This is a genomic window from Amycolatopsis sp. VS8301801F10, from assembly GCF_046195355.1.
Taxonomy (GTDB): Bacteria; Actinomycetota; Actinomycetes; order Mycobacteriales; family Pseudonocardiaceae; genus Amycolatopsis.
The window spans coordinates 3,911,771-3,968,756 of the sequence record NZ_CP176065.1 but is presented as its reverse complement, the minus strand read 5'-3'; the positions used below and the strand labels follow the sequence as shown (position 1 = coordinate 3,968,756).

The window sequence follows — 56,986 nt, the reverse complement described above, 5'->3', positions numbered from 1 at the left end:
TCCGCGCAGACCCGGCGGACCGCGGCCGCGATCGCCTTTTCGTCCTCGGTGAACAGGTCGCCGAGCCCGGCGGGGTCGCGCGGATCCAGCGGCGGCAGGGACTTCGTGGCGCTCATTTCTTCTCCTCTGCGAGCCAGCGGCGAATCTCGTCGCTGTGCTGCCCCAGCCGGGGCGGGGCGGTGTAGCGGGCGACCGGCGTCTCCGAATAGCCGATCGGATGGCGGACCTGGGGCGGCGCGTCGTCGCCGACCGGCACCGTGGGGTCGAGACCGAGCGATTCCGCGAGCTTGAACCCGTCCGCGAGATCGCCGACCGGACCGGCCGGCACGCCGACCTCGGTCAGCCGGGCGGCCCATGCCTCGACGGTGTCGGTGCCGAGCTGCTGTTCAAGAGCGGCGCGCAGTTCCGGACGGTTGCGCACGCGTTCGGCATTCGTGGCGAACCGCTCGTCGCCGGCCAGCTCCGGAACGCCCAGCACCTCGGCGAGCCGGCGGAACTGCCCGTCGTTGCCGCAGGCCAACGCGAGCACGTCGTCCTTGCAGCGCAACGTTTCGTACGGCGCGATCGACGGATGCGAGTTGCCCATCCGGCGCGGCGCGCGTCCGGTGGTGAGATACGAAGACGCCTGGTTGGCCATCGAACCGAGCAAACTGGACAGCAGATTCACCTCGACCCGCTGCCCCCGCCCGGTTTTCTCGCGGGCCCGCAACGCGGCGAGAATGCCGATGGCGGCGTCCTTCGCGGCGAGCACGTCGACGAGCGCGACGCCGGCTTTCGTCGGTTCGTCGGTGCCGGTGACGCTCATCAGGCCGCCCATCGCCTGCACGAGGAAGTCGTAGCCGGGCAGGTCCGCGTCGCCGCCGAAGCCGGAAACCGAGCAGTACACGATCCCGGGATTACCCACGCGGACCGATTCGTAGTCGAGCCCGCGCCGCCGCAGCGCGCCGGACCGGAAGTTCTCCACGAGCACGTCGGCGCGCTGAGCGAGTTCGCGCGCCAGCACCAGGTCGTCCGGATCGCCGAGGTCGAGCACCACGGACTTCTTGGACCGGTTGGCGCATTCGAAGTACGAGCTGGAGTGCGCGGTCCACGGCGGGCCCCAGCCGCGGGTGTCGTCCCCGGAGCCGGGCCGCTCCACCTTGATCACCGTCGCCCCGAGGTCGGCCAGGTTCACGCACGCCAGCGGACCGGCCAGCACCCGGCTGAAATCCGCGACGACGACACCGTCCAGTGGCATGCTCACGAGCGCACCTCCTCGCTACGCATACTGGCATCAAACTACGTATTTACGCAACCTGCAGGTCCGGGTAGAGTTCGCGACCACCCGAGGAGAGAAAGCACCGATGCCGACGCACCCCACGCCGGACGGCCGCCCGAGGCCGCACCACCGGATGATCGACCGGGTGTCGACCATCCTGGAGCGGGCCGCGCGCTCCCGCGGCGGGGTCACGCTCACCGAATTCGCCCGCGAACTCGACGCGCCGATGAGCTCGATCCAGGGCCTGGTCAACGGCCTGGTCGCCACCGGATACCTCGACGAGCACGACCGCCGCTACTCCCTCGGCCCGGCCCCGTTCCTGCTCGCCCGGCTGGCCGGCCGCCCCACCGTCACCACGGTGTCGCACGAGGATCTCGAAGCGCTGCACGAGGAAACCGGGATGACCGCGGTGCTGGCGATCATGGTCGGCAGCGACCTCTATTACGTCGACTACGCCTCGCACGACCCGCGTTACGCCTACCTCGCCGAAGGTTTCGTGCGCCGCTCGCCGATCCGCACGTCGACCGGCTGGATCCTGCTGGCCGCCCGGGAAAACCGCGACCTGTGGCCGCAGATCGGCGCGCTGCCGCCGGCGGACGCGGAACTGGTCGAGCGGTTCGTGCAGGACCTGACCCGGATCCGCGCCGAAGGCCTGGTAGCCGCGCCGAGCGCCTCGACCGAGGCGGACGGCGTGTCGGTCGCCGTCGTGGAAGACGGCCGGACCGTCGCCGCGGTCGGGATCATGGGCAGCCACACCGAAGTGGCCGAACGCAAGGACGAGCTGATCGAGGTGCTGACCCGGCACCGGCGCGAATGGGAGAAGCGGCCCTAGCCGCAGGGAATTCCGGGGGCGCCGTTCGGGGTTCGCACCGGATGTCTTCAGGCCCGAACCAGGCAAGGCTGGAGGCATGGCGCACCCGCTTGCCCGGCGGCTGCCTCTACGTCGTCGGCAACGCAGCCGGACTGCTCGCGCTGCGAGGCCGGACGTGGACGTTCTGGGTCGTCGTGGCGGTCAACGGCAGGCAAGCCGCCGGGGTCTTCGTCATCCCGCCCGCGGTCTTCGACGCGTCCGTCACCCTCCACGGACCGGCGGGAATCCCCCGGTCCCTGCTCATCGACGGCGGAGCGGTCCTGCTCGCCGCGGTCTTGCTCGGCAGCCTCGCCGTCTTCCGCACGCCCTGGGCGCAACGCCGGGGCTGACCCGCCTTACTCGACCTCGACGTCCGAAAGCTTCGCCAGCACCCCGCCGTCCGGGTCCAGCTCGCGTTCCACCTCGGCCAGCCGCACGGTCGCCCGCTGATGCGCGCTGCGTCCGCGCGGCGCGAGATACACCCGGACGCGGCGCCGGTCCTCCACGTCCACCTCGCGATACGCCGCCGCGGTGGTGACCAGCCGGTCGACCACCCGGGTCAGCGTCGGCCCGGTGACCAGCGTGCGGCCGGCCAGTTCGGTCATCGTGAGGCCGTCGCCCGCGGCGAGCGCGTCCAGGACCAGCCAGCCGTCGAGGCTCAGCCCCTCTTCCTTGAGCAGCGGCTCGATCCGCAGGGTGACCGCGCGTGCGGTGCGGGTGAGCGCGCGGATGAACGACGCCTCGGCCGCCTGTGCCTGCCTCATCCGACTGCCCTCGTTCCCGCCCTTGCGCAAATGCCTTCGCATTGTAAGACTTTCAAATGGAAGCAAGTCAACCGGCAAAGAAGCCCGGAGCCGGCATGGGACTCGGAGTCGCCAGCCGCGCGAGCGCGTTGCGCGTCGCGCTGGTCGTCCCGCTGCAGGGACCGGCGGGCCTTTTCGGGCCCTCGTGCGAGGCGATCAGCGAACTCGCGGTCCGGGAACTCAACGACGCGGGCGGAATCCTCGGCCGCGAAGTGACGCTGGAAGTCGTCGACGGCGGCGCTCCCCCGGCCCAGGTCGCCGCCGCCGTGCGCCGCTTGGTCGACGCGGGCGAGATCGACGCGGTCACCGGCTGGCACATCTCCTCGGTCCGCAACGCACTCGCGCCGGTCCTCGCCGACCGCGTGCCCTATGTGTACACGTCGCTCTACGAAGGCGGCGAAAGTCGTTCCGGCATCTACTGTTCCGGGGAAATCCCGCGCGTGCAGATCCAGCCCGCGCTGCGGTGGCTGCGCGACAACTGCGGCGCGCGCACCTGGTTCGTGGCAGGCGACGATTACGTGTGGCCGCGCGGTTCCGCGGACGCGATCCGGCGCTACGCAAGGGAACTCGACCTCCAGATCGCCGGCGAAGCCTTCGTCGGGCTGGGCTCGGGCGACATGGCGCGGCTCGTCCGGCGCGTCGAAACCTCGGCGTGCGACGGCGTTCTGATGCTGTTCGTCGGACAGGACGCGGTCCGGTTCAACCGCCAGTTCGCCGCGCGCGGCCTCCACGAGCAGATGCTGCGCTTCAGCCCGCTGATGGAAGAAAACATGCTCCTGGCCAGCGGAGCCGAGGCGACCCGAAACCTGTTCGCGTCCGCCGCGTACTTCCGTTCGCTGGTCACCGCGGACGCGATGGACCTGCTCGGCCGCTACGTCCGCCTGCACGGCCCGGCCGCGCCGCCGCTCAACAACGCGGCCGAATCCTGTTACGAGGGCTTGCATACGCTCGCCGAACTCGCCCGCCGCGCCGGCGCCCCGGACCTGCGCGCGTTCAACGCGGCCATCGACGGCGTCGCCTACGACGGACCGCGCGGCACCGTCGAATTCCACGGCCAGCAAGCCGCCCAGCACGTGCACCTCGCCGCCGCGCGCGGCTGCGACTTCGACCCGATCACCCGGCTCTGACCCGTCCCGTTCCGGTCTTGACGGCATCGCCGCGCCCATTTATTTTCACTTGACAGTATTTCATCTGGTACCAACTGGGGAGCGTGCGATGAACAACGTCGGCCTGCTCTACGTCGGGGCGGTACTGCTGGTCAACGGGCTGATGCTGCTCGGGCGCGTGCCCGCGCGGTCGGCCGCCGCGCTGAACCTGTTCGTGGGCGGGCTGCAGTGCGTGACGCCGACGGTGCTGATCGTCCAGGCGCACGGGGATTCCGAAGCGATCCTCGGCGCGTCCGGGCTGTTCCTGTTCGGCTTCACCTACCTGTACGTCGGGATCGCGAACCTCGCCGGGCTCGAGCCCGAGGGCATCGGCTGGTTTTCGCTGTTCGTCGCGGGCGCCGCGCTCGTGTACGCCGGTTTGGCGTTCTGGCGGCAGGACGATCCGGTGTTCGGCGTCATCTGGCTTTCCTGGGCTCTGCTGTGGGGCCTGTTCTTCCTCGTGCTCGGGCTCGGCCGCGAGGGGCTGACCCGGTTCACCGGCTGGACGACCGTCCTGCTGAGCCAGCCGACCTGCACGCTGCCCGCGTTCCTCGCGCTCACCGGCGGCTACCGCTCCACCGCGACCACCGCGCTCATCGCCGCCGCGGCCGCGGTCCTGCTCGTCGCTCTCGCCGCGGTGCTCGGTTTCCGCGGCCAGCCCCGCTCCGTCCCCGACCGCGCCGCGGCCGCGGCCTGACCCTCCCACCAGAAGGAGAAATCCCATGCGACACGGTGACATTTCCTCGAGCCCGGACACGGTCGGCGTCGCGGTCGTGAACTACAAGATGCCGCGGCTGCATTCGAAGGCCGAGGTGCTGGAGAACGCGCGCAAGATCGCCGACATGGTGGTCGGCATGAAGGGCGGCCTGCCCGGAATGGACCTCGTCGTGTTCCCCGAATACTCGACGCAGGGAATCATGTACGACGAGCAGGAAATGTACGAAACCGCGGCGACCGTCCCCGGCGAGGAAACCGCGATCTTCTCCGCCGCCTGCCGCGAAGCCGACACCTGGGGCGTTTTCTCGATCACCGGCGAACAGCACGAGGACCACCCGGACAAACCGCCGTACAACACCCTGGTGCTCATCGACAACCACGGCGAGATCGTGCAGAAGTACCGGAAAATCCTGCCGTGGTGCCCGATCGAGGGCTGGTACCCGGGCGACCAGACGTACGTCACGGACGGCCCGAAGGGGCTCAAGATCTCGCTGATCATCTGCGACGACGGCAATTACCCGGAAATCTGGCGGGATTGCGCGATGAAGGGCGCCGAGCTGATCGTCCGCTGCCAGGGCTACATGTACCCGGCGAAGGACCAGCAGGTATTGATGGCGAAAGCCATGGCGTGGGCCAACAACTGTTACGTGGCGGTCGCCAACGCGGCCGGATTCGACGGCGTGTACTCGTATTTCGGCCACTCGGCGATCATCGGTTTCGACGGCCGGACGCTCGGCGAAACCGGCGAGGAAGAGTACGGAATCCAGTTCGCCCAGCTGTCGCTTTCGGCGATCCGGGACGCCCGCGAGTACGACCAGTCGCAGAACCACCTGTTCAAACTGCTGCACCGGGGCTACTCGGGCGTGCACGCGGCCGGCGACGGCGACAAGGGCGTGGCGGACTGCCCGTTCGAGTTCTATCGCACGTGGGTCACCGACGCGCAGAAGGCCCAGGAAAACGTCGAGGCCATCACGCGCGGCACGATCGGCGTCGCCGAATGCCCGGTCGGCCAGCTGCCCGCGGAAAAGACCAAACAGGCCTGATTCCGCGCTGGCTGCCGGTTTTTCGGTTCAGGGAAAGGACACCATGCCGTTCATCACCGACAGGTACCACGACCAGAACCGGAACCGGCAGCCGGCCGCTCCGGCCGCCGCCCCGGCGTCGTCCGCTCCGGACACTCCGGACACTCCCGCCGCGCTCGCCGAACGCCTGCGCAGCCGGGTCCTCGGCCAGGACCCGGCCGTCGACGCCGTCGTCCGCGCCATCACCCTGGCCCGTGCTGGCGCGACGGAACCCGACCGTCCACCCGCGACAGTCCTGCTCCTCGGCCCCACCGGCGTAGGCAAAACCGAACTAGTGCGCCAAGTAGCCGCCGCGCTGCGCTCCGGCCCGGACGATCTGTGCCGGGTGGACATGAACTCCCTCGCCCAAGAACATTACGCGGCCTCGTTCAACGGCGCCCCGCCCGGATACGCGGGAAGCAAAGAAGCCTTCACCGTCTTCGACCGGTCCACTGTGGAGGGTGACCCGTACACTCCGGGAATCGTCCTCTTCGACGAGGTGGAAAAGGCGCACCCCACCGTTCTCCGCGCTCTCCTGGGCGTACTGGACAACGGAATGCTGCGCCTCGCGAACGGACAGGAGAAAATCTCCTTCCGCAACAGCTTCGTCTTCCTCACCTCGAACCTGGGCTCGAAGGAATTGGCCCGCCGCCGCGGTTCCCGCTGGCGCGCACTGCTGGACCGCAGCCGCACCCGTCGAGCAGTCGTCGACAAAGCCCTGCAGTCGTTCTTCGACCCGGAATTCCTGAACCGCATCGACGAAACCGTGATCTTCGACGAACTGGACCGCACCACCATCGAACAAGTCGCCCGCCTCGAAACCGACCTGCTGCGTGCGAGGCTCCGCCGCCGGGGCGTCGACCTCCAGGTAGAGGAATCCGCCGTCCGCCGGTTAGCCGAGCAGGGGTTCGACCCGGTCTACGGCGCCCGCGGCCTGCGCCGAACGCTGCGCACCCACCTGGCCGCCCCGGTAGCCGCCGAAATCATGCGAGTACGCCCGACCGGAACCGCCCCGCTGCGGATCACCGCGACCGCCACGTCCGGCGCCATCCGCGCGACCGCCACCGATCCGGAGTCTTGACGCCGCGCGACCGCCTCTCTAAGTTCTCCGGACATAGGACGTCGGACATCCCATGTCCGGAGCGAGAGGCGGTCCCCAGGTGCTCCCGAGAACAGTCACGCTCGCGCTCGCCGCAGCACTCTTGACTTTGGCCCCCGCCCCGGCCAGCGCCACCCCGAGCTGCACTTCTTCGACCCCGTTCGTCTCGGGCACCGAGGGCTACCACACCTTCCGCATCCCCGCGGTGGTCCGCGCGGCGAACGGCGCGCTGCTCGCCTTCGCCGAAGGCCGCCGAGATTCCCCAGGCGACTCCGGCGCGATCCAAACCGTCGCCAAAACCTCCCGCGACGGCGGCTGCACCTGGGGCGACCTGCGCGTCGTGGACAGCAACGGCGAAGCCACCGCCGGAAACCCGACCCCGGTAGTCGCGCGCAACGGCGACCTGGTGCTGCTGACTGTCCACAACGGACCCGTCAGCGAGAAAGCCATCATGTCCGGCACCGTGTCCCCGCAAGACACCCGGCGGGTTTTCGTCCAGCGCAGCACCGACAACGGCCGCACCTGGACCCCGTCGAGAGACATCACCGCCGCGACGAAACTCCCGTCCTGGCGCTGGTACGCCACCGCCCCCGGCCACGCGACCCTCCTCAAACACGGCCGCTACGCCGGGCGAATCGTCGTGCCCGCCAACCATTCCAGCGCCCCTCCCGCGGGTTCGCCGGACGTCGGAACCGAAGCCAAGTACTACGGCGGCCACGCTCTCTACAGCGACGACAACGGCCGCACCTGGCACCTCGGCTTCACCGACGACCCCACCGACGGCGTCCTCGCCCCGAACGAAACCACCGCCACCGAACTGCCGGACGGCACCGTCTATTTCTCCAGCCGCAACCAGGGCTCCGCCCCGGAACACAGGCTGGACGCGTACAGCACCGACGGCGGCCGCACCCTGACCCGCCCGTATCAAGTGCAGCCAACCCTGTCCGGCCCGAAAGTAGAAGGCAGCGTCCTGCAAACAACCGACCGTCGCGTACTCCTCTATTCCGGCCCGTCCGACCCAGCCGTGCGCCGCACAATGCAATTGAGGACGAGCGCGGACCGTGGCAAAACCTGGCAACCGTCCACCGTCGTCGCCGATGCCCCCGCTGGCTACTCCGATCTGGTACAACCGGACCGCTTCACCGTCGGCGTCCTCTACGAAACCGGCGTCACCAGCGCGTACGAGAAGATCGAATTCCGCCGCTTGCCCCTTTGATGTCGGTCGTGCCCGGTAAAATCGCCCGCATGACGGACCTGTGGCTTCGCCGCTTCCATCCCGCCGACGACGCCCCCGCCCGTTTGGTGTGCCTGCCGCACGCAGGCGGCGCAGCCCCGTTCTTCCACCCGCTGTCGAAGTCGCTGTCCCCCGCGGTCGACGTCCTGGCGGTCCAGTACCCCGGGCGGCAGGACCGCATGGCCGAACCCGCCCTGCGAACCATCGAAGAACTGGCGGACGGTGTCACGCAGGCCCTTCTGCCGTGGCTGGACCTGCCGATGGTGCTGTTCGGCCACAGCATGGGCGCGACGCTGGCGTACGAGGTAGGCCTGCGCCTGGAATCGAGAGGCACCCCCGCGGAAGCAGTGGTCGTCTCCGGCCGCCGAGCCCCGTCCCGCCTGGTCAACGAACAAGTCCACCTCCAAGACGACGACGGTTTGCTGGCCGAAATCGAAGGCCTGGCCGGCACCGACCCGAAGGTGCTGCGAGACCCGGAACTGCGAGAACTGTTCTTGCCGGCCCTGCGCGCGGACTACACGGCCATCGAGACGTACCACCCGAGCGCGGGCCCGATCGCCGCGCCCATCCACGCGCACACCGGAGACGCCGACCCGCACGCCCCCGTGGCCGACGTACAAGCCTGGTCGAGGCACACCACCGGCGACTTCACCCTGACCACCTACCCAGGAGGCCACTTCTACCTGGTAGACCACGCAGCGGCCCTCACGGACGCACTCCTGAAACTGACGACGAGCGGGTTCTAGCTTCTCTCCCCGGCTGGGCCATCCCGCTCCGCTTGCCCACCCGCGGCTTGCTTCCGCCCGGCTGACCGTCGGGCCCTGCCTGCGCCCCGGAGGTGTCGGCCGGACTGCGGACATTCCGCCCCCTGGCCTGACATGCCATCGGTCGCTCGATCCTTGGCCGCCGGACCGCTGCCTCCAGCGCCCGATCAGCACCTTCAGAATCTGCGCGGCGAAGGACGCCCGCCCCGATCCGCCCCGCGGACAACAGCCGATACCCCGCCGCCACCTGCTCCTGGCACTCCCCCTTCAAGCCCGCCCGATTGCCGCCCCGCCTCGCCGTCCTCCCAAGCCGCCACTCCGCCGACCCGCCCTTCGTCCCGCCGATTCCCCCTTGCTTCCCCGACTTCTCTTCGCCTCCCCGCCGGACTCCCCCTCACTCCCCGAACCCCCTTCGCCCCCGACTCCCTTTGCCTCCCGACTCCCGTCCGCCTCCCCACCGACTCCCTTTCGCCCCCCCGACTCCCCTGCGCCTCCCCGCCGGGCTCCCAATCGCCTCCCGACTCCTCTTCACCCCCCGACTCCCCTTCACCCCCCGACTCCCCTTCGCCCCCGACTCCCCTTTGCTTCCCCGGCTCCTCGTCGCCTCCTCACCGACTCCCCTTCGCTTCCCCGTAGGCTGCCGCCCATGGAACTGCGCAGGATGTTCGCCGGTCTGGGCCGCAGCAAGGCATTCGCCGCGTTCGGCCAAGCGATGATGCCCGCCGACCGCCTGCTCCTCCGCATCACCGGCGGCCGCCTGGGGGTAGGCGCGGCAGTCGGCCTGCGCACCCTCCTGCTCACCACGATCGGCCGCACCACCGGCGAACCCCGCCAGGTCCCACTGCTGTACGTCGAACGCTCCGGCGGTTATGTAGTGATCGGCTCCAACTGGGGCGGCGAAAACCACCCCGCCTGGACCGCGAACCTCCTGTCCCACCCCGACGCCACAGTCTCCGTCCACGGCCGCACCGTGCCAGTCCGAGGCCGCCTCCTGAAAGACGCCGAACGACAGGAAATGTGGGACGCCGTCGCCTCCTACTGGCCCGCCTACGACCGCTACGCCGAACGAGCCGCCCACCGCGAAATCCGGGTATTCCTCCTGGAACGCGCAACCCCCACCCCCTGATCGGACCTGTCTTCCCTGCCTAGGTCTCCCCAGATCGGCCCGGGCTCCCCTGCTAAGCCGCATTCCTGCCCTACGCGCCAACTGCCGACCAGCCCCCTCGCGACCCGCCCAGGCCAGCGCTCTTTGTCCGCAAGATTCGCCCGATCCAGCGCACCTTCCCGGCAAGATCCGCCCGGGCCAACTCCCGTCCCCGACAACCTTCGCGCAGCCAGATCCCCTACTCAGCCACTCGCGCCCGACCAACTCCTCTTCTCGGCAAGGTCCCGTCCAGTTCTCCGCCGGGTCCCGTCCAACCGATGGGTCCACGTCGGGACGGTCCGCCGAGCAGCCCAGTGACTCCGGCCCCGCCGCCCCGCCGTTCCCGCTGAGCTGGCCACCTCAGCCACCGCTCGTCCGACGCTCCTCCCGTCCACTGACCAGACACCTCACCCGCTCGCTCACCCACAATCCGCCCGCCCGCCAAACTGACCGCCGCGACCGCCCGCTCATCTGACAGTCCACCCACTGACCGACCAGACACCCCAGCCACTCACCCCACGATCCACCCGCCCGCCGAACCGACCACCTCGGCCACCCGCTCATCTGACAGTCCACCCACTGACCGACCAGACACCTCGGCCACTCACCTCACGATCCACCCGCCCGCCGAACCGACCACCTCGGCCACCCGCTCATCTGGCGGTCCACCCACGCATCGACCAGGCACCTCGCCTGCTCGCTCGCCCCACGATCCAGCCGCTCGCCGAGCTGATCGCGTCAGGCCCGTCCGCATGAGGGTCCACCCGCCTCACCGGCCAGGCACTGCACCCGCCCGCTCGCCTCACGATCGACCGGCTCACCCAGCTGACCGCGTCAGCCGCCCGCTCACCCGACCGACCACCGGCCCACCGGCAAGCACCCTCACCCGCGCCCGCTCACCTCATGAGCCACCCGCCCGCCAGCGAGGCACCCGCACCCGCGCTTACCCTCCGCGCGAAAGGAACTTCGCCGCCTTCGCCTGGAGATACCGCCGTTCCGGCATGCTGTTCGTCCGTTTCGCCGCGCGCAGGTAGTGCTCGTGCGCGCCCGCGGTGTCGCCGGCGAGTTCGAGCAGATGCGCGCGGACCGCGTCGAGGCGGTGGCCCTGTTTCAGGCGCGCGTCGTCTTCGAGGGTGGCCAGCAGCGCCAGCGCTTTCTCCGGACCGTGCACCATCGCGACCGCGATCGCCCGGTTGAGCGTCGTCACCGGACCGGGCGCGAGTCGTTCGAGCAGGCCGTACAACTCCAGGATCTGCGCCCAGTCCGTGGAATCGGTTCCCGCCGCCTGGTCGTGCAGTGCCGCGATGGCAGCTTGCACCTGGTACGGCCCCACCGGGCCCTGGCCCAGTACCCGGTTCACCAGCTCCAAGCCCTCGACGATCAAGGGCACTGTCCACTGTCGACGGTCCTGTTCGGCGAGCGGCGTCAACGCTCCGTCAGGCCCGGTGCGCGCCGGCCGTCGCGCGTCGGTGAGCAGCATGAGCGCGAGCAGTCCCGCGACTTCGCCGTCGTCCGGAAGCAACGCATGAACGGCGCGGGTCAGCCGGATCGCTTCCTCGGACAGTTCGACCCGATGCAGATCCTCGCCCGAAGTCGCCGTGTATCCCTCGTTGAAAATCAAGTACAGGACATGCAAGACGACCTGCAGCCGAGCCGGCCAATCCTCGGCGGATGGCGGAGTAAAGGTGGAACCAGCCGCCGCGACGCTTTCCTTCGCCCGCGTGATCCGCCGCGCCATGGTGCCTTCCGGCACGAGGAACGCCCGCGCGATCTCGGCCGTCGTCAACCCGCCGACCGCACGGAGCGTCAGCGCGACCTGCGAACTGGGCGTCACTGCCGGATGGCAGCACAGGAACAGCAACGTCAGCGTGTCGTCCTGTTCCGGCGGCTGTTCGTCCTCCGGCCCGGGCACGACCGCCGTCAGCGCGACGTCTTGCACCGCAACGGTTTCCTCACGCCGCCGCCGAGCGCTCTCGCTGCGCCAAAGGTCGGTCAGCCGCCGCGTGGCGACCGTGAGCAACCACGCGCGCGGGTTGTCCGGCACCTCGCCCGCCGACCACTGCTCGACCGCCGCGACCAGCGCCTCCTGCACCGCGTCCTCGCACGCCTCGAACTGCCCGTACCGCCGCACGAGCGTCCCGAGCACCTGCGGCACGAGCGGCCGGAGCAGCTCGCCGACGTCCGCCATCAGCCGAAGTCGGACTGTGTTTCCGCGTCAGCGAAGAACACGACCGGCCGCACCTCGATGCCGAGCCCGTCGATCCCCGCGTCGGGAATCATCGCGGCGACCTCCAGCGCCCGCTCCCGGCTCTCGCACTCGACCAGGTAAAACCCGGCGAGGAACTCCTTCGACTCCGCGAACGGGCCGTCGGTGACCGCAGGCACCCCGCCGCGCACCCGCACGACAGCGCTGTCCTCCGGTCCGCCGAGCGCCTGCGTGTTGACCAACTCGCCGGACGCGCGGATCTTGGCGATGAAGTCCGCGTGCCCGTCCATCACCTCCTGGCGGGTCTCCTCGCTCAGCCCCTCCCATATCTCGGGGTTCATGTGCATCGTCAGCAGGAACTTCACGTCGTCCTCCGCGCAGCCGGTCCAGGCGACCAACCTAGCGGAGCCGCGCGGCGATGCCGTCCAGCAGACATTCGAAGCCGAGCCGGAACTGCGCGTCCTCGGCCGCCGCTTCGCCCACCTTCCGCGCATCCGCGGCAGCGTCCGACTCCTGGTCCAAGACCGCCTGGCCCGTCCCCGCCGTCTGGCCTGCCCCAGGCACCCGACCTGCCCCGGCCGTCCGACCCGAGCCAACCGCCCGCCCAGAACCGGCCGTCCGACCAGAGCCCGCACCCTCGCGATCCGCCTCAGCCACCCGCCCAGTCCCGGCCGCGTCCGCACCCGGCCGAGCGCCCGGCTCACCGGCATCAGCCACCCGCTCGGAGCCCTCCGCCTCGGCGCCCGATCCGGCACCGTCCGCACTGGCCTCGCCGCTCTCGCCGTCCGCGTCGTGCCGCTCGGCCAGGAAGCTCTCCAGCACCCGCACGAGCAGCGGATACGGCCCGTCCTCCGCCGCGGCTCCGCCGAACCAGGCGCGCGCCTGCCGCTGCACGTCCACCACGTCGACGAACGCGTTGCGCTGCCACATCGCCCGCTCTTCCGCCCACTGCAGCGCCTGACCGATGACGTAGCCGTCGAGCAACCGGGCGTACCCAAGCGCCGACGCGAGGTCCTGCCCCAGCCGGTCGAACGTCGCCAGCACGAACTCGGTCCGCCTGCTCGCGTTCGGCCCCGCCGGAGGCCGCTGGTGCACGAGCCGCGCATACCACGGATGCCGCTTCGTCATCGCCCACGTGTCCAGCGCGACGGCCGTCAGCTCGCCCCGCCAGTCCTCGCCCGGGACTTCCGGAGTGCGCACCTCGCTGTTCGCCAGGTCGAGCATCAGGTCCACCAGACCGTCTTTGCTGTGCACGTAGCGGTACAGCGACATCGGAGTGGACGCGCCCAGCTCCTTCGCCACTGCCCGCATCGTAAGCGCCTCCGCGCCGCCGTGGTCGGCCAGGCGCACGGCCGCGTTGACGATGTCGACTCGTCCGAGGCCCCATCCGCGCTCCGGCGGCTCAGGCAACAGCCAAATCGGCGGTGTCGGCCCTTGATCTCCCATTCATCTCCCTGTCTCCAGCCCGCTTGCGTACATAGTACATCCTCATGTACAACGTACACAAGATGTACAACGTACACGACCCTGGGGGTTACGAGATGACTGCACGAATTCCTGTTCTGATCTGCGGCGGAGGGCTCGCCGGACTCACCGCGGCACTGCTGCTGCACCGCGAGGGAGTAGCGCCGGTGCTGGTGGAGAAGCACGCCGGCACGTCCCCGCAGCCGAAAGCGCGCCGGTTCAATCCGCGCAGCACCGAGGTGTTCCGCCTGCTCGGCCTCATGGACGAGGTCGAACGAGCCAGCGCACCGCTCGCGTCGTTCACCGGAATGCTCACCGGCACGACGCTGGCCGACGCGACCTGGCCGGAGGTCACCGGCGCCTTGCGCGAACGACTCGTCCAGCACGCGAAAATGCCGGACCTCAGCCCGGCGCCCAGCGTGCTGTGCCCGCAAGACGTGCTGGAACCGGTACTGCGGCAGGCCGCTGTCGAACGCGGAGTGTCCGTCCGATTCGGCACCGAGCTGGTGTCGTTCGAGCAGGACGACGCCGGAATCACGGCCGAGTTGCGCCCGGCCGACGGCGAGCCATACCAGGTCAGCGCCGAATATCTGATCGCGGCGGACGGCGCGCGCAGTCCGATCCGCACCGCGCTCGGCATTTCGCGCAGCGGACGCGGACACCTGGCGGACAACCTCGACGTGTGCTTCCGCGCCGACCTCGCCGAACTCGTCCGCGACAAGCCGTTCAACCTGTGCCGCGTCGAAAACCCGGCCGCTTCCGGCGCGTTCGTGTCGGTCAACGGCACCGACCGGTGGCTCTTCTCCACGTCCGACTTCCCTGGTTCGGATTCTCTGGACGAGGACGGCTGGCGCGAACTGCTGCGCACCGTCGTCGGCGTGCCGGACCTCGAGGTCGAGGTGCTCAGCAGGATGCACTGGGAGTCGGGGATGTACGTGGCCGACCGGTTCTCCTCCGGCCGGGTCTTCCTGGCCGGCGACGCCGCGCACGCGATGCCGCCGATGGCTGCCGCGGGCGCGAATACCGCGATCGCGGACGTAGCCAACCTCGCCTGGAAACTCGCCGCGGTGCTGGCCGGCACGGCGGCGCCCGCCCTCCTCGACACCTACCACGCCGAGCGGTACCCGATCGGGTACGCGACAGCGGAGTTCTCCAGCATGGCCAGCGGCCATCTCGGCACCATGATCGCCACGATCACCAGCGACGACGCACCGCGCGTCGACCCGCTCGCCGCGTTGTTCGGGGTGCAATACGAACAGGGGGCGTTCGTCCCGGACGGACGCGGTCCCGCACCCGAGGGCCAGTACGCCCCGGCCGGTCGTCCAGGCACCCGAGTGCCGCATGCCTGGCTCGACGCCACGACGTCCACAGTGGACTTGGCAGGACCTGGCCTCGCCTTGCTCTGCGGACCGGACCACGCCCGCTGGACCGCCGAAGCCGACCGGCTGGGCCTCCGCCTCGTGGCCGTCGAGGACGAAGCGTGGCTGGCCGAGACAGAACTGCCTGCCGACGGCGCGCTGCTGCTCCGGCCGGACGCCATCGTCGGCTGGCATTCGACGTCGGACGTGCCGCTTGCCGACGCCCTGTCCCGCCTGCTCAGCACCCCCGTGGAGGCAACCGTGTGATCTCTTCGACAGTGCTCGGGTTCGCCCGCCCCGCGCGCTGAATTACCCCACAGTCAGCGACAAGAGAGGAGCTTCGATCGAACACACCTGACAAGCGCGGACCCGCGGTGCCAGTACTTGCCAGCCCGCTTCGGCACCGACTGGTTGAGATCCGCAGCTGTCCGTTCTGTTCAGGCCTAGCCGCACTACCGTGCCAGCCCGCACCTGCCGCGGCTCGTGCCTGAAGAAGACTGCAGCTGCCGACGCCAGGGACAGTGAGGACCGCTGTGGCCCGCGCCGACAGGAATGTGGAGAGCCCGGCCGGTTATCGCCGGATGCGCTGGAGGGCGACCAGCTGTGCTTCGAACGGCGGACGCGCCGCCGGATCGCGTCAGTCGCAGCTGACGGTGCTCGGCGTCAAGACCTCGAGAAGCATGCGCGGCCTGGCACCGGGACGAGGAGACCCGCCAGCGGCCCGCACGGCCGCATGCAGGCGAGATGTCGGCCGACCAGCCGCTGCCATCACGTCGCGGGACCCGCGTAACCGTGCGCTCGTATCCGCAGCAGGTCGGGGCTGGGATCGTCCGCCACGCGACGTGCACTGGCAGCCTCGCCCGAGCAGCCGAGCCGGGAAGTGGCCGGTTCAAGCCGCTGGCGTCAGCCCAGATCGGCAGCTGCCGTGGTAGAGAACCGCCGTGTCAAGAAGCCGTCATGAGGAGCCGTCGAGACAAGCAAACCGCGTCAACAGCCGTCGCGCCCAGCGACCCGAAGCCACTGCCCGCATCAGGATCGGATCACCAGCCCCTCAGGAGGAGACAACACCGATGACGACCCCGCTCACTCGAACCGGGACGGGTCTCCCGCCCCATGCCGCACGACCTCCGCCTCTCCGGAGGAGAAGTCGATCACCGTGGTGGGTTCCACGCCGCAGTCGCCGGAGTCGATGACGGCGTCCAGCACGTGGTCGAGTTCTTCCTTGATCTCCCAGCCCTGGGTGAGGGGCTCGCCGGAGTCGGGTAGCAGCAGCGTGCTCGACAGGATCGGCTCGCCCAGTTCGCCGAGCAGTTCCTGGGTCACCACGTGGTCGGGGATCCGCACGCCGACGGTCTTCTTCTTGGCGTGCAGCAGCCGCCGCGGGACTTCCTTCGTCGCCGGGAGGATGAACGTGTACGGGCCGGGGGTGCTGGCCTTGACGGCGCGGAACACCGCGTTGTCGATGTGCACGAACTGGCCGAGCTGGGCGAAGTCCTGGCAGACGAGCGTGAAGTGATGCCGGTGGTCGAGCTTGCGGATGGTGCGGATCCGCTCCATCCCCTGCTGGTTGCCGATGCGGCAGCCGAGCGCGAAGCAGGAGTCGGTCGGGTAGGCGATCAGCCCGTCGTCGCGCAGCAGGTCGACCACCTGGGAGAGCGCGCGGCGCTGCGGGTTCTGCGGGTGCACGTCGAAGTAGCGGGCCATTGCCCGAGCTTAGGCGTGCGCGCCGGGCCAGGCGCGCGGGCTCTCCGGGGGCGGGGCGCAGTGCTCTTCAGGGGCGAGGCACAGTGGCGGGCGAGGAGGTACGTCCGTGCATGCTCTCTGGTCCACCGGCGAACAGTGGGAACTGCTGCCGCCGGTTCTGCTCGCCCTGCTGCTGAGCACGGTGATCGGCATCGAGCGCGAGGTCGGCAACAAGCAGGCCGGCCTGCGCACGCACACGCTGGTCGGCGTCGGGTCGGCGGTCTTCATGCTGGTGTCGAAATACGGTTTCGCCGATTTGCTCGGCATCGAACACGTGGCGCTCGACCCGTCGCGGATCGCCGCGCAGATCGTGTCCGGCATCGGGTTCGTCGGCGGCGGGCTGATCTTCGTGCGCCGCGACGCGGTGCGCGGCCTCACGACCGCGGCGACCGTCTGGCTCGCCGCGGCCGTCGGCGTCGCGTGTGGTGCCGGGCTGCCGGTGCTGGCCGTCGCGACCACTGCCGGGCTCGTGGTGATCACACGCGGATTTCCGCCGATTTCCCGGTTCGTCGCGCGGCATCGGCGGCAGCCGCCGATCCTCCGGTTGAGTTATGCCGACGGACACGGCGTACTGCGTGCCGTGCTCGCCACGTGCACCGATCGAGGCTGGGCCGTCCACCGGGTGGCGGTGGACCGCGAGACAGTTTCCGAAGAGGGGCAACGGATCGCGGTCGTCACGTTGCTGTTGCAGGGGCGCGGCGATCTTCCCGAACTCACCGCGGAATTGGCCGAATTGCCCGGCGTGCGAAGCACTGCGACGGGCGCCGAAGACCCGCTCGAAGATTGACCCGCCCCGGGTTCACACGGAGCGCCGGACTTCAGGCACACTGGAGGCAGTGCGGAAACCCCGGCGCGGCAAGAAAAACGAGCGCCGAGGAGAAACCATCCAAATGGGAGGTGAGAGCATGGCCCCCGGCGGTGGCGAGGACCTGATGGCCGTCCGGCCGTCCTTCGACTTGGCTTGGCGCGGCTATCAGCGCGGTCAGGTCGAAGAATTCGTCACATGGGTCGAGGCGGAATTCCAGCGCCTCGCTGCGGAACGCGACGCCGCGGCACACCAAGCGGCCGAACTCGTCGAGCGCAATCGAGAACTGCGCGCGACGATCGACCGGATCAGCCGCACCCCCATAGCGCCGGACGCCTTGCAGGAACGCTCCCGCCGGATGGTCGAGCTGACGCGAGAGGAAGCCGCGGAGATCACCGCCCGCGCAGAGGACACTGCCGCGCGGATCATCGCGGACGCCAAGGCAGAAGCCGTCCGCCTCACCGAAAAGGAACGCGCGCTCGTCGAAGCCGTCGCTGCGGATCGCGAGCAACAGCGGAGAGAACACGAAGATCTGCTGCGCCGCGCAGTCGAGGAACGCAAGGCCGCGGACGAAGCGGCGGCGAAGGAACGCCGGCGGCTCGAAGAACACCTCACGCGCACGCTGGCCGACCGCCGCATCGACGCACTCCGCGAAATCGCCGACCGCACCGCCGCCGCCCGCGCCGAGGCCGACGCGCGCGTCCGCCAAGCCACCGACCACGCCACCCGCATCGTCGCCGACGCCGAACAGCGGGTCGCCGAACTCACCGCCGTCCAGCAACGAGTGAAAGCCGCGCTGCGCGGTGCCCGCGAACTACTGGCGACCGCGAACGCCGATCTCGCGCCGGACGGCACGCCTGTGCCGAACCAACGTCGGACCTCCGCGCTCACCGAAGTCGCCGAGGCCGTACCCACCGGCGGAACACCCGCGTCCATCGAAGTCGCCGAGGCCGCGCCCACCGGCTGAGCACCCGCGCCCCATCGAAGTCACCGAGCCCACGCCCACCGGCTGAGCACCCGCGCCCCATCGAAGTCACCGAGCCCACGCCCACCGGCGGAACACCCGCGTCCATGGAAGTCGCCGAGGCCGCGCCCACCGGCTGAACGCCCGCGCCCCATCGAAGTCACCCAGCCCACGCCATCGGCGGAACACCCGCGCCCATGGAAGTCGCCGAAGCCGCGCCCACCGGCTGAGCACCCATGCCCATCGAAGTCACCGAAGCCGCACCCACCGGGGGAACATCCACGCCCATCGAAGTCCCAGAGGTTGCGCCCGCTGGCTGAGCACCCGTGCCCATCGAAGTCACCGAGGCCGCGCCCACCGGCGGAACATCCACGCCCATCGAAGGCGTCGAAGCCGCACCCGCGGCTGAGCACCCGTGCTGGACCCGCCGTCAGGCCATCCGGCGGCGGCCAGCGCGAACATCGGACCCATGCCGCCGCACGTGTGTGCCTGGCGTTCACCTAGGCCGCCCCATTGAGTGAAGGTTCGTCCCGGACCCGCTGCCGAGGTTTTCGGCGGCGGGCCACCGCGACCGCCGGGCCAGCGGCTCCGCACATTCATGCCTGACATCCATCGAGGCAGCTGCACCGATGGAAGATCCGTCCTGGGCCTGCTGCCGGGACGTTCGGCTGCGGGCCACCGTCAGCATCGAACCAACGCCGCAGCGCGCACGCCTGACGCTCGCGGAGGCAGCTCCACGGGCAGAACAGCTGCCCCGCACGCGCACGCCTGAGGCTCACCGAAGCAGCCTCTGCCGATTGCACATCGCGGGACCCGCCGCAGGGACGATCGGCGACTGATCACCAGCGTCAAACCAGCGACGCCACCGTCCGACGTCACTGAGGTCACCGCCACCGGTTGAACGTCGGATCCGGATACGCCGGGTGGGTATACTCGGTGGTGAAACCGACGGGGATGCCGACAAAAGGGACGATGTGCGATGACCGGCTACGGCAGTGAACGAGAGGCCTACCTCAAGCGCCTTCGCCGGATCGAGGGGCAGATTCGCGGGCTGCAGCGCATGGTCGAGGAGGACAAGTACTGCATCGACATCCTGACCCAGGTGTCCGCGGCGACGAAGGCGTTGCAGTCCTTCTCGCTGGAACTGCTCGACGAGCACCTCGCGACCTGCGTCGTCCAGGCGGCTGCCGCGGGCGGGGAGGAAGCGGATCTGAAGGTGCGCGAGGCCTCCGACGCGATCGCCCGGCTGGTGCGGTCCTGAGACTTTCCAGTTTGCAGCGTGAGTCCCGGCAGGTGCAGGAGAGCGCCGACGGGGGCTCCGGCTCGTTCAGACGGCGAGAACCCCATTTCCGTTAAGGCCAAGAACTCCTCGGACAGCGCGTTCCCAGCACTGCCGAGCCAGGCCAGAAGTTACTGCCGCGCATCGGCCAGGCGGTCAGCGCTCCCCAGAACCCCGCCCGCGAAAAACGGGCCAGCAGCCGAAGCCACTGGCCCGTTCTCAGCTGGATCACGCTGCCCGGAACCGTCGCAGTCTCAGGCTGTTCGACACCACGAACACCGACGAAAACGCCATCGCCGCGCCTGCGATCATGGGGTTGAGCAGGCCGAACGCTGCCAGCGGCAGTGCCGCGACGTTGTAGGCGAACGCCCAGAACAGGTTGCCCTTGATCGTGCCGAGCGTGCGCCGGGCCAGGCGGATCGCGTCTACTGCGGCTCGCAGGTCGCCTCGGACCAGGGTCAGGTCTCCGGCTTCGATCGCTGCGTCCGTTCCGGTTCCCATGGCCAGGCCGAGGTCGGCTTGGGCGAGTGCGGCCGCGTCGTTGACGCCGTCTCCGACCATGGCCACCACTCGGCCTTCGTTTTGCAGGCGTTTAACCACGGCCACCTTTTCCTCGGGCAGCACCTCGGCCACTACCTCGGTGATGCCCGCGGCGTCGGCGATCGCTCGCGCCGCGCCTGCGTTGTCGCCGGTCAGCAGCACCGGCTTCAGGCCCAATGCGCGCAGTTCGGCGACCGCTTGCGCGGACGTCGGCTTGATCGTGTCCGCGACCACCAGCACGCCCCGCGCGACGCCGTCCCAGGCGACGAAGACCGCTGTCGCGCCGCGTTCTTCTGCCTCCTTCTTCGCCGACGAGAGCTGGTCGTCGATCTTGACGCTCCAGTCGGCCAGGAACGCTGCCCGGCCGGCGAGTACTGCCGCGCCCTCTACGAGGCCGGACACGCCGAGCCCCTCGGTGTTCCGGAACTCCGTCGCGGACGGGAGGTCACCGACGCGCTCGCGAGCACCCTCCGCGATCGCTTTCGCGATCGGGTGTTCTGAAGCGTGCTCGACCGCTCCCGCGTAGCGCAGGAGTTCGCGCTCCGTGACGCCTTCCCCGACGTGGACGTCCACCAAGCTCATTCGCCCGGTCGTGACGGTCCCGGTCTTGTCGAGCACCACGGTGTCGACCCGGCGAGTGGACTCGAGCACCTCCGGCCCCTTGATCAGGATCCCCAGCTGCGCACCGCGACCAGTGCCGACCAGCAGCGCGGTCGGGGTCGCGAGCCCCAGCGCGCACGGGCAGGCGATGATCAGCACCGCGACCGCCGCGGTGAACGCCTCGGTGACGTTTCCGCTGGTCAACAGCCAGGTGATCAACGTGCCCAGAGCCAGCACCAGCACGATCGGCACGAAGATCGCCGAGACGCGGTCGGCCAGTCGCTGCACCGCGGCCTTGCCGTTTTGCGCTTCCTCGACGAGCCGCGCCATCTGCGCGAGCTGCGTGTCCGCGCCGACTCGCGTCGCGCGCACTGCGATCCGGCCGCCGACGTTCACCGTCGCGCCCGTCACGCCGTCACCCACCGCGACCTCGACCGGTACGGATTCCCCCGTGATCATGCTGACGTCGACCGCCGAGCCACCGTCGGTGACCACGCCGTCCGTGGCGATCTTCTCGCCGGGCCGCACCACGAACGTGTCTCCGACCCGGAGCTGGTCGACCGGGATTCGCTGCTCGCGACCGTCGCGCAGGACCGTCACGTCCTTCGCGCCGAGCTCGAGCAGGGCCCGCAGCGCGGCACCGGAGCGGCGCTTGGACCTGGCCTCGAAGTAGCGGCCGGCGAGGATGAACGTGGTGACGCCTGCCGCGACCTCGAGGTAGATGTTGTCGGTCCCCGATCCCCCGGACACGCTGAACTCGAAGCCGTGCCGCAGGCCCGCCATCCCCGCCATGCCGAAGAACAGCGCGTACAGCGACCACAGCGTGGCGGCCGAGACGCCGAGCGAGATCAGCGTGTCCATCGTCGCCGCGCCGTGCCGGAGGTTGGTCCACGCGGCGCGGTGGAACGGCCACGCACCCCAGACCACGACCGGTGCGGCGAGCGTAAGCGACAGCCACTGCCAGTTCGTGAACTGCAGCGCGGGGACCATCGCCAGCACGATCACCGGAACCGTGAGGATCGCCGAGTACAGGAGCCGGTCGCGCAGCGGCCGCGTCTCGTCCTGCTCGGGTTCTTCCGGCTTCTCCGGCTGCGGTGCTTGCGCGGTGTAGCCCGTCGCTTCGACAACGCCCACCAGGTCGTCGACCGAAACGGTGGAGGGGTATTCGACGTGCGCCTTCTCGGTCGCGTAGTTGACGCTCGCGGTGACGCCTTCGACCTTGTTGAGCTTCCGTTCGACCCGAGCAGCGCACGACGCGCAGGTCATCCCGCCAATGGCGAGTTCGACTGACTGCACGGGGGCTGGTGTCGTGGTGCTCATGTCACTCCTTCTTACGCGACGACCTGGTAGCCGGCCTCAGCGACGGCGGCCTCGACGGCCTCGCGCGAGATCGGCTCCGCACTGGTGACCTTCACTGCGCCGGTGGCGAGGTCGACGTCGACGGTCTGCACGCCCGACAGGCCGCCTACCTCCTCTTTCACCGAGCTGACGCAGTGCCCGCACGTCATGCCCTCGACGGTGTAAGTCGCTTCAGTCATCGCCACACTCCCTATCGTGCTCTCCGCTGATGCCTCCTTTATACCCCTAGGGGGTAGCGGCATGCCAGGGGACCCTGTCGTGAGCCCGGTTACCCGCCGGGAGAGACTGCACGGATGCGGAAGATCTACGCGATCGGGATCGGCGCCGGCGACCCGGAACACCTGACCGTGCAGGCAGTCGACCGGCTCAATCGCGTCGACGTGTTCTTCGTGCTCGACAAGGGCAGCGCGAAGGCCGATCTGGTGCAGCTGCGCCAGGAGATCCTCGAGCGGTTCGTGACCCGGCCGGGGTATCGCGTGGTGAGCGCGAAGGACCCGGACCGCGACCGGACGCCGTCCGACTACCGCACCGCGGTCGCCGACTGGCACCAGCTCCGCACCGACGTCTACGAGCGGCTGATCCGCGACGAGCTGGCCGACGGCGAGACCGGCGCGTTTCTCGTCTGGGGCGATCCGGCGCTGTACGACAGCACTATCGCGTTGATCGAGGCCGTGCTGGCGCGCGGGAACGTGGCGTTCGACTACGAGGTCGTGCCGGGGATCAGCAGCATCTCCGCACTGGTGGCCCGGCATCGCACGACGATGAACCAGATCGGCCGCGCCGTGCAGCTCACGACGGGCCGCCGGTTGGCGCAGGGCTGGCCGAGTGACGCCGACGACGTCTTCGTGCTGCTCGACGCGCACACGACATTCGATCAGTACACGGGTCGGGGCTTGTGGATTTATTGGGGCGCGTACGTCGGGACGCCGGACGAGATTTTGCTGTCCGGGCCGCTGGACGACGCGTTGGCGGCCAAGATCCGGGAGACGCGGGCCGCGGCTCGGGAGCGGCACGGGTGGATCATGGACACGTATTTGCTGCGCCGGCCGGAGTGAGTCCGCGGCGGGCCGGTTCTGCGGCTCGCCGTTTTTTGGGCATGAAAAAAAGGGCGGGGCTCCGGGAAAACCTTTTCAGGTTCTCGACCGGGGCCCCGCCCCTTTTCTTCACGTTAAGTTCGGCGGTGTCCTACTCTCCCACAACCCTTCGGTTGCAGTACCATCGGCGCAGTCAGGCTTAGCTTCCGGGTTCGGAATGGGACCGGGCGTTTCCCTGACGCTAAAACCACCGAAACACTCCGAAACAACACACACCCCCCACATGGTGGGGCTGGTGTGGTGTTTCAGAACCGTAGAGTGGATGCGCAACATCTTCGTGGGCAAGTCCTCGGCCTATTAGTACCAGTCAACTCGACAACACATTACTGTGCTTCCATTTCTGGCCTATCAACCCAATCGTCTCTTGGGGGCCTTAACCCACAAAGGGGTGGGATACCTCATCTTGGAACAGGCTTCCCGCTTAGATGCCTTCAGCGGTTATCCCTTCCGAACATAGCCAACCAGCCATGCCACTGGCGTGACAACTGGCACACCAGAGGTCCGTCCGTCCCGGTCCTCTCGTACTAGGGACAGCCTTCCTCAAGTATCCTGCGCGCGCGGCGGATAGGGACCGAACTGTCTCACGACGTTCTAAACCCAGCTCGCGTGCCGCTTTAATGGGCGAACAGCCCAACCCTTGGGACCTACTCCGGCCCCAGGATGCGACGAGCCGACATCGAGGTGCCAAACCATGCCGTCGATATGGACTCTTGGGCAAGATCAGCCTGTTATCCCCGGGGTACCTTTTATCCGTTGAGCGACACCCCTTCCACCAGGAGGTGCCGGATCACTAGTCCCGACTTTCGTCCCTGCTCGACATGTCTGTCTCACAGTCAAGCTCCCTTGTGCACTTGCACTCGACACCTGATTGCCAACCAGGCTGAGGGAACCTTTGGGCGCCTCCGTTACCCTTTAGGAGGCAACCGCCCCAGTTAAACTACCCATCAGGCACTGTCCCTGAACCAGATCATGGTCCGAGGTTCAGATTCCCAATCCGACCAGAGTGGTATTTCAACAACGACTCCACAATGACTAGCGTCACCGCTTCACAGTCTCCCACCTATCCTACACAAGCCGAACCGAAAACCAATACCAAACTATAGTAAAGGTCCCGGGGTCTTTCCGTCCTGCCGCGCGTAACGAGCATCTTTACTCGTAATGCAATTTCGCCGGGCCTGTGGTCGAGACAGCCGGAAAGTCGTTACGCCATTCGTGCAGGTCGGAACTTACCCGACAAGGAATTTCGCTACCTTAGGATGGTTATAGTTACCACCGCCGTTTACTGGCGCTTAAATTCTCAGCTTCACCCCTCGAAAGGAGTTAACCGGTCCTCTTAACGTTCCAGCACCGGGCAGGCGTCAGTCCATATACATCGTCTTGCGACTTCGCATGGACCTGTGTTTTTAGTAAACAGTCGCTTTCCGCTGGTCTCTGCGGCCAACCACCCCTCCGTCCGCACGGGACTTCAAGGTGTTTGGCCCCCCTTCTCCCGAAGTTACGGGGGCATTTTGCCGAGTTCCTTAACCACAGTTCACCCGATCGCCTTGGTATTCTCTACCTGACCACCTGTGTTGGTTTGGGGTACGGGCCGTGCATGCACTCACTAGAGGCTTTTCTCGACAGCATAGGATCACCCACTTCGCCTCAAACGGCTACGCATCACGTCTCAGCCTATATGCCATGCGGATTTGCCTACATGACGGCCTACACGCTTACACCAGGACAACCATCGCCTGGCGGAGCTACCTTCCTGCGTCACCCCATCGCTTGACTACTACGGAATCAGGTCCCACGCTCCACACACCCGATCCGCCCGAAGGCTTCACGAGTGGCTTCGGGTGGTTAGTGTCAACCGCCTCGCCATGGGCGCACATGCTCGGGTACGGGAATATCAACCCGTTGTCCATCGACTACGCCTGTCGGCCTCGCCTTAGGTCCCGACTTACCCTGGGCGGATTAGCCTGGCCCAGGAACCCTTGGTCATCCGGCGGCAGAGTTTCTCACTCTGCATTCGCTACTCATGCCTGCATTCTCACTCCCGCACCCTCCACGACTCGCTTCCGCGGCCGCTTCCCTGGATGCAGGACGCTCCCCTACCCATCCACACCACTGCACAAGAGCCCGAAAGCTCTCGCGGATGTATTGTGTGAATGACACAGCTTCGGCGGTGTGCTTAAGCCCCGCTACATTGTCGGCGCAGGACCACTTGACCAGTGAGCTATTACGCACTCTTTCAAGGGTGGCTGCTTCTAAGCCAACCTCCTGGTTGTCTGGGCAATCCCACATCCTTTCCCACTGAGCACACACTTAGGGGCCTTAGCTGGTGTTCTGGGCTGTTTCCCTCTCGACGACGAAGCTTATCCCCCGCCGTCTCACTGCCGCGCTCTCACTAACCGGTATTCGGAGTTTGGTTGATTTCGGTAACCCGGTAAGGCCCCTAGACCATCCAGTAGCTCTACCCCCGGCAAGAAACACGCGACGCTGCACCTAAATGCATTTCGGGGAGAACCAGCTATCACGGAGTTTGATTGGCCTTTCACCCCTACCCACAGCTCATCCCCTCAGTTTTCAACCTAAGTGGGTTCGGGCCTCCACGACGTCTTACCGTCGCTTCACCCTGGCCATGGGTAGATCACTCCGCTTCGGGTCTAGACCACGCGACTGTATCGCCCTATTCAGACTCGCTTTCGCTACGGCTACCCCACCCGGGTTAACCTCGCCACGCAGCACTAACTCGCAGGCTCATTCTTCAAAAGGCACGCCATCACCCGAAGGCTCTGACGGCTTGTAGGCACACGGTTTCAGGTACTCTTTCACTCCCCTCCCGGGGTACTTTTCATCTTTCCCTCACGGTACTCGTCCGCTATCGGTCTCCAGGAAGTATTTAGGCTTACCGGGTGGTCCCGGCAGATTCACAGCAAATTCCACGAGCTCGCTGCTACTCGGGAACACCACCAAGACCTACGACGACAGCTTTCGCGTACGGGGCTCTCACCCGCTCCGGCCGCCCGTCCCAAGGCGTTCCGCTAACCATCGCGTACATCCGGAGAAATGTCAGTCTCTCCAAGGTGGGTCCCACAACACCGCCTGCACAACGCCTGACAGCTTGACATGCAAACGGTTTAGCCTCTTCCGCTTTCGCTCGCCACTACTCACGGAATCACTTTTGTTTTCTCTTCCTGCGGGTACTGAGATGTTTCACTTCCCCGCGTTCCCTCCACACCGGCTATATATTCACCGGCGGGTAACACCACATCACTGGTGCTGGGTTTCCCCATTCGGAAATCCTCGGATCACAGCTCGGTTGACAGCTCCCCGAGGCATATCGCAGCCTCCCACGTCCTTCATCGGCTCCTGAAGCCAAGACATCCACCATGTGCCCTTAACAACTTGACCACAAAGATGCTCGCATCCACTCTACAGTTCTCAAACACCACACCAGAAACAACGTGTGTTGCCTCAGGACCCAACAGCGCGCCAGCAAACAAGAACCCGCCCGGATCCGCGGCCGCCGTTCCACGCGCAGCCGAAGCCACGCAGTACTGAGTCGGCGGCATCACCACCGCGAGAACCCATAACCAGTAGTTCCACAATTCCTTGAGCAACCGTCGCAGAGATGCATTCGACCTCTAAGCGACGGCCACTCCCAGCACGATGACTGGGATGTGTTGTGCTCCTTAGAAAGGAGGTGATCCAGCCGCACCTTCCGGTACGGCTACCTTGTTACGACTTCGTCCCAATCGCCAGTCCCACCTTCGACCACTCCCTCCCTTGCGGGTTGGGCCATGGGCTTCGGGTGTTACCGACTTTCATGACGTGACGGGCGGTGTGTACAAGGCCCGGGAACGTATTCACCGCAGCGTTGCTGATCTGCGATTACTAGCGACTCCGACTTCACGCAGTCGAGTTGCAGACTGCGATCCGAACTGAGACCGGCTTTAAGGGATTCGCTCCACCTCGCGGTATCGCAGCCCTCTGTACCAGCCATTGTAGCATGTGTGAAGCCCTGGACATAAGGGGCATGATGACTTGACGTCATCCCCACCTTCCTCCGAGTTGACCCCGGCAGTCTCCCACGAGTCCCCGCCATGACGCGCTGGCAACGTAGGATAAGGGTTGCGCTCGTTGCGGGACTTAACCCAACATCTCACGACACGAGCTGACGACAGCCATGCACCACCTGTACACCAACCACAAGGGAAGCCCCATCTCTGGGGATGTCTGGCGCATGTCAAGCCCAGGTAAGGTTCTTCGCGTTGCATCGAATTAATCCACATGCTCCGCCGCTTGTGCGGGCCCCCGTCAATTCCTTTGAGTTTTAGCCTTGCGGCCGTACTCCCCAGGCGGGGCGCTTAATGCGTTAGCTACGGCACGGACAACGTGGAATGTCGCCCACACCTAGCGCCCAACGTTTACAGCGTGGACTACCAGGGTATCTAATCCTGTTCGCTCCCCACGCTTTCGCTCCTCAGCGTCAGTATCGGCCCAGAGACCCGCCTTCGCCACCGGTGTTCCTCCTGATATCTGCGCATTTCACCGCTACACCAGGAATTCCAGTCTCCCCTGCCGAACTCAAGTCTGCCCGTATCGACCGCACGCTCCACGTTAAGCGTGGAGATTTCACGGCCGACGCGACAAACCGCCTACGAGCTCTTTACGCCCAATAATTCCGGACAACGCTCGCACCCTACGTATTACCGCGGCTGCTGGCACGTAGTTAGCCGGTGCTTCTTATCCAGGTACCGTCACTCTCGCTTCGTCCCTGGCGAAAGAGGTTTACAACCCGAAGGCCGTCATCCCTCACGCGGCGTCGCTGCATCAGGCTTGCGCCCATTGTGCAATATTCCCCACTGCTGCCTCCCGTAGGAGTCTGGGCCGTGTCTCAGTCCCAGTGTGGCCGGTCACCCTCTCAGGCCGGCTACCCGTCGTCGCCTTGGTAGGCCATTACCCCACCAACAAGCTGATAGGCCGCGGGTTCATCCCATACCGCCGGAACTTTCCACCACCACAGATGCCTGCAGTGGTCGTATCCGGTATTAGACCCAGTTTCCCAGGCTTATCCCAGAGTACAGGGCAGATTACCCACGTGTTACTCACCCGTTCGCCACTCATCCCCGGCCGAAACCGGTTCAGCGTTCGACTTGCATGTGTTAAGCACGCCGCCAGCGTTCGTCCTGAGCCAGGATCAAACTCTCCAACAATGAACAGTTCGATCGAGACTACTCTCAATCATATTCTCAAAGGAAACCCCGACGAGGGGGTTTCATATTAAGCTCTACTGGCTTAGTTCACTAGCACACTGTTGAGTTCTCAAGCAACACACCCCGCATCACACCCACCCCACAAGGGCGAGCCTGACCGAAGCGGTCATTCCTAGCAGTTTGTGGTGGGACACCCACTCAATCACCCTAGAGGCGAGAGCTTGGTTCGTGTCCCGGCGGCCGCCCGGTCTCCCTGGCGACGAAGAGAAGATTACACGTCCCGAAACGGCCCGAAACAGGGGGGTCCCTTAATCCGATCTTCGCAGGTCAACCGGCCGAATGGGCCCACTCCGACCGATCCGGCGGGCAGAGCGGCCGGGAGTCGGGGAACGGCGGGCGGCGAATCCGGTCGCTTATCGGCGCGCGGATGCCGCAATCCGGAAGAACGCGCGGCTCGCGTTATCGGTGAATGCCCGAGTCCGACCGGCCGACGACGGCGGATGCGGAGCGGATTGCCGCCCACCGACTCGGGCGCGCCGGTCGAGACCAAGGGGCTCGCCGTTTCAGTGGGCCAGGCTCGGGTCGCCAAGAACATTGCTCCGACTACATTGCATCGTATTGCCCTGAGAAATCGCCCCGATTAGCGTCCAGGACATGCAGACAGTCCTTCTCCCCTCCGGCGCCCGGATCGCCTACGACGACCTCGGACCGCAGGTGAAGATCCCGGTGTTTCTCGTCCACGGGCACCCGTTCGACCGGTCGATGTGGGGTCCGCAGGCCGGCTGGCTCGCGCGGAACGGGTACCGAGCCGTCGTACCTGACCTGCGGGGATACGGGGAAAGCACCGGCCCGGCGGTCAGCGGGCTCGAAGACTTCGCCGGGGATCTCGTCGGGCTGGCCGACCGCCTCGGGATCGACCGCTTCGTGCTGGGCGGGCTGTCGATGGGCGGGCAGATCGTGATGCAGACTGTGCGGGACTACCCGGAGCGGATCGCTGCGCTGCTGCTCGCGGACACGTTCGCCGAGCCCGAGACGGACGAAGGAAAGGCGGCTCGCAACCAGGCCGCGGATCGGGTTCTCGCGGAGGGCATGACCGCGTACGCCGACGAGTTGCTGCCCAAGATGGTGTCGCCGGGCACTTTCCGCGAGAACCCCGAGGTGACCGAGCACGTCCGGAAGATGATGCGCAACGCACCGGCGGCAGGCGCGGCGGCAGCGTTGCGGGCCAGGGCGAAGCGGCCCGACTACCGCGATTCGCTGAAGCAGGTCGCCGTGCCGACGTTGGTCGCGGTGGGCAGCGAGGACGAGTTCACCCCGGTCGCCGACGCACAGTTGCTGCACCAGCTCGTCGACGGCTCGAAGCTGGCGGTGCTCGACGGCGCGGGGCACCTGCCTAACCTGGAACGCGCGGCCGAGTTCAACGACGTGTTCGGCCGCTTCCTGGACCAGGACCACGCGGAAGAACGGTGACGCACTCCATGAAGACCGTATTGGTGACCGGCGCGAGCGCCGGGTTCGGTGCCGCGATCACGCGCCGGTTCGCAGCGGAGGGCGCGCGAGTCGTCGCCGCGGCCCGCAGCGGCGACCGGCTGAAGGCGCTCGCGGACGAACTGGGCGAAGCGGTGTACCCGCTGGTGCTGGACGTACGCGACGCAGCCTCGGTCGCGGACGTCGTCGAACAGCTGCCCGAGGAGTGGGCGAAGATCGACATCCTGGTCAACAACGCCGGTCTCGCCAAGGGTCTCGAGCCCGCGCACGAGGCGAAGCTGGAAGACTGGGACCAGATGATCGAGACCAACGTGACCGGTCTCGTCCACCTCACCCGCGCGATACTGCCCGGAATGGTCGAACGCGGCACCGGACACGTAATCAACATCGGCTCGGTCGCGGGCAGCTACCCCTACCCCGGCGGCAACGTCTACGGCGCGACCAAGGCGTTCGTCCACCAGTTCAGCCTGAACCTGCGCTCAGACCTGCGCGGCACCGGCGTCCGAGTAACGAACATCGAACCAGGCCTGGTAGGCGGCACGGAATTCTCGACCGTCCGCTTCGACGGCGACAAGAACAAAGCAGCCAACGTCTACGCCGGCACCACCCCCCTGACCCCGGACGACGTCGCGGAGTCAGTGTTCTGGGCCAGCTCCCAGCCAGCACACGTGAACATCAACGTCATAGAACTGATGCCAGTAGTGCAAACGTTCTCCGCACTGAACATCGACCGCAACTCCTGACAGACGGTCCTGAGGACCACCCGCCCGCTAGCCCCGCCGCTGCACCGGGGTTAGCCCCACGGCTCCCCAAAAAACCGCAGCCAATGCACCCAAACAGCGAGGCACCCACACCTCCCCCCGCCCCCGATACGAAGCCTCCCTGCGGTTCGGGGGTGCTTGTCAAGGCATCTTTCCCGCCTTGACAAGCACCCCCGAACCGTCAGCACAATCAAACTTCGGGGGCCCCACGCCACCAACAAGGCGCAATGTCGCCGCCAGGCGACGAGCCGACCGCGAAGACCTCACCCAGGAGCAAACCCCTCCAACCCGAACAACCCGAACAACGCCTCCTGCCTCCCCGTCCGATCAGACAAAATCCGCCGAGTCCGCGGCCTCCCCCCAGTAGACCGATGCCGCAACACGGTCTCCCCGATCCCCCGCAACTGGTCCAGCAGCTCAGCCACCGACAAGTTCATCCCGGCCCGATCCGCCTCCCGCCGCATCAGGTGCGTGACCGTCGCGGCGAGCACCGACACCAACGTGTGCACCGCGATCCGATGCGAAGTCCACTCCCACCGCGGCGAAGGCCCGGCCACCGCGGACCCGGTCAGCCAGCGAAACGTCGAGTCGAGATACGTCCGCGCCCGATAAGCCGTGACCACCTCGGCCACCGGCCAGTCCCGATCCGTCACCAGAATCTGCTTGCCGAAGAACTCCTCCGCCAGCCGAGCGACCGCCGCCTCGTCGACCCGCCGCTCCAGCCGCAACTCCCCCGCCCGGTTCCCGGTGAGCGTCGTGTTCAACACCCGCTCCACCCGGCGCCCGCGAATGATCCGGGACATCTCCGCGTGCACCTGCGTCCGGTCGCCGCGATGAGTCCCCGCGGCGAGCGCGGCCGCCAACCCGTCAAGCTCCCGAACCGTCGTGCTCAACTCGCTGGTGAACGCCCGGTACTGCGCCGCGTGCAACGTCGCCGAATGGGTCAGGATGACGCGTCGACGGGCACCGTCCACAGTCGCCACCGTGTCGAACGCAGTCAGCCCGGCAAACCGCTCCGGATCCACCCTCCGCCGCACCGACGCGGGCCGCGCGAGCAGCTCCGGGTGATCAGCCAACGGAAGCGACCCGACAAACCCGCTCCGCGCGCCTAGGTCGAGCTGCGCGGCCTGGCCGGCGTGGAAGATCAACGTGACGTCGGTAGCCGGATACCGCTCGCCCAGCTCCGCGGCCAGCGCACCGAACGTCGGCGCGTTTTCTCTCCGGTAAACCCGGGAAGCCAGCGGAATCGCCCCATCCCGGGTGACCACCAGGCCCAGCCCGGCGAGCACGTCCTGGCAAGCCGACGGCAGCGTGCAATCCGCCGCGGTAAACGCCGCGAACTGCGCGACATCAACGGCTAACGCTTCCGTGCCGTCATCCCCCAGCAACTCCAGAACCGCTTCCGCGACAACGGTTTCCACCCTCGCGATCCGCTCCGGAGTAAGCCGCTGCAACGCCCGCCAATGGCTGGCCGTCGTCATCGACCCCTTGGGCGGCCGGGGCCGGACCAGATCCTGCGCCAGGCATCCGGACCACCACTCCTCGAACTCCGTCTCCGGCGCCGTCGCCCGGTGGAGCACGGCGAGCGCGACGTGAAGACCGAGCGTCGGCCGGGCCCGTTGCGGTCCCGCCACCGAATCGACCCGCCGGACGAGGTCGAGCCGCTGCAGCGTCCCCCACACGGCGGAAACGTCGCCGAACGACCGATGCCGCGCCCCCGCCGCCTCCGGACCGCCGCCGGCCACCGCCGCGGCGATGTCCTCGGCCGTCCCCAGATACCGCTGGCCGACGACGCGCGGTTTGCCGTCGACGCGCGCGGACTCGGCGAGGTAGTAGTACGTCCGCCCGCCGATGCGCTTCCCGATCACTGACGCCACCCTTTAGGTAATACCGGTGCCACCCGGCATCGACAAGCCCGCAACCTGCGCTAATGATCACCCTGGGCCCCGTCTGGGACCGGTGGCGGGCTAAGAGCTGGCTGGTCGCGGCGGCCGGGTCCTAGCGTGGCGGGAATGGAGCCCGAAGCTGGCGTGACCACGCCCACCCCGTCCGCCATGCGCCGTGCGCTCGCGCGGGCGCGAGACGGGAAAACGCTCGACGTCGCCGAGGCGGCCGTGCTGCTGCACGCGCGCGGCGACGACCTCAAAACGTTGTCCGAACACGCTTCCCGCATCCGCGACGCGGGCCTCGAAGAAGCCGGTCGCGCGGGGATCATCACCTACAGCCGCAAGGTGTTCATCCCGCTGACCCGGCTGTGCCGGGACCGGTGCGGCTACTGCACCTTCGTCACCGTCCCGGGCAGGCTCGAATCGCCGTTCCTGTCGCCGGACGAGGTGCTCGACATCGCCCGCAAGGGCGCCGAGATGGGCTGCAAGGAAGCCCTGTTCACGCTCGGCGACCGGCCGGAGGACCGCTGGAAGGCCGCGCGCGAATGGCTGGACGCGCACGGCTACGACGACACGCTGTCCTACGTCCGCGCGATGGCGATCCGGGTGCTCGAGGAGACCGGTCTGCTGCCGCACCTCAACCCGGGAGTCCTGAGCTGGCAGGACTTCCAGCGGCTCAAGCCGGTCGCGCCGTCGATGGGCATGATGCTGGAGACCACCGCGCGCCGGCTGTGGAGCGAGAAGGGCGGGCCGCATTACGGTTCGCCGGACAAGGACCCCGAGGTCCGGCTGCGCGTGCTGGAGGACGCCGGGCGCAGTTCGGTGCCGTTCACCACCGGCGTGCTGATCGGGATCGGCGAGACGCACGAAGAACGCGCCGACGCGCTGTTCGCGATCCGCAAGACCGCGCGCGAGTACGGCGGCATCCAGGAAGTCATCGTGCAGAACTTCCGGGCCAAGCCGGACACGAAGATGCGCGCGACCCCGGACGCCGACCTCGAGGAACTGGCCGCGAACATCGCCGTTGCCCGGCTCGTGCTCGGTCCGCGGATGCGCATCCAGGCCCCGCCGAACCTCATCGGCGACCAGTACGACCTGATGATCCGCGCGGGCATCGACGACTGGGGCGGCGTTTCGCCGCTCACCCCGGACCACGTCAACCCGGAACGCGCGTGGCCGCAGATCGACCTGCTGGCCCGGCAGACCGAGAAGGCCGGGTTCGCGCTGCGCGAGCGGCTGACCATCTACCCGGAGTACGTCAAGCGCGGCCAGCCGTGGCTCGATCCGCGCGTCACACGGCACGTCGCGGCGCTGGTCGACGGCGAGACCGGGCTGGCCCGCGACGGCGCGATGCCGGTCGGGATCCCGTGGCAGGAGCCGGACGGCGGCTGGCAGGAGTCCGGCCGCACCGACCTGCACACCGAGATCGACACCACCGGACGCACCGAGGACCGGCGCGGCGACTTCGATTCGGTCTACGGCGACTGGAAGGAAATCGGCCGCAAGATCAAGACCGGTCCGCAGCGGTTCGACACCGACATCCGGGACGCGTTGCGCAGTGCGGAAAAGGACCCCGCCGGGCTGTCCGACGACGCCGCGCTCGCCCTGCTGCACGCCGACGGGCCGGAGCTGGACGCGCTCACGAAACTGGCCGACGACCTGCGGCGCGAGGTGGTCGGGGACGACATCACCTTCGTCGTCACGCGGAACATCAACTTCACCAACGTCTGCTACACCGGCTGCCGGTTCTGCGCCTTCGCGCAGCGGAAGACCGACGCGGACGCGTACACGCTGTCGCTGGAGCAGGTCGGCGACCGGGTCGACGAGGCGTGGGCCGCGGGCGCGACCGAGATCTGCATGCAGGGCGGGATCCACCCGGACCTGCCGGGCACCGCGTACTTCGACCTCGCGGCCGAGGTGAAGCGGCGGCAGCCGGACATCCACCTGCATTCGTTCAGCCCGATGGAGGTCGTGAACGGCGCGTCGCGGACGAATCTGTCCATTCGCGACTTCCTGATCCGGGCGAAGGAGTCCGGAGTGGACTCGCTCCCGGGCACCGCGGCGGAAATCCTCGACGACGACGTCCGGTGGGTGCTCACCAAGGGCAAGCTGCCGACGGACGCGTGGATCGAGGTGGTCACCACCGCGCACGACATCGGGCTGCCGACCACGGCGACGATGATGTACGGCCACGTGGACAACCCGGGCCACTGGGTCGGCCACCTGAAGCTGCTGGCCAAACTGCAGCGCGAGGGCGTGGAACGCAACGGGCGGCGCGGGTTCAGCGAGTTCGTGCTGCTGCCGTTCATCCACCAGAGCTCGCCGATCTACCTGGCCGGGCTCGCCCGCGCGGGCACGACGCTGCGCGAGAACCGGGCGGTGCACGCGCTGTCCCGGCTGCTGCTGCACGGCACCTTCGACAACATCCAGAGCTCCTGGGTGAAGCTCGGCGAGGAAGGCAGCCGGGCGGTGCTGCAGGGCGGGGTCAACGACATCGGCGGCACGCTGATGGAGGAGACGATCAGCCGGATGGCGGGCGCGGCCAACGGGTCGTACAAGACGATCAGCGACATGCGCGCGATGGTCGAACCGCTCGGCCGTCCGCTGCGGCAGCGGACCACGTCCTACGGCACGCCGAGCGCCGAGCGGATCGCCGCGGCGCAGGCGTCGGACGGCGTCGCGACGGCGGTGCGGAAGCCGTTGCTGCCGCTGCTCACGCCGTGATCACCCGGTGCGGTGCAGCCGCCACAGCGCGATAGCCAGCTGCAACCGCAACCGGCCCGCGGGATCGCGCACTGGCCAGCCGAGCAGCGCTTCGGCGTGGGCCAGGCGCTCCTGCAGGGTCGAATGGTGCACGACCAGCGTGTTCGCGGCGGCCCGCAGACTCGGAGCGCCCGCTACGGCGACCAGCGTGGGAAGTACCCACGGGGCCGCCGTGCGGGCGTTTTCCAGGGTGGTGACGTCCGCGACCGGTTCGCTACGAGGTCCGACCGCGTCGGCGAGGACGGCCAGCCCGCCGAGTTCCGCGTAGTCCACAACGGACGGTCCGGGGTCGTCTTCGGTCGCGGTGAACCGGAAGGCGGTCCGGGCTTGCGCGCCAGACAGCGGTAAGTCGACCAGGTGCACGACGGCGCCCAGGCCGACCCTGGCGCGTTCCGGCGGAGTCCATTGTGGAGGGACGACCAGCGGGACCGCGTCGGTCACCACGGCCCGCGCGGTCGTGCCGAGGCCAAGGCGATGTGCGGCGCGGAGCCGGGTCCGCTCGTCGGCGGACGCGTCGAGCACCACTTCGACCGACGCCGGATCGACGACCCGGCCGCGCGTGCGGTCCAGCACCGCTCGCGCCGCCGCGGACGCGCGCTCCAGCACCATCGCGTCCACCGGACTCGCCGGACCAGGCCGTTCCAGCCACAGCGCGACCGGCCCGTCCGGACGCACCGGAGCCGACGGCCATTCCGGATCGGGCGGCTCGGCCGACGGCACGACGCGCCCGTCCGGTTCGACGCGGACGCGCACCCGGCGTTCGGCGTCGGCCAGCCGCGCGGGACAGCCGGACAGCACCGCCGCCCCGCGCACGATCGGCTCCAGCCCGGCGCGGCCCTCGACCAGCCGGTCGAAATACGCGATGACCTTGACCGTCTCGGCCGCGCCGGGATCGAGCGCGCTCAGACGCGTGACCAGCTCCCTCATCGGTCCATCATCGCTCGCCGGTTCAGCCGAGCAGCCGCCGCAGCCACGGCGTCCGCGCGGCGCGCGCCTGCTGCGACAGCGCCGCCTGCGGGGCCGAGCCGTCGAAGCCGTGGAAAGCGCCGGGCCAGACGTGCAGTTCCGCCTGCACCCCGGACAGCCACAGCCGGTTCGCGTAGGCGATGACCTCGTCGCGGAAGGTCTCGGTGCTGCCGACGTCGAGGAACGCCGGCGGGAGGCCGGACAGGTCTTCGGCGCGGGCAGGCGCGGCGTACGGCGACACGTCCGGACCGCCGCGGGCGTCGCCGAGCAGCGCGGTCCAGCCGACGTTGTTCGCCGTGCGGTCCCAGCTGCCCATCTCCGCCATCTGGATCGCCGACGGGGAGTCGTTCCGGTCGTCGAGCATCGGGTACACGAGCAGCTGGCCGAGCAGTTCCGGACCGCCCTGGTCCCGGGCGAGCAGCGCCGTCGCGGCCGCGAGCCCGCCGCCCGCGCTCGCCCCGCCGATCACGACCCGGGAGGCGTCGAAGCCGTACTCGGCGGCGTGCTTGACCGTCCATTCCAGGCCGGCGTAGCAGTCCTCGACCGGGGCCGGATGCGGATGTTCGGGCGCGACCCGGTAGTCGACGCAGACGAAGCCGAGGCCCAGTTCGGCCGCGTACTCCTTGAGGAAGTACAGGTCGCCGCCTTTGTGGCCGCCGATGATCATGCCGCCGCCGTGCAGCCAGTACAGCACCGGGACGTCGACCGCCCCGGCCGGCCGCGCGACGATCAGCGGGATCGGGCCGCGCGGGCCTTCGGCGTCCGTTTCGGACACTTCGAGGGCGCCGTCGGCGGTGATCTCGTCCAGCGAAATCTGCCGCTTCGCCGCGGCCGCGCGCACCGCCGGGATCGACTCGAGCGTCTTGATCTGCGGACGTTCGGCCGCGAGCACCTCGAGCGCCGCGGCGAGCTCGGGGTCGAACGGGAGCGGCGGGTAGGCGGTCATCGCGGGGCCTCCAAGGGTCGGGTACCGGACCCATCCTTGCCGCCCGGGAGCCGGACCGGGCCAGCCGGACGGCGGGAATCTCCCGCCAGGCGGCGGGTCACCGGCTCAGGCTGATCGCGTTCTTCGCGCGCTCGACGGATTCCTCCGACGCGGGCCCGGCGGCGTTTTCCGTGGCCAGCGCCTGGTTCAGCTCGGCGAACGGGCGCATCCGGGTCTCGTAGTCCGCGATGCCCTCGGCCAGGACGTACGCACCGACCAAGGCGAGGCTCGTGCCTTGTCCGGACAGCACGGACGCGCAGTACCCGGCGTCGCCGACCAGCGCGACGCGGCCGGTCGTCCAGCGGTCGAGCCGGATCTGCAGCATCGCGTCGAAGAAGAACGTTTCCGCGTCCTCCATGGCTTTGACCAGGCCCGGAACCGGACCGCCGACCTCGCTCAGGCGTTCCGCGACGAGCTTCTTCTGCTCCGCGACGTCCCGGATCTCGCGGTACTCCGGTTCGCCGAAGCCGAGCGTCACGCGGATCTTCTCGTTGCCCGGCACCGGGTAGACCGCGCCGCCGACGCCCTCGCCCTGGAACCAGATCTGCCAGTCTTCGAGGCCGACGGTGTTGGGCGCCGGGAAGATCGCCAGGTACTGGCCGAGGTAGCGGCGGAACTGGTCTTCCGGGCCGAACGCGAGCCGCCGGACCGCCGAATGCGCGCCGTCCGCGCCCACGATCAGGTCGAACGTGCGCGGTGCGGCCGCGGCGAACTCGACCCGGCCGGATCCGGCGTCGAGCGCGGTGATCTCGTCGCCGAAGCGGAACTCGACGTCGGCCGCGCCGTGCAGCAGCTCGACCAGGTCGTCGCGGAGGATCTCGATGTCCGCGCTGTCGAGCCGGCCGCTGCTGAAGGTGCGCTCCTCGGAACGGAACACCTCGTTGCCGGACGCGTCGAGCATCGACATCCCGCGCATCCGCGTCCGGGCGGCGCGGACCTGTTCCCCCAGGCCCATCCGCTCGACGACCTCCAGCGCGACCCCGCGGATGTCCACCGCCTGGCCTCCGCGGCGCAACCCGTCCGCGCGCTCCACGACCGTCACGTCGTAGCCACTGCGGCGCAGCCAGTAGGCCGACGCGCATCCAGCGATTCCCGCGCCGCAAACCAGTGCTTCCGGCATGTCCTCACCCCTCAGTACAGTGCAGCATTACCCGGACGAACCTGCCCTGACCTGGCTTCCGCCGCCAAAACTGATCTAGTACAGACCACCCGCTGACCTAGTACAGACAGGACCCCGATGCCGACCGAACCGCCGTACCTCCGCATCGCGGCCGCGCTGCGCGAAGAGATCTCGCAGTTGCCGCCGGGCGCGAAGGTGCCTTCGACGCGTCAGCTGGCTTCGGCGCATGGGGTCGCGAACGCCACCGCGGCCAAGGCGCTCGACGTGTTGCGCCGCGAAGGCGTGGTGCGTGCTGAACCGAGGGCGGGCCATGTCGTCGCCGGTCAGGACGCCGAGACTCGGTCGAAGCGTCCAGCGCTGACCCGGGATCTGTTGGTACGCACGGCAATCGCGATCGCCGACGCGGAAGGGGTCGCGGCGCTCTCGATGCGCGGGCTCGCCGCGCGGTTGGGTGTTCCGGCGATGGCTCCGTACCGCTATCTGTCCGGAAAGGACGAACTGGTTTTCCTGATGGCGGACAAGGTTTACGGAGAAACCGGTTACCCGGCGCGGGAACCGGAGGGCTGGCGGGCGCAGTTGGAGCTGACGGCGCGCACGCTGTGGTCAGTGCACCGGCGGCATCCGTGGCTGGCGCATCTGGTGCCGCTCACCCGGCCTTGGCCGCTGCCGAACCTGGCGGCGCACAACGAACGCGCGCTGGCCGCGTTGTCGGTGTTCGGGCTGAGCGCGGCTGACCTGTGCGATCTGAATGTGTTGTTCTACAACCACATTCAGGGCACGGCGATCAACCTGGAACGGGAGCGGCACGCGATGGGCGCGAGCGGGATCACCGAGGACCAGTGGATGGAGACGCAGGCGCGGGGATACGCGGCGTTGACCGGGTCCGGGCGGTATCCGGTGCTGGCGCGGATGGTGGCGGATCTCGCCGAGGGGTACGACCTCGACCTGGACCGGCTTTTCGAGGTCGGGCTGCAAGCGCTGCTGGACGGGCTGGCCGTCCGATATCCGCTTGGCGGGGCGGTCTCCGGGCGGCAGGATCAACCGGTGTGAACCGCATCCGCCTGGTCCTCGCGATCCGCGAGCGCCGGAAGCATCAGCGTGAGCGCAGGTATCTCGACTTCGAGGTCGACGGGGTCAGCCTGCGCGCCTCGGTCGACACCGAACTGGACCTGATCTCGGTGCTGGCCACCGACCGTCCCCGCGATCCGCAACGGGTGGCCCGCCTGCTCGGCGAGGCTCCCGGCGACGCACCGGACGGCCGGGCGCTGCTGTACGTCTGCCCCGAATGCGAAGACCTCGAATGCGGCGCCGTCGCCGCGAAAGTGTCGAGGCGCGGCGATCTCGTCACCTGGCGAGACTTCGGCGTACCGGAAGAGGACGAGGCGGACAACGAATTCTCCGGAAACCCGGTCACCTTCTCCGCGAAGCAGTTCCTCCGCGACCTCGCCGGCCGCTAGTCCCCGAGCCGCAGGATGTCGATCCCGCGGTTGCGGTCCGCCACGTATACGTACCCGTCGTGCCAGTACGGTGCCCACGAAGCCGCGTCCGCGGGGCGGAAGTACGCGATCTGCGTCGGGTTCGTCGGGTCGCTCACGTCCAGGAACCGGGTGCCCTGCGAGTAGAACGACTGGGCCAGCACGTGTCCGCGCAGGTCGAAGTAGTGCGCCGAGCAGTCCTCCGACACCGGGTCGCTGCCTTCCTGCCCGGCGACGCTCCAGGTGCCGACGCTGCGCATCCGGAACGGTTTCTCCGGCGTCGACCGCCAGCCCTCGCCCTGGTACGAGCCCTCCAGCGACGAGATCGTCAGCACGCCGTCGCCCGCGCAGCCGGGGAGGAAGCTTTCTTCGGTGGCATACACGAGGTCGTGGCCGCGCCAGGCGCCGTCGGCCCAGGGGCCGACCGGGTGGAAGCTGTTGTGCAGGAACTTCGACGGCGCGGCGGTTTCCGACACTCCGCCGCCCGCGTACGGCACCGGCTTGAGCGCGCTCGCCCAGCGGTAGCGGTTCTGCACCGGATCGCGGTGGAGGCCGGACGTCCAGTAGCCGCGCACCCCGCCCTTGCCCGACACCCACGCGACGCCCATCCGGTCCACCTGAACGTCGTGCACGTAGTCGGTTTTGCCGTCGTTGCGGGCGAGTTCGATCGGGTCCGGGTGCACCTTCGGCTCGCGCGGGTCGCGCACGTCGGTGACCCAGATCGGCCGGCCGCCCCAGTCCGCGGGCTGGTCGTCGGCCTTCGCCGGGCCGCCGGTCCAGAGGTAGCGGCAGTCGTCGACGCAGCTGGTGGTGTGGCCCGCCGGAACCTTGACGTAGCTGAGGATCTCCGGTTTCTCCGGACGCGCCACGTCGACCACGTAGATGCCGGATTCGCCGGTGTGCGTGTTGCCCTTGAACGCGCGCGGGTCGCGGGAGAGGAACACGAGCTTGCGTTTCGCGTCGACCTCGGTGTCCTCGGTTTCCCACAGCCCGGGCAGGCCCAGTTCGCCGATCGCGCGCGGCTTCGCCGGATCGCCGGTGAGGTCGTAGACCTTCAGGCCGAACTGGCCCGACACGACCATCACGTCCCGCTTGCCGTAGCTGAGGAAATTCGCCGAAATGGCTCCTTGCGCGTCGGGCACGTTGCCGATCGGCCGCACGCCCTTGATCGCGCCCGGGTCGCCCACGGAGTGCTTCGCCTCGGTGACCGGCTTGTCGTCCTCGCAGGCCGCGGCGGGCAATCCAGTGGCGACGAGAGTCGCGGCCGCGGCCGCCAGCGCCATTCCGGAGCGAATCCACCGACGGCGCACGCGAAACCTCCCCGGAGATCCCAGTGTGACTGAAGTACTTTAAGCCGGTCCCTAACCGGGCACAACCGCCTTTCGTTGCTTTCCACCTGGTAGTAAGACATCATGCGATCGCGTCCGCTGGTCCCGCTCACGCTCGCCGCCGCAGTGCTCGCGGCCGGTCTCGCCGGCTGTTCGTCGTCGGCCGGACCCGCTCGGCCCGGGGTGCTGTCGGTCGGTCTCGGCGAACCCGGCACGCTGCTGCCCGCCGACGTCACCGATCCGTCCGGGCGGATGGTCACCGGCGCGTTGTGGACTCCGCTCGCCGATTACGATCCAGCCAGCGGGAAAGTCACCCCGCGCGCGGCCGAATCGATCAGCAGCGCCGACCAGGCGACCTGGACCGTCCGGTTGCGTCCCGGGCAGTTCCACGACGGCACGCCGGTCACCGCGCAGTCCTATGTGGACACCTGGAAGGCGATCGCCGGCCATCGCTGGGCCAGCACCCCGGTGCTGACGAAATCGCTGCGGGCCAAGGACATCACCGCGGTCGGCGCGAACCAGCTGCGGATCGTGCTCGACCGGCCCTCCAACCAGGTGCCGGCCTGGCTGTCCGCGCCCGGGCTCGTGCCGCTGCCCGCGTCGGTGCTGAAATCCCGCGACTGGAACGGGTTCGCCCGGCATCCGATCGGCAACGGCCCGCTGCGGCTGGAGGGCGACTGGCAGCCCGGGTCCGGCGGCAAGCTCGTGCGGGTCGCGGCGGATCCGGGGCGGGCCAAGGAAATCGAGCTGCGCGTCGGCGATCCGGCGCAGCAGTACGACGACGTCAAGGAGGGCAAGCTCGACGTCGCGACGGCCGTCCCGGGCGACCGGCACGAGGCGATGCACGCCGATTTCGCCGGCCGGCACGCGATGTGGGCGCTCCCCCGCGCCGGCTACCTGGTGTTTTCCGCCGAGGCAACCCGATTCGCGGACCCGGCCGTGCGGCACGCGTTCGCGCTCGGCACCGACCGTGCCGCGCTGGAATCCGGGCCGCTCGCGCACCAAGCGGACGCGGCCAAAGGGTTGCTGCCGCCGGTGGTCGCGCCCGGCGAACGGTCCGGCACCTGCCGTCCGTGCACTTTCGACAGCGCGGCCGCCAGATCCCTGCTGAACCAGGCAGGATTCACCGGCGACGCCTCGGTGTACTACGAGAGCTTCGACGGTACTTGGCCGCAGGCATTGGCCGAGGGGTTGTCGAAGAGCCTGGGAATCCCGGTCAACGCACAGCGCAAAGCGACCGGAGGCAAGCCGACCGGGCCGTATGCGCTGGAGGTCAAGGCCGTCTCGCCGAGCCCGGCCGACCTGCTCCACACGCTCGCCGAGGCCGCCGGTTACCTCGACGCCGGATTCGCCGCCGACCTCGCGTCCGCCGAAACCACTGCGTCGCCGGAAGAAGCCGCCCAGCTGTTCCGGGTCGCGGAGAACGAAGCCCTGCGGGATCTTCCGGCGATTCCACTGTGGACCGGACACGGGCACGCCGTCTGGTCCGCCCGGGTTCACGACGCGGCGCCGACGCCGTTCGCCGGAATCGACCTAGCCCGGCTGCGCGACTAGACCCGCGCGTGCCGGGTCAGCACCTCGGCGAACGCCGCCGTCAACGGGTCCGGTTCGCTGCGGCCGTAAGCGACCAGCTCGCGGCGGATCGGCTTGCCGGGCCGCAAAACCCGGCCGCTGAACTCCGCGGGCAACACGTTCGCCGGAACCAGCGCGGGCCCCAATCCGGCCGCGGCGAGCAGCGGGGCGGCCGCGGTTTGTTCCGTGCGTACTGCGGGCCTCGGCCGGAAGCCCGCTTCCGCACAGGCCGCGTCGAGAAGCTCCGCCAGCCCGTGGCCCGGCGCGTAATGCACCCACGCGCAGCCGGCAAGCTCGGCCAGCTCGACCGTACCGTCCGAAGTGGACTCCGTCGCGCCGTCCGCCGGGAGCACGACGACGAACTCTTCCGTGCCCAGCGTGCGTACCGGGCCAGTCCACCCGGCCGGACGCGGACCGATCGCGAGGTCCGCTTCTCCGGCGAGCATCGCGTCGCGCAGTTCGTCGGCGTGGCGGTACTCGAAAAGCCGCACGTCGACGTCCGGCCGCTCGCGCCGCCATACCCGGAGCGCGGGCGGCAGCACGCCGAGGCTCACCGAGTAGACCGTCGCGACCAGCAGCTCTCCGGCGACCTGACCGGACGCCTGCCGGGCCGCGCACCGGGCCCGTTCGGCGTCGGCGAGCGCGGCGCGGGCGTGCGGCAGCATCGCGCGGCCCATCGGCGTGAGCCGGACCGAACGCGGCAGCCGTTCCAGCAACGGCCCGCCGACGCTGTGCTCCAGCGCCCGCATCTGATGCGACAGCGCGGGCTGCGTCACGTGCAACTGCTCGGCGGCCCGAGTGAACGAGCCGGTGTCGACCACGGTCACCAGGTATTCAAGCTGCCGCAGACTTGCCATAAACCTAGCTTATCGAAGCGGTGAGAAGTAAGCCTTGGACTCATCGCCCACGCGTGGTCAGGATCGAAGACATGAGCAGCACACGCGTGGCCCTCGTGGCCGGGGCCAACGGGATCATCGGCCGGAAACTCGTCTCTCACCTGCGGACTCTCGACGGCTGGGAGGTGCTCGGGCTGTCCCGGCGCGGCGGGCCGGGCAGCCTCGCCGTCGACTTGCTCGACCCGGACGGCACCCGGGCGGCGCTGGCCGGCGTCGGCGCGACGCACCTGTTCTACGCCGCCTACCAGGACCGGCCGACGTGGGCGGAACTCGTGCCGCCGAACGTGGCGATGCTGGAGAACCTGGTGAACGGCCTCGACGAAGGCCCGCTGGAGCACGTCAGCCTGATGCAGGGCTACAAGGTCTACGGCGCGCATCTCGGCCCGTTCACAACGCCCGCCCGCGAAGCCGACGCCGGACAGCACATGCCGCCGGAGTTCAACGTGGACCAGCAGAAGTTCCTGGAACGCCGGGCCGCCGCCGGGGGCTGGTCGTGGTCGGCGATCCGGCCGTCCGTGGTCGGCGGGACGACGCTCGGCAACCCGATGAACCTCGCGCTCGTGATCGCGGTGTACGCCTCGATCTCCAAGGAACTCGGCCTGCCGCTGCGGTTTCCGGGCAAGCCCGGCGCGTACGACAGCCTGTTGGAGATGACAGACGCGCAGTTGCTCGCCGAAGGCACGGTGTGGGCCGCGACGTCTAGTCGCAACGAAGCGTTCAACATCGCCAACGGTGACCTCTTCCGCTGGCGAGAGCTGTGGCCGAAGCTAGCCGCGTACTTCGACCTTGAAGTCGCTCCGCCGCTACAGCTGCCGCTGAGCACGGTGATGGCCGACAAGGAACCACTGTGGAACGAGATGGCGGCGAAGCACGGCCTCACCGCTTCGTACGCCGACGTCTCTTCGTGGGCCTTCGGCGACTTCGTGTTCTCGTGGGACTACGACATGTTCGCGGACACGTCGAAGTCCCGCCGTGCCGGTTTTCACTCCTATGTGGACACTGAGCAGATGTTCTACCGGCTGTTCGACGAGTTCCGCCGGGACAAGGTCATCCCCGGCCGATGAACGGCATCGTGGTGGCGGTGAGGGTGAGGAACTGGACGTTGGCGTCCAGCGGCAACCCCGCCATGTAGAGCACCGCGTCGGCGACGTGGCCCGCGTCGAAGGTCGGTTCGGCCAGGAGCCGTCCGTCGGCCTGCGGGATGCCCGCGGCCATCCGCTCGGTCATCTCGGTGGCCGCGTTGCCGATGTCGATCTGTCCGCACGCGACGTTCCAGGCGCGGCCGTCGAGCGAGATCGACCGGGTGAGGCCGGTGACGGCGTGCTTGGTGGCGGTATAGGCGACGCTCGCCGGGCGGGGCGCGTGCGCGGAAATCGAGCCGTTGTTGATGATCCGGCCGCCACGGGGATCCTGGTCGCGCATCAGCCGCACGGCCTGCTGCGCGCACAGGAACATGCCGGTGAGGTTCGTGTCGACGGTGCGCCGCCAGTCCTCGACGGACAGCTCCGCGACAGTGCCGCCGAGCGACACCCCGGCGTTGTTCACCAGCAGATCCAACCGGCCCCACTCGTCCCGCACGGCCGAAAACAGCGCCTCCACCGATGCCGGATCGGCGACGTCGGTGGGCACGACCAGCGCGTTCGCGTCCGAACCGGCCGTCTCGCGCAAGGCGTCCTCGCGCCGTCCGGCGAGCGCGACCCGGTAACCGGCGCCGAGCAGCGCCCCGGCGATCCGGCGGCCCAGCCCGGAACCGGCCCCGGTGACCACCGCAGTCTTCTCCGCCATGTCGGCCTCCTCAAAGTCCGTTCGCCCGCACGGTGCCATATCGCGGCACACTGGGTTCATGGGACCACGTGACACGGTGCTCGCCGGATTCGCCAAGCAGCTGGGCCATCCGCGGGGCCGGGCCGGGCAAGCCGTCGTCCGGCTGCTCAACAACGTCAACCGCGGGCCGGTCACCGGAGCGGTCGAGGCGCTGGAGATCCGTCGCGGCGAAACCGCGCTGGACCTGGGTTTCGGCGGCGGCCTCGGGCTCGACCTGCTGCTGCGGGCCACCGACGGCGGAACCGTGCACGGCGCGGAAATCTCCGAAACGGCGCTCGCCCGCGCGCGCCGGAAGTTCCCGAAGAACCTCGCCGCCGGACGGCTGGTCCTGCACCACGCCGGAATGGCCGATCTTCCGCTGGAAGACGGGACGGTCGACGCGGCGCTGACCGTCAACACGGTCTACTTCGTTCCCGACCTGGCACCCGCGTTCGCCGAGGTCGCGCGGGTGCTCTCCGGCGGCGGCCGGTTCGTCGTCGGCATCGGGGACCCGGCGATGATGCGCGACCTGCCGTTCACCGGCCACGGTTTCCGGCTGCGCCCGCCGGAAGAGATCGAAAACGCGCTCGCCGGCGCGGGGCTGGACCTTCGCCGCCACGACCGGCTCGGCGACGGGCCGCGCGCGTTCCACCTGCTGGTCGCCGGACGCTGAAAAGGGCGGGTTCCCCGGCCGGGGAACCCGCCCTTCCCGCTGCCGCTACTTCTTCGGCACGCCCAGCGCGGACAGCGCCGGACCCGCCATGATCACGCCCTTGCCGGTCACCGCGTCGAACCCGGGCGCGCCGAGGTCGATCGCGCTCGACACCAGCGCGGTGCGGACCTCCGCCGGGGTCGCGGACGGCTTGCCGGACAGCAGCAAGGCCGCGATCGCCGCCGCGTGCGGGGCCGCCGCCGAGGTGCCGAAGAACGGCTGGAAGCCGGTGACCGAGGTGGCCACGCCGTCGGCGGCGGTGATGTCCGGCTTCGCGCGGGTCGCGCCGCCGGTCGAGGACACGTTGCCGGGGGTCAGCTCGGTGCCGTCGGCGTTGTAGAAGAGGTGCCGCTGGCCGTCGGAGGTGAAGCGCTCCCACTTGCTGGCCGAGGTGAACAGGCCCGGGTACGGACCGGCCGGGTTGGCCGGGTCGCCGGTCTCGAGCGGACGGCCGAACGCGGTCGCCGCCGGGGCCGCGGCCACCGAGAACGCCGCCGCGGCCGCGGAGTGGCCCGAAGTCACGCCCGCGGTGCTGAAGCCCTTGAGCGAACCGGAGGCGACGAACCGGCCGCGGATCACGTTGAGCGCGAAGAACCGGTCCGCGCCGCTGTACTTGACCACCGCGAGGCGGTATCCCGAGCCCGAGGTCGGCACGGTCAGGCTCTCGTACGGGTTCTGGGAACCGTCCTGCGCGTTCGCGCTGGAGGCGACGACGCTTCCGGAAGCGTTGAGCAGGAACAGGTCGTAGTCGTTGGCCGAGCGGCCCCACGGGTCCGACCAGAACAGCGTCACCGGACGGCCGAGCGAGCCCGGCGACAGCGGGTCGGTGGTCTGCACGCCGCTGCCCGGGTCGAAGTCGTGCGGGGTGCCGGTGACGCCCGGCAGCCTGGTGCCGGACGAGCGGAAGTCGCCCTCGTAGTAGCCGCTGGTGCCGTCGGTGAGGTTGCCGGAGTTGCCCGCGGAGGAGAAGTACAGCGCGCCGGCCGCGGTCACGTCGTTGACCGCCTGCGCGACCTGCGTGTCCTGGAACGGCGACTCGTCGAAGTACGCGACGTCGTCGACGATGACCGTGCACTTGCCGGTGGTGCGCAGCGCGCGGATGTTGTCCGCGAAGCTCGATTCGCTGGTGAACGCGGTCGCGAAGCCGAGCGCCGCGCCCGGGGCGAGGTCGTGCACGATCTCCAGCATCGCGGTGCCCTCGTCGCCGCTGCCCGCTTGGCCGGGCAGCACGTCGACCGCGGGCAGTTCGCCTGCGTCCTGGGACTTTTTCAGCGAGTTGACGCCGTCGGAAAGCACGCAGACCTTCACGCCGGCGCCGTTCACGCCGTATTGCGTGCGAGCGGTGTCCGCGCCGTGGGTCTTGTCCCCTTCCGACACCTGCACGGCGGCGACGGCCTGCTTGGCCAGCTGCCGGCGCTGCGCGTCCGGCTCGTTCCAGGTCATCGCCTGCGTCGCGGGCTGGACCTGCCGGACGTCGCCGCGCGCCGCGATCTTGTCGACCGCGTTGAGCGGCAGCTGGGCGCGGACCGAGCCGTTGGCCGAAGTGGACTGAACGGTGCCGCCCGCGGCACGCACGGCCTGCGCGATCGCCGAGCCCGCCGTTCCGGCGATGTCCACCGACACCGTGCCGGCCTGGGTGACCGGGAGGCCGGTGCGGTAATCCGGAAGCTGCGCGGCGAGCCCGCGGTCGGCGCGAAGGCGCTTCTCCACGACGAGCTGGCTGGACTGCTTCTTCTCGGCCGGGCTGAGGGTCTTCTTGATCGCCTGCAGCGCGCTGATCCCGGCCCCGGTGCGCGCGTTCGCCACGTCCGCGGCGGACGGCTGCGCGACGGCGACCCCGCTCCCGGCGAGCACCACCCCGACCGCGAGGGGCACCGAATACGCGGTCACCCGGCTCGTTCTTTTCATGACAACTCCTGTCCTCGCCCCCGACCACCGACTGTGGTGACGTGAATCTAAATAGCGACCGCGGCCAAGACCACCGACCAAAGTGGTATCTGTCCGAATGGCCCACCTGGTGAGACTTCGCCGGGCACTTTCCGGGCCGGAAGCGGAGCTGGCACTCTGCTCGGGTGGCGAACCTGGGGAAGGACTTCGCCCGGCTGTGGACCGCGTACGCGATCAGCACGGCGGGCAGCACGGTCGGCGCGGGCGCGCTCGGGCTCGTCGCGGTGCTCGTGCTCGACGCTCCCGCGTGGCAGGTCTCCCTGATCACCGCCATCTCAGCGGCCGCCAGCGCGCTCCTCGCCTTTCCGCTCGGACCTCGCGTCGAGTTCGCCCGGAAGCGGCCCGCGATGATCACCGGCGACCTGGTCCGCTGCGTCGCGCTGGCGAGCGTGCCGGTGGCGGCCGCGCTGCACGTGCTGACCATGCCGCAGCTCTACGCCGTCGACATCGTCGTCGCCACCGCGGCGGTCCTCTTCTCCGCGGCCAGCGGCGCGCACCTGAAAGCCCTTGTCGCGCCGGACGAACGGCCTGTCGCGTTGAGCCGTTTCGAAAGCACCGACTGGGTTTGCTGGTCGGCTGGGCCGCCGCTGGGCGGGGTGTTGATCAGCGGGTTGGGCGCGACCGCGACGATGCTCATCGACGCTTTCTCGTTTCTGTTGTCCGCGCTCGGAATCCGCCGCTTGCGTACGCCGGAGCCGCCGCCCGCGGTTGCTTCGGACCGTTCGCGACGAGGCTTCACCGACGGATGGCGTTTCCTCCTGCGCAGTCGTGAACTTCGGCCGCTGTTCTTCAACTCGGTGTTGTTCAGCGGCGCGGTCCTCTGGGTTACGCCGCTGCAAACCGTGCTGATGCTGCGGGATCTCGGGTTCGCGCCGTGGGAATACGGCCTCGTGCTCGGCGTTCCCTGCCTCGGCGGGCTCCTCGGCGCACGTCTCGCCCCGACGCTCAGTTCTCGGTACGGCGCGCGGAAAGTGTTGCGGTGGACCAGTTTCGCACGCACTCCGTGGCTGCTCGCGCTGCCGTTCGCCATCCCCGGCGCCGCCGGGGTCGCCTTGCTGATCGCCGCGAACTTCGGGCTGTTGCTGGTGGCGGGCGTCTTCAACCCGACCTACTCGGCGTACCGGCTGTCGCTGATCGACGACAGCGTTCTGACGCGGACGCTCACCGCCTGGTCGACCGGAACCCGTACCGCCAAACCGGTTTTCATCACCCTCGGCGGGATCGCCGCCGGACTGCTTGGCGTGCGGTTTTCCCTGGGAATCGGCGCCGTGCTCTGCCTGCTCAGCGCGGCCGCGTTGCCCGCCCGCCGGGTCGCGTGATCAGTTTTTGTCGGGGGTGCCGGTTACCGTGGCTGGCATGTTCAAGATCGACCGCGCGGCCGCTGCCGACGCCGCCGCGCTCACCGACCTCATGCACGCCTCGTCGGCCTACCAAGGCCGGTACGCCTCGATCCTGGAGGGATACGTCGTCACGCCGGATTACCTGCGCCAGCACCAGGTTCTGGTCGCCCGCGGCCCCTCGGGACCAGCCGGATTCGCCGCGCTCACCGATGCCGAGCTGGATCTGCTGTTCGTCGCGGACGAAGCCCAGGGCACCGGATTGGGTGCCCGGCTGGTCCGGAAAATCCTCGAGGTGGCAAGGGAAAACGGGCTGACCGAGGTGCGCGTGGTGTCGCATCCGCCCGCGGCGAAGTTCTACGAACGCATGGGCGCGCGGCAGGTCGGGACCGTTCCGCCGAAACCGCCGAGGATCTCGTGGTCCCGGCCGGAGCTGGTGTTCTCGTTGCCCGGAAACGACAGCGCCCCGGCCCGCGAGACCACCGCGGGCCAGGGCGACCGTCGAAGAATCAGAAGTTGATCATATGTCCGGCCAGTCCGTGCACCGCTTCCTTCACCGCTTCGCCCAGTGTCGGGTGGGCATGCACGTTGCGCGAAATCTCGTGCACCGTAAGGTCCCACTGCTGCGCCAGCGTCAGCTCCGGCAGCAGCTCCGTGACGTCCGGGCCGATGAGGTGCGCGCCGAGCAGTTCGCCGTACTTCGCGTCGCTCAGCACCTTCACGAAGCCCGCCGCGTCGCCGAGGCCGTGCGCCTTGCCGTTGGCCGTGAACGGGAACTTCGACACCTGAACGTCAAAGCCCTTTTCGCGCGCCTGTTCCTCGGTCCAGCCGAAGCTCGCGATCTGCGGCTGGCAGTAGGTCGCGCGGGGGATCATCACGAAGTCCAGTTCCATGGTCTCCGCGCCGGCGATCGTCTCCGCCGCCACGATGCCCATCGACTCCGACGCGTGCGCCAGCATCAGCTTCGCCGTCACGTCGCCGATCGCGAAGAGGTGCGGCACGTTCGTCCGGCCGCGGCCGTCGATCGCGATCGCGCCGCGCTCGGTCAGCTCCACGCCGGTGTTCTCCAGGCCGTAGCCCTCGACGTTCGGCCGGAACCCGATGGCCTGCAACACCTTGTCGGCCTCGAGCACCTGCTGCTCGCCGTTCTTCGACACGGTCACCGCCACCTTGGCTCCCGAGTCGTCGATCGCCTCGACCTTGGTGCCCAGCAGCACCTTGATCCCCAGCTTGCGGTAGCGCTTGGCCAGCTCGGCCGACACCTCGGCGTCCTCGAGCGGCACCATCCGGTCGAGGAATTCGACGATCGTCACGTCCACGCCGTAGTTGCGCAGCACGTACGCGAACTCGACGCCGATCGCGCCGGCCCCGGCGATCACGATGCTGCCCGGCAGCTCGCTTTCCAGGATCTGCTTTTCGTAGGTGACCACGCGCTCGCTGCGCTGCGTGCCCGGCAGCAGCCGAGCGGTCGCGCCGGTGGCGATGATGCCGTAGGTGAAGGTGATGCGCTCGCCGTTCACCTCGAGGGTGTTGGCGTCCACGAAGGTGCCGCGCCCGTTGTACTCGGTGATCTTGTTCTTCTTCATCAGGAAGTGCACGCCCTTGACGCGCCCGTCCGCGACCTTGCGGCTGCGCTCGTACGCCGCGGCGTAGTCGAAGCGGATCTCCCCGTCGGAGGAGATGCCGTAGGTCTTGGCCTCTTCCTTCACCGTGTGCGCCAGCTCGGCGTTGCGCAGCAGCGCCTTCGAAGGGATGCAGCCGACGTTGAGGCACACCCCGCCCCAGTACTTCTCTTCCACGACCGCCACGCTCAGGCCCAGCTGCGAAGCCCGGATCGCCGCGACGTACCCACCGACTCCGGCCCCGAGGACCACCACGTCATAGTCTGCGCTCATACCGTTGAAACTACCTCCCGCACCCGAGCGGGGCGGCGTGACGGCGCCCGCTTCCGATCCCGGCACGTCCTCGGTCGGCTGATCCCGGAAAAACTCGCCAGAACCGTGCGGCACCCGCGCGCCGAGCCTCATTCCGGCGCGGCCGGATCGTCCACAGTGGCGCCTTCGCCCGCCGATGCCGCGGAGTCCGCCGGTCAGGCTGGCGGACGCTCGCCCCGGACCCCGGCCAGCAGCTCCGTCACCGCGGCCATGATCCGCGCGGTCGCCTCCCCCAGTACGTCCCTCGTCAGCCCCCGCCCGCTGGCCCGGCGCCACCCCGGTCGGCTCATCCCGACAAAACCCGCCAGAACCACACACCCAGTCCGCACCGAGACCACTCCGAGAGCAGCCGGATCGTCCACAGCTTCGCCCTCCCGCACCGCAGAAGCCACCGCTCAAACCGGCGGACGCTCGCCCCGGATCCCGGCCAGCAGCTCCGCCACCGCAGCCATGACCCGCGCGGTCGCCTCCCCCAACACGTCCCTCGTCAGCCCCCGCCCACTGGCCCGGCGCCACCCCGGACGGCTGATCCCGACAAAACCCGCCAGAACACACCACACCCAGCCCGCGCCGAGAGCAGCCGGCTCGTCCGCAGCTTCGCCCTCCCGCACCGCGGAAGCCGCCGATCAAACCGGCGGACGCTCGCCCCGGATCCCGGCCAGCAGCTCCGTCACCGCGGCCATGATCCGTGCGGTCGCCTCCTCCAGCACGTCCCTCGTCAGCTCCCGCCCGCGCAGGTCGGCGAGGTCCACCGGCTCGCCGGCGACGAACTCGATCTTCCGCCGCGGCAGCACGCGCGGGAACCAGGAACCGGCGGGCAGCAGTTCGTGCGTGCCCCAGTTCGCGACCGGGATCACCGGCACGCCGGTCTCCAGCGCGATGCGCGCCGCGCCGGTCTTGCCCTTGCCAGGCCAGCCGTCCGGGTCCGCGGAAAGCCCGGCCTCCGGGAAGATCGCCACGCATTCGCCCGCGCGCACCGCGGCGACGGCGTCACGGTACGCGCCCGCGGCGGTCGGCGCGCCGCGGTGGACCGGGATGTGCTTGCCCGAGCGCATCACCGATTTGATCACCGGCGCGTTCCACAGGCTGGCCTTGGCCAGGTATCGCGGCACCCGGCCGGAGCCGAGGCAGAACGCGGTGAGCGTCGTCGGGTCGGCGTTCGACAGGTGGTTGGAAGCCACCACGACCCCGCCCGATTCCGGGATGTTCCGTGCGCCGCGCACGCGGAAGCGGCTCGTGAGGGCGAGCAGCTGCCACACGACTTCGATCGCGAAGTGGTACCAGGCGCCCCGGCCGGACCGGGCGAAGCTCCTGCCGTACCTCTGCATGCCGCGGAAGCCGAGCAGCTCCCCTTCGAGCGGGGTCCAGTGGTCCCGGGTCCGGGTGCGCAGCGCCATGAGCGTCATTCGTAGCGGAAGACGCTCCGGTTCGGCGCCGCGCGGACCCCGGACGCGGCGGGAATCACACCCGCTCGAGCACCACCACGGGGATCTCGCGGTCGGTCTTCTTCTGGTAGTCGTTGTAGGCGGGCCACACCGCGGCGAGCTTGTCCCACAGCCGGGCGCGCTCCTCGCCGGTCGCGGTCCGGGCGCGCGCGGTGAACTTGTCCGCCCGCACCTGCACGCGGACCTCGGGGTTCTCCTGCAGGTTCAGGTACCAGCCGGGGTGGTTCGGCGCGCCGCCCTTCGAGGCGACGATCACCGGGTTGCCGTCGTCCTCCTGGTAGATCAGGGCGAACTTGCGGTCCTGCCCGGTCTTGCGGCCCTTCGTGGTGAGAACCAGCGTCGGCACGCCGTCCTGCCAGTCGTGCCCGACCTCCCCGTCGGTCTCCTCGTAGCGGCGAACGTGCTCGTCACCGAACAGCATGCGGATTTCCTTTCGTTCGACTTCCGCGCTCGGCAGCCCGGACCGGCCCTCCTCCCACCCTGCCGCGAACCGGTCGGTCGCGCTGATCAGCTCGTGCAGCGTGCCCGGCTCGTCGAAGGCGTGCCCGGCGTCGCCGATCATCTTCAGCTCGGCGCCCGGCAGCACCTGCGCGAGTTCCCAGGCGGTGGTGGCGGGAGTGACCACGTCGTACCTGCCCTGGACCAGAACGCACGGGATGCCCGACAGCTTCCCGGCCCCGCGGATCAGCTGGTCCGGGGCGAGCCAGCCGCCGTGGCGGAAGTAGTGGTTCTCGATCCGCGCGATCGCGAGCGCGAACTCCGGCTCGGCGAACGCGGCCACCACCTCTTCCTGCGGGGTGAACTTGACCGTCTCGCCCTCCCACCGGCTCCAGGCCAGCGCGGCCGGCCCGTGCACGTTCGGGTCCGGGTGGTTCAGCAGTTCGTGGTACACCTCCAGCAGGTCGCCGCCGCGGCGCGCGTACGGCACCGGCGCGAGGAACCGCGACCACGCCTCCGGGAACAGGCACGCCGCGCCGCCGCCGAAAAGCCACTGCACTTCTTTGACCCGCAGCGTCGCGACGCCGCGCAGGATCAGCTCGGTCACCCGCTCCGGATGGGTCTCGGCGTAGGCGAGCGCGAGCACGCTGCCCCACGAGCCGCCGAACAGCTGCCAGCGGTCGATGCCGCGATCCTCGCGCAACTGCTCCATGTCGGAAACGAGGTGCCAGGTCGTGTTCACCGACAGGTCGACGTCCGGCTCGCTGCAGTGCGGCGTGCTCCGGCCGCAGCCGCGCTGGTCGAACAGCACGATCCGGTAGCGCTCCGGGTCGAACAGCCGCCGGTGCCGCGGGGACGCGCCGCCCCCGGGCCCGCCGTGCAGGAACGCGACCGGTTTGCCCTCGGGATTGCCGCATTCCTCCCAGTACAGCGTGTTGCCGTCGCCGACCGGCAGCATCCCGTGGTCGTACGGATCGAGTTCCGGGTACAGACCGAGCATGCAGCCACTATGCCCGACCTCGGCCTCGTCCCGCTGGGGGTCCACTGTGGACGCGCGGACGCGGCCGGGCGGCTCCGGTTAGGCTTCCCTCATGGCGAAGGTACTGGTGGTGGAGGACGACGCGGCGATCGGCAGCGTCCTCGACTCCGCGCTGCGCGGACACGGCCACACAGTGCAATGGTGCCGGGACGGCCGGAGCGCGCTGCGCGAGACCTCGGCCGACCTGGTCCTGCTGGACCTGGGCCTCCCGGACGTCGACGGCGTCGAGGTGTGCCGGCGGCTGCGGGCGGCGCTGCCGGGCGCGGTGCTGGTGATCCTCACCGCGCGGGCGGACGAGATGGACGTCGTGGTCGGGCTGGAGGCCGGGGCCGACGACTACCTCACCAAGCCCATCCGGCTGGCCGAACTGCTCGCCCGGGTGCGCGCGCACCTCCGCCGCGGCGCGCCCGCCGCGCCGTCGACGCCGGTCGTGCGGATCGGCGCGCTGGAGGTCGACATCGCGAGCAGGCGGGTCAGCCTCGGCGGCCGGGAGGTCGCGCTGCGCGCGCGGGAGTTCGACCTGCTCGCGCGGCTGGCCGTCCAGCCCGGGCAGGCGGTGAGCCGGGACACGCTGATGTCCGACGTGTGGGATGCGCACTGGCACGGCTCCACCAAAACGCTCGACGTGCACATCGCCGCGCTGCGCCGCAAGCTCGCCTCGGCCGCCGAGTCGCCGTACGAGGTGCCGAGGATCGCCACCCTGCGCGGGCACGGATACCGGTTGGAAGGGGACTGACCGGGGTGCGCCGCCGGATCGTGACGCTCACCGTCCTCGCGGCGGTCCTGGCCACGAGCCTGTTCGGGCTGCCGCTCGCCGTCGGGGCGCTGTGGTACTTCCGCACGCACACCACGTCCGCGCTGGAACGCGCCGCCGACGGCGCGGCCGTCGTGGTGTCCGACGCGCTCGCCGCGGGCCAGCCCTTCCAGGTCCCGGACAACGAGGACGGCGCCGAGGTCGGCGTCTACGACCCGAAGGGTCATCTCCTAGCCGGGGAAGGACCGCGGACCGCGGACGACGTCGTGCGCGGAGTCGCCGTGACCCGCAGCGACATGCTGAACCAGAAGGTCGGCGACGAGGACGTGCTGGCCGTCCCGGTGCTGACCGGGGCGCGCCTCACCGGCATCGTGCGCGCGGCGCTTCCCCGGTCGGCGCTGACCCGCGACGTCGGCATCACCTGGCTGGTGATGGCCGGCTGCGCGATCGGCGCGGTGCTCGGAAGCTGGCTGGTGGCGCGGCGGATCGCCGCGCGCCTGACGCGCCCGCTGGAAGACCTGGCCTGCGCCGCGGCAAGGCTGGGCGAAGGCGATTTCTCCGCCCGGTCCCGACGCTCGGCGATCCCGGAAATCGACCGCGTCGGCGCGGCACTGGACGTCACCGCGACCCGGATCGGCGAAACCCTGGAACGGGAACGCGCCTTCTCCGCCGAGGCCTCGCACCAGCTCCGCACTCCCCTGGCCGGGCTGCGCCTGCAACTGGAATCCGCGCTGGAAACCCCCGGCCGTGACCCGTATGCGGCCATCCGCGCCGGAATCACCGCGGCCGACCGCTTGGAAAGGACCGTCGAAGACCTGCTCGCGCTGTCCCGGGAACGCCGCGCCCCGCGCGACGAACTGGACCTGCCCGCCCTCCTGACGGAACTGAACGACGTCCCGCTGCCCGACCGCCGCGAACTGCGCCTGGAAATCATCGACCCGCCGCCCGTGCGCGCATCAGCCCCCGCGGTCCGGCAAGTGCTCGCGGTGCTGCTGGACAACGCGGTGAACCACGGCGAAGGCACCATCACCATCCGAGCCCGAGACGCCGGCGGCGCGCTGGCCGTGGACGTCGTAGACGAAGGCCCGGACCTGGGCGAACGCGACCCGTTCTCCGACCACACCCCCGGCGGACACGGCATCGGCCTCCGCCTGGCAAGAAGCCTGGCCGAAGCCGAGGGCGGCCGATTGCGCCTCTCGCGCCCCGATCCGCCGACGTTCACGCTGCTGCTCCCGGAAGCACCCGCCTCCTGATCGCGGTGCTTTCGAGGGGCCAGCCGACCCTGGCGTCCTGGGGCGGGGCTCCGCTCAGCCACTGAACCCGCAGCATCCACACCCGATCGACCAATCCCGGCACCCGGCCACCGCCGCCGTGCTGCTCCGCTCTCGCGACTCACCGCTCAGCCCGGCAACCTCCACCGCGCCGCCTCAGCTCACCGCCCGGTATCCAGCCCCTGGCAGACGCTCCTGCCCCGCTCTCGCGACTCACCGCCCAGCCCGGCAACCTTCACCCGCGCCGCCCCAGCCCACCGCCCGGTATCCAGCCCCCGGCAGACACCACCTGCCCCTCGCTGCCCCGCTTTCCCGGCTCATCTCCCAGCACCGAGCCCCCTCCGGCAAGCTCCGCTCGCTGCCCAGGCACCCAGCCCT

46 protein-coding genes, 3 rRNA genes and 1 pseudogene (1 of these 50 only partly in view) are annotated in these 56,986 nt (G+C 69.1%); 26 read left to right on the top strand and 24 right to left on the bottom strand.

The annotated features are described in order from the left end of the window. Positions 1-116, bottom strand: partial view of an acyl-CoA dehydrogenase family protein gene (locus F9C11_RS18725; RefSeq protein WP_409186156.1) — the 5' portion only. Its footprint begins 1,075 nt before the window's first position; 116 of the gene's 1,191 nt are visible here — the first part of the coding sequence; its start codon is at positions 114-116; the stop codon falls past the left edge of the window. After that, positions 113-1,237 carry a CaiB/BaiF CoA transferase family protein gene (locus F9C11_RS18720; RefSeq protein ID WP_409186935.1) on the bottom strand — a complete coding sequence of 375 codons (1,125 nt, stop codon included), beginning with the start codon at positions 1,235-1,237 and terminating at the stop codon, positions 113-115. The genes F9C11_RS18725 and F9C11_RS18720 overlap by 4 nt, the downstream gene beginning before the upstream one ends. A 106-nt stretch (positions 1,238-1,343) precedes the next feature. Here F9C11_RS18720 and F9C11_RS18715 point away from each other — a divergent pair, with 106 nt between their 5' ends. Together F9C11_RS18715 and F9C11_RS18710 are read left to right on the top strand one after the other, a co-directional pair. Beyond that, entirely contained in the window at positions 1,344-2,090 is a 747-nt protein-coding gene (locus tag F9C11_RS18715; protein ID WP_409186155.1) for an IclR family transcriptional regulator, read from the top strand. Positions 2,091-2,131: 41 nt separating this feature from the next. Further along, positions 2,132-2,458 (top strand): hypothetical protein, encoded by a 327-nt coding sequence (locus F9C11_RS18710; RefSeq protein WP_409186154.1) that lies wholly within the window; start codon positions 2,132-2,134, stop codon positions 2,456-2,458. A gap of 6 nt (positions 2,459-2,464) precedes the next feature. Here the strand turns inward: F9C11_RS18710 and F9C11_RS18705 are convergent, their stop codons facing one another. Further along, positions 2,465-2,872 (bottom strand): MarR family winged helix-turn-helix transcriptional regulator, encoded by a 408-nt coding sequence (locus tag F9C11_RS18705; RefSeq protein ID WP_409186153.1) that lies wholly within the window; start codon positions 2,870-2,872, stop codon positions 2,465-2,467. Between the two features lie 95 nt (positions 2,873-2,967). Between F9C11_RS18705 and F9C11_RS18700 the strand changes: the two genes are divergently transcribed. The 7 genes from F9C11_RS18700 to F9C11_RS18670 all read left to right on the top strand — a co-directional run bounded on the left by F9C11_RS18700 (position 2,968) and on the right by F9C11_RS18670 (position 10,057). Continuing rightward, complete coding sequence (locus tag F9C11_RS18700) at positions 2,968-4,038, top strand: substrate-binding domain-containing protein (RefSeq protein WP_409186152.1); 1,071 nt, start codon at positions 2,968-2,970, stop codon at positions 4,036-4,038. An 88-nt stretch (positions 4,039-4,126) separates the two neighbouring features. Next, positions 4,127-4,753: an AmiS/UreI family transporter gene (locus F9C11_RS18695; protein WP_409186151.1), complete on the top strand. Its 627-nt coding sequence runs from the start codon at positions 4,127-4,129 to the stop codon at positions 4,751-4,753. Between the two features lie 25 nt (positions 4,754-4,778). Further along, positions 4,779-5,816 (top strand): aliphatic amidase, encoded by a 1,038-nt coding sequence (locus tag F9C11_RS18690; RefSeq protein WP_409186150.1) that lies wholly within the window; start codon positions 4,779-4,781, stop codon positions 5,814-5,816. A gap of 43 nt (positions 5,817-5,859) precedes the next feature. Beyond that, positions 5,860-6,915 carry an AAA family ATPase gene (locus F9C11_RS18685; RefSeq protein WP_409186149.1) on the top strand — a complete coding sequence of 352 codons (1,056 nt, stop codon included), beginning with the start codon at positions 5,860-5,862 and terminating at the stop codon, positions 6,913-6,915. Positions 6,916-6,994: 79 nt separating this feature from the next. Beyond that, positions 6,995-8,149 (top strand): exo-alpha-sialidase, encoded by a 1,155-nt coding sequence (locus F9C11_RS18680; RefSeq protein ID WP_409186148.1) that lies wholly within the window; start codon positions 6,995-6,997, stop codon positions 8,147-8,149. Between the two features lie 29 nt (positions 8,150-8,178). After that, entirely contained in the window at positions 8,179-8,913 is a 735-nt protein-coding gene (locus tag F9C11_RS18675; protein ID WP_409186147.1) for a thioesterase II family protein, read from the top strand. A 664-nt stretch (positions 8,914-9,577) separates the two neighbouring features. Then, positions 9,578-10,057 (top strand): nitroreductase family deazaflavin-dependent oxidoreductase, encoded by a 480-nt coding sequence (locus F9C11_RS18670; protein ID WP_409186146.1) that lies wholly within the window; start codon positions 9,578-9,580, stop codon positions 10,055-10,057. Positions 10,058-11,018: 961 nt separating this feature from the next. Here the strand turns inward: F9C11_RS18670 and F9C11_RS18665 are convergent. Genes F9C11_RS18665 through F9C11_RS18655 form a run of 3 tightly spaced genes read right to left on the bottom strand, consistent with a single transcriptional unit; the run spans position 11,019 to position 13,727 of the window. Continuing rightward, a complete protein-coding gene (locus F9C11_RS18665) occupies positions 11,019-12,263 on the bottom strand; it encodes an RNA polymerase sigma factor (RefSeq protein WP_409186145.1) in 1,245 nt (414 codons plus the stop codon). Beyond that, complete coding sequence (locus F9C11_RS18660; protein WP_409186144.1) at positions 12,263-12,646, bottom strand: YciI family protein; 384 nt, start codon at positions 12,644-12,646, stop codon at positions 12,263-12,265. The genes F9C11_RS18665 and F9C11_RS18660 overlap by 1 nt, the downstream gene beginning before the upstream one ends. 34 nt (positions 12,647-12,680) lie before the next feature. Further along, positions 12,681-13,727, bottom strand: a complete 1,047-nt coding sequence (locus F9C11_RS18655; RefSeq protein WP_409186143.1) for a TetR/AcrR family transcriptional regulator C-terminal domain-containing protein — start codon at positions 13,725-13,727, stop codon at positions 12,681-12,683. 44 nt (positions 13,728-13,771) lie between these two features. Between F9C11_RS18655 and F9C11_RS18650 the strand changes: the two genes are divergently transcribed. Then, a complete protein-coding gene (locus F9C11_RS18650) occupies positions 13,772-15,370 on the top strand; it encodes an FAD-dependent monooxygenase (RefSeq protein ID WP_409186142.1) in 1,599 nt (532 codons plus the stop codon). An 816-nt stretch (positions 15,371-16,186) separates the two neighbouring features. Here F9C11_RS18650 and F9C11_RS18645 read toward each other — a convergent pair. After that, complete coding sequence (locus F9C11_RS18645) at positions 16,187-16,807, bottom strand: L-threonylcarbamoyladenylate synthase (RefSeq protein ID WP_409186141.1); 621 nt, start codon at positions 16,805-16,807, stop codon at positions 16,187-16,189. 106 nt (positions 16,808-16,913) lie between these two features. Between F9C11_RS18645 and F9C11_RS18640 the strand changes: the two genes are divergently transcribed. The 3 genes from F9C11_RS18640 (at position 16,914) to F9C11_RS18630 (ending at position 19,876) form a co-directional block, all read left to right on the top strand. Further along, positions 16,914-17,633 carry an MgtC/SapB family protein gene (locus F9C11_RS18640; protein ID WP_409186140.1) on the top strand — a complete coding sequence of 240 codons (720 nt, stop codon included), beginning with the start codon at positions 16,914-16,916 and terminating at the stop codon, positions 17,631-17,633. Between the two features lie 118 nt (positions 17,634-17,751). Further along, positions 17,752-18,618, top strand: coding sequence for a DivIVA domain-containing protein (locus tag F9C11_RS18635; protein ID WP_409186139.1), 867 nt, complete (start codon positions 17,752-17,754; stop codon positions 18,616-18,618). 976 nt (positions 18,619-19,594) lie between these two features. Next, positions 19,595-19,876, top strand: a complete 282-nt coding sequence (locus tag F9C11_RS18630) for a metal-sensitive transcriptional regulator (RefSeq protein WP_009081418.1) — start codon at positions 19,595-19,597, stop codon at positions 19,874-19,876. A 246-nt stretch (positions 19,877-20,122) separates the two neighbouring features. On the opposite strand, the gene F9C11_RS18625 is transcribed toward F9C11_RS18630, so the two are convergent. Together F9C11_RS18625 and F9C11_RS18620 are read right to left on the bottom strand one after the other, a co-directional pair. Beyond that, positions 20,123-22,354 carry a heavy metal translocating P-type ATPase gene (locus F9C11_RS18625; protein WP_409186138.1) on the bottom strand — a complete coding sequence of 744 codons (2,232 nt, stop codon included), beginning with the start codon at positions 22,352-22,354 and terminating at the stop codon, positions 20,123-20,125. An 11-nt stretch (positions 22,355-22,365) separates the two neighbouring features. Beyond that, positions 22,366-22,572, bottom strand: a complete 207-nt coding sequence (locus F9C11_RS18620) for a heavy-metal-associated domain-containing protein (RefSeq protein ID WP_409186137.1) — start codon at positions 22,570-22,572, stop codon at positions 22,366-22,368. Between the two features lie 114 nt (positions 22,573-22,686). Here F9C11_RS18620 and cobF point away from each other — a divergent pair, with 114 nt between their 5' ends. Continuing rightward, positions 22,687-23,448: a precorrin-6A synthase (deacetylating) gene (gene cobF, locus F9C11_RS18615; RefSeq protein WP_409186136.1), complete on the top strand. Its 762-nt coding sequence runs from the start codon at positions 22,687-22,689 to the stop codon at positions 23,446-23,448. A gap of 117 nt (positions 23,449-23,565) precedes the next feature. Here the strand turns inward: cobF and rrf are convergent. The 3 genes from rrf to F9C11_RS18600 form a co-directional block, all read right to left on the bottom strand. Further along, a 5S ribosomal RNA gene (gene rrf, locus F9C11_RS18610) occupies positions 23,566-23,682 on the bottom strand. A gap of 82 nt (positions 23,683-23,764) precedes the next feature. After that, positions 23,765-26,883, bottom strand: a 23S ribosomal RNA gene (locus tag F9C11_RS18605). Between the two features lie 285 nt (positions 26,884-27,168). Continuing rightward, a 16S ribosomal RNA gene (locus tag F9C11_RS18600) occupies positions 27,169-28,688 on the bottom strand. Together the 16S, 23S and 5S rRNA genes form the textbook arrangement of a ribosomal RNA operon. Before the next feature lie 654 nt (positions 28,689-29,342). On the opposite strand from F9C11_RS18600, the gene F9C11_RS18595 reads away from it, so the two are divergent. Together F9C11_RS18595 and F9C11_RS18590 are read left to right on the top strand one after the other, a co-directional pair. Next, on the top strand, positions 29,343-30,158 hold the full coding sequence (locus F9C11_RS18595; RefSeq protein ID WP_409186135.1) for an alpha/beta fold hydrolase: 816 nt from the start codon (positions 29,343-29,345) through the stop codon (positions 30,156-30,158). An 8-nt stretch (positions 30,159-30,166) separates the two neighbouring features. Then, positions 30,167-30,919, top strand: a complete 753-nt coding sequence (locus F9C11_RS18590; RefSeq protein ID WP_409186134.1) for an SDR family oxidoreductase — start codon at positions 30,167-30,169, stop codon at positions 30,917-30,919. 281 nt (positions 30,920-31,200) lie between these two features. Here F9C11_RS18590 and F9C11_RS18585 read toward each other — a convergent pair whose 3' ends face one another. Then, positions 31,201-32,805 carry a transposase gene (locus F9C11_RS18585; protein WP_409186133.1) on the bottom strand — a complete coding sequence of 535 codons (1,605 nt, stop codon included), beginning with the start codon at positions 32,803-32,805 and terminating at the stop codon, positions 31,201-31,203. A 144-nt stretch (positions 32,806-32,949) separates the two neighbouring features. On the opposite strand from F9C11_RS18585, the gene F9C11_RS18580 reads away from it, so the two are divergent. Continuing rightward, complete coding sequence (locus F9C11_RS18580) at positions 32,950-35,547, top strand: bifunctional FO biosynthesis protein CofGH (protein WP_409186132.1); 2,598 nt, start codon at positions 32,950-32,952, stop codon at positions 35,545-35,547. Here F9C11_RS18580 and F9C11_RS18575 read toward each other — a convergent pair whose 3' ends face one another. The 3 genes from F9C11_RS18575 to F9C11_RS18565 form a co-directional block, all read right to left on the bottom strand. Continuing rightward, entirely contained in the window at positions 35,548-36,513 is a 966-nt protein-coding gene (locus tag F9C11_RS18575; RefSeq protein WP_409186131.1) for a helix-turn-helix domain-containing protein, read from the bottom strand. A 22-nt stretch (positions 36,514-36,535) separates the two neighbouring features. Further along, entirely contained in the window at positions 36,536-37,498 is a 963-nt protein-coding gene (locus tag F9C11_RS18570) for an alpha/beta hydrolase fold domain-containing protein (RefSeq protein ID WP_409186130.1), read from the bottom strand. A gap of 97 nt (positions 37,499-37,595) precedes the next feature. Next, on the bottom strand, positions 37,596-38,657 hold the full coding sequence (locus F9C11_RS18565) for an FAD-dependent oxidoreductase (protein WP_409186129.1): 1,062 nt from the start codon (positions 38,655-38,657) through the stop codon (positions 37,596-37,598). Between the two features lie 117 nt (positions 38,658-38,774). Between F9C11_RS18565 and F9C11_RS18560 the strand changes: the two genes are divergently transcribed. Both F9C11_RS18560 and F9C11_RS18555 read left to right on the top strand, forming a co-directional pair. Further along, positions 38,775-39,707, top strand: coding sequence for a TetR/AcrR family transcriptional regulator C-terminal domain-containing protein (locus F9C11_RS18560; RefSeq protein WP_409186128.1), 933 nt, complete (start codon positions 38,775-38,777; stop codon positions 39,705-39,707). Further along, complete coding sequence (locus tag F9C11_RS18555) at positions 39,704-40,114, top strand: hypothetical protein (protein WP_409186127.1); 411 nt, start codon at positions 39,704-39,706, stop codon at positions 40,112-40,114. The genes F9C11_RS18560 and F9C11_RS18555 overlap by 4 nt, the downstream gene beginning before the upstream one ends. Here the strand turns inward: F9C11_RS18555 and F9C11_RS18550 are convergent. Then, positions 40,111-41,415 carry an LVIVD repeat-containing protein gene (locus F9C11_RS18550; protein ID WP_409186934.1) on the bottom strand — a complete coding sequence of 435 codons (1,305 nt, stop codon included), beginning with the start codon at positions 41,413-41,415 and terminating at the stop codon, positions 40,111-40,113. The two genes, F9C11_RS18555 and F9C11_RS18550, sit on opposite strands and share 4 nt — an antisense overlap. A 129-nt stretch (positions 41,416-41,544) precedes the next feature. Here F9C11_RS18550 and F9C11_RS18545 point away from each other — a divergent pair, with 129 nt between their 5' ends. Further along, a complete protein-coding gene (locus F9C11_RS18545; protein WP_409186126.1) occupies positions 41,545-43,014 on the top strand; it encodes an ABC transporter substrate-binding protein in 1,470 nt (489 codons plus the stop codon). On the opposite strand, the gene F9C11_RS18540 is transcribed toward F9C11_RS18545, so the two are convergent. Then, a complete protein-coding gene (locus F9C11_RS18540; protein WP_409186125.1) occupies positions 43,011-43,889 on the bottom strand; it encodes a LysR substrate-binding domain-containing protein in 879 nt (292 codons plus the stop codon). The genes F9C11_RS18545 and F9C11_RS18540 overlap by 4 nt on opposite strands. A gap of 71 nt (positions 43,890-43,960) precedes the next feature. On the opposite strand from F9C11_RS18540, the gene F9C11_RS18535 reads away from it, so the two are divergent. Beyond that, complete coding sequence (locus F9C11_RS18535; RefSeq protein WP_409186124.1) at positions 43,961-44,992, top strand: SDR family oxidoreductase; 1,032 nt, start codon at positions 43,961-43,963, stop codon at positions 44,990-44,992. Here F9C11_RS18535 and F9C11_RS18530 read toward each other — a convergent pair. Continuing rightward, the gene (locus F9C11_RS18530) at positions 44,976-45,713 is read right to left on the bottom strand and encodes an SDR family oxidoreductase (protein ID WP_409186123.1); all 738 of its coding nucleotides are present in this window, start codon (positions 45,711-45,713) and stop codon (positions 44,976-44,978) included. The two genes, F9C11_RS18535 and F9C11_RS18530, sit on opposite strands and share 17 nt — an antisense overlap. Before the next feature lie 58 nt (positions 45,714-45,771). Between F9C11_RS18530 and F9C11_RS18525 the strand changes: the two genes are divergently transcribed. Next, positions 45,772-46,404, top strand: coding sequence for a class I SAM-dependent methyltransferase (locus F9C11_RS18525; RefSeq protein WP_409186122.1), 633 nt, complete (start codon positions 45,772-45,774; stop codon positions 46,402-46,404). Positions 46,405-46,449: 45 nt separating this feature from the next. Here the strand turns inward: F9C11_RS18525 and F9C11_RS18520 are convergent, their stop codons facing one another. After that, entirely contained in the window at positions 46,450-48,351 is a 1,902-nt protein-coding gene (locus F9C11_RS18520) for a S8 family serine peptidase (protein ID WP_409186121.1), read from the bottom strand. Positions 48,352-48,515: 164 nt separating this feature from the next. On the opposite strand from F9C11_RS18520, the gene F9C11_RS18515 reads away from it, so the two are divergent. Together F9C11_RS18515 and F9C11_RS18510 are read left to right on the top strand one after the other, a co-directional pair. Beyond that, positions 48,516-49,709, top strand: coding sequence for an MFS transporter (locus F9C11_RS18515; RefSeq protein ID WP_409186120.1), 1,194 nt, complete (start codon positions 48,516-48,518; stop codon positions 49,707-49,709). A 37-nt stretch (positions 49,710-49,746) separates the two neighbouring features. After that, positions 49,747-50,247, top strand: a complete 501-nt coding sequence (locus F9C11_RS18510) for a GNAT family N-acetyltransferase (RefSeq protein ID WP_409186119.1) — start codon at positions 49,747-49,749, stop codon at positions 50,245-50,247. Here F9C11_RS18510 and lpdA read toward each other — a convergent pair. From lpdA to pip, 4 genes and pseudogenes are all read right to left on the bottom strand, one after another. After that, positions 50,237-51,622, bottom strand: a complete 1,386-nt coding sequence (gene lpdA / locus F9C11_RS18505) for a dihydrolipoyl dehydrogenase (RefSeq protein ID WP_409186118.1) — start codon at positions 51,620-51,622, stop codon at positions 50,237-50,239. The genes F9C11_RS18510 and lpdA overlap by 11 nt on opposite strands. 194 nt (positions 51,623-51,816) lie before the next feature. After that, positions 51,817-51,921, bottom strand: a pseudogene (locus F9C11_RS18500) (1-acyl-sn-glycerol-3-phosphate acyltransferase); the annotation flags it as partial. Between the two features lie 366 nt (positions 51,922-52,287). Further along, entirely contained in the window at positions 52,288-53,067 is a 780-nt protein-coding gene (locus tag F9C11_RS18495) for a lysophospholipid acyltransferase family protein (protein WP_409186117.1), read from the bottom strand. Positions 53,068-53,122: 55 nt separating this feature from the next. Further along, on the bottom strand, positions 53,123-54,544 hold the full coding sequence (gene pip / locus F9C11_RS18490; protein ID WP_409186116.1) for a prolyl aminopeptidase: 1,422 nt from the start codon (positions 54,542-54,544) through the stop codon (positions 53,123-53,125). Positions 54,545-54,635: 91 nt separating this feature from the next. On the opposite strand from pip, the gene F9C11_RS18485 reads away from it, so the two are divergent. Both F9C11_RS18485 and F9C11_RS18480 read left to right on the top strand, forming a co-directional pair. Further along, on the top strand, positions 54,636-55,319 hold the full coding sequence (locus F9C11_RS18485; RefSeq protein WP_409186115.1) for a response regulator transcription factor: 684 nt from the start codon (positions 54,636-54,638) through the stop codon (positions 55,317-55,319). A 5-nt stretch (positions 55,320-55,324) separates the two neighbouring features. Beyond that, complete coding sequence (locus tag F9C11_RS18480; protein WP_409186114.1) at positions 55,325-56,590, top strand: sensor histidine kinase; 1,266 nt, start codon at positions 55,325-55,327, stop codon at positions 56,588-56,590. The last annotated feature ends 396 nt before the right edge of the window (positions 56,591-56,986 follow it).

What these genes read in the sequence shown, in the direction of transcription:
- F9C11_RS18720 (WP_409186935.1), bottom strand. Translation starts at nt 1,237, where the DNA reads ATGCCACTGGACGGTGTCGTCGTCGCGGATTTCAGCCGGGTGCTGGCC.
- F9C11_RS18715 (WP_409186155.1), top strand. Translation starts at nt 1,344, where the DNA reads ATGCCGACGCACCCCACGCCGGACGGCCGCCCGAGGCCGCACCACCGG.
- F9C11_RS18710 (WP_409186154.1), top strand. Translation starts at nt 2,132, where the DNA reads ATGTCTTCAGGCCCGAACCAGGCAAGGCTGGAGGCATGGCGCACCCGC.
- F9C11_RS18705 (WP_409186153.1), bottom strand. Translation starts at nt 2,872, where the DNA reads ATGAGGCAGGCACAGGCGGCCGAGGCGTCGTTCATCCGCGCGCTCACC.
- F9C11_RS18700 (WP_409186152.1), top strand. Translation starts at nt 2,968, where the DNA reads ATGGGACTCGGAGTCGCCAGCCGCGCGAGCGCGTTGCGCGTCGCGCTG.
- F9C11_RS18695 (WP_409186151.1), top strand. Translation starts at nt 4,127, where the DNA reads ATGAACAACGTCGGCCTGCTCTACGTCGGGGCGGTACTGCTGGTCAAC.
- F9C11_RS18690 (WP_409186150.1), top strand. Translation starts at nt 4,779, where the DNA reads ATGCGACACGGTGACATTTCCTCGAGCCCGGACACGGTCGGCGTCGCG.
- F9C11_RS18685 (WP_409186149.1), top strand. Translation starts at nt 5,860, where the DNA reads ATGCCGTTCATCACCGACAGGTACCACGACCAGAACCGGAACCGGCAG.
- F9C11_RS18675 (WP_409186147.1), top strand. Translation starts at nt 8,179, where the DNA reads ATGACGGACCTGTGGCTTCGCCGCTTCCATCCCGCCGACGACGCCCCC.
- F9C11_RS18670 (WP_409186146.1), top strand. Translation starts at nt 9,578, where the DNA reads ATGGAACTGCGCAGGATGTTCGCCGGTCTGGGCCGCAGCAAGGCATTC.
- F9C11_RS18665 (WP_409186145.1), bottom strand. Translation starts at nt 12,263, where the DNA reads ATGGCGGACGTCGGCGAGCTGCTCCGGCCGCTCGTGCCGCAGGTGCTC.
- F9C11_RS18655 (WP_409186143.1), bottom strand. Translation starts at nt 13,727, where the DNA reads ATGGGAGATCAAGGGCCGACACCGCCGATTTGGCTGTTGCCTGAGCCG.
- F9C11_RS18650 (WP_409186142.1), top strand. Translation starts at nt 13,772, where the DNA reads ATGTACAACGTACACAAGATGTACAACGTACACGACCCTGGGGGTTAC.
- F9C11_RS18645 (WP_409186141.1), bottom strand. Translation starts at nt 16,807, where the DNA reads ATGGCCCGCTACTTCGACGTGCACCCGCAGAACCCGCAGCGCCGCGCG.
- F9C11_RS18635 (WP_409186139.1), top strand. Translation starts at nt 17,752, where the DNA reads ATGGCCCCCGGCGGTGGCGAGGACCTGATGGCCGTCCGGCCGTCCTTC.
- F9C11_RS18630 (WP_009081418.1), top strand. Translation starts at nt 19,595, where the DNA reads ATGACCGGCTACGGCAGTGAACGAGAGGCCTACCTCAAGCGCCTTCGC.
- F9C11_RS18625 (WP_409186138.1), bottom strand. Translation starts at nt 22,354, where the DNA reads ATGAGCACCACGACACCAGCCCCCGTGCAGTCAGTCGAACTCGCCATT.
- F9C11_RS18620 (WP_409186137.1), bottom strand. Translation starts at nt 22,572, where the DNA reads ATGACTGAAGCGACTTACACCGTCGAGGGCATGACGTGCGGGCACTGC.
- cobF (WP_409186136.1), top strand. Translation starts at nt 22,687, where the DNA reads ATGCGGAAGATCTACGCGATCGGGATCGGCGCCGGCGACCCGGAACAC.
- F9C11_RS18595 (WP_409186135.1), top strand. Translation starts at nt 29,343, where the DNA reads ATGCAGACAGTCCTTCTCCCCTCCGGCGCCCGGATCGCCTACGACGAC.
- F9C11_RS18590 (WP_409186134.1), top strand. Translation starts at nt 30,167, where the DNA reads ATGAAGACCGTATTGGTGACCGGCGCGAGCGCCGGGTTCGGTGCCGCG.
- F9C11_RS18580 (WP_409186132.1), top strand. Translation starts at nt 32,950, where the DNA reads ATGGAGCCCGAAGCTGGCGTGACCACGCCCACCCCGTCCGCCATGCGC.
- F9C11_RS18575 (WP_409186131.1), bottom strand. Translation starts at nt 36,513, where the DNA reads ATGAGGGAGCTGGTCACGCGTCTGAGCGCGCTCGATCCCGGCGCGGCC.
- F9C11_RS18570 (WP_409186130.1), bottom strand. Translation starts at nt 37,498, where the DNA reads ATGACCGCCTACCCGCCGCTCCCGTTCGACCCCGAGCTCGCCGCGGCG.
- F9C11_RS18565 (WP_409186129.1), bottom strand. Translation starts at nt 38,657, where the DNA reads ATGCCGGAAGCACTGGTTTGCGGCGCGGGAATCGCTGGATGCGCGTCG.
- F9C11_RS18560 (WP_409186128.1), top strand. Translation starts at nt 38,775, where the DNA reads ATGCCGACCGAACCGCCGTACCTCCGCATCGCGGCCGCGCTGCGCGAA.
- F9C11_RS18550 (WP_409186934.1), bottom strand. Translation starts at nt 41,415, where the DNA reads ATGGCGCTGGCGGCCGCGGCCGCGACTCTCGTCGCCACTGGATTGCCC.
- F9C11_RS18545 (WP_409186126.1), top strand. Translation starts at nt 41,545, where the DNA reads ATGCGATCGCGTCCGCTGGTCCCGCTCACGCTCGCCGCCGCAGTGCTC.
- F9C11_RS18540 (WP_409186125.1), bottom strand. Translation starts at nt 43,889, where the DNA reads ATGGCAAGTCTGCGGCAGCTTGAATACCTGGTGACCGTGGTCGACACC.
- F9C11_RS18535 (WP_409186124.1), top strand. Translation starts at nt 43,961, where the DNA reads ATGAGCAGCACACGCGTGGCCCTCGTGGCCGGGGCCAACGGGATCATC.
- F9C11_RS18530 (WP_409186123.1), bottom strand. Translation starts at nt 45,713, where the DNA reads ATGGCGGAGAAGACTGCGGTGGTCACCGGGGCCGGTTCCGGGCTGGGC.
- F9C11_RS18525 (WP_409186122.1), top strand. Translation starts at nt 45,772, where the DNA reads ATGGGACCACGTGACACGGTGCTCGCCGGATTCGCCAAGCAGCTGGGC.
- F9C11_RS18520 (WP_409186121.1), bottom strand. Translation starts at nt 48,351, where the DNA reads ATGAAAAGAACGAGCCGGGTGACCGCGTATTCGGTGCCCCTCGCGGTC.
- F9C11_RS18510 (WP_409186119.1), top strand. Translation starts at nt 49,747, where the DNA reads ATGTTCAAGATCGACCGCGCGGCCGCTGCCGACGCCGCCGCGCTCACC.
- lpdA (WP_409186118.1), bottom strand. Translation starts at nt 51,622, where the DNA reads ATGAGCGCAGACTATGACGTGGTGGTCCTCGGGGCCGGAGTCGGTGGG.
- F9C11_RS18495 (WP_409186117.1), bottom strand. Translation starts at nt 53,067, where the DNA reads ATGACGCTCATGGCGCTGCGCACCCGGACCCGGGACCACTGGACCCCG.
- pip (WP_409186116.1), bottom strand. Translation starts at nt 54,544, where the DNA reads ATGCTCGGTCTGTACCCGGAACTCGATCCGTACGACCACGGGATGCTG.
- F9C11_RS18485 (WP_409186115.1), top strand. Translation starts at nt 54,636, where the DNA reads ATGGCGAAGGTACTGGTGGTGGAGGACGACGCGGCGATCGGCAGCGTC.